Source organism: Aquibacillus koreensis, assembly GCF_025154055.1.
GTDB lineage: Bacteria > Bacillota > Bacilli > Bacillales > Amphibacillaceae > Aquibacillus_C > Aquibacillus_C koreensis.
In genome coordinates, this window is the sequence record NZ_JAOALK010000046.1 from 1 (window position 1) to 54,777 (window position 54,777).

At 38.1% G+C, this 54,777-nt stretch carries 46 protein-coding genes; 14 read left to right on the forward strand and 32 right to left on the reverse strand.

Annotation, left to right across the window (positions count from 1 at the left end):
- Positions 1 to 227 precede the first annotated feature (227 nt).
- The 3 genes from NYQ66_RS12845 (at position 228) to NYQ66_RS12855 (ending at position 4,267) form a co-directional block, all read left to right on the forward strand.
- Positions 228 to 2,039, forward strand: coding sequence for a DUF2207 domain-containing protein (locus NYQ66_RS12845; RefSeq protein ID WP_259870046.1), 1,812 nt, complete (start codon positions 228 to 230; stop codon positions 2,037 to 2,039).
- Positions 2,040 to 2,559: 520 nt separating this feature from the next.
- Positions 2,560 to 3,507 carry an aldo/keto reductase family protein gene (locus NYQ66_RS12850; protein WP_259870047.1) on the forward strand — a complete coding sequence of 316 codons (948 nt, stop codon included), beginning with the start codon at positions 2,560 to 2,562 and terminating at the stop codon, positions 3,505 to 3,507.
- A gap of 184 nt (positions 3,508 to 3,691) precedes the next feature.
- Positions 3,692 to 4,267: a hypothetical protein gene (locus NYQ66_RS12855; RefSeq protein ID WP_259870048.1), complete on the forward strand. Its 576-nt coding sequence runs from the start codon at positions 3,692 to 3,694 to the stop codon at positions 4,265 to 4,267.
- A gap of 141 nt (positions 4,268 to 4,408) precedes the next feature.
- Here NYQ66_RS12855 and NYQ66_RS12860 read toward each other — a convergent pair whose 3' ends face one another.
- From NYQ66_RS12860 to NYQ66_RS12905, 10 genes are all read right to left on the reverse strand, one after another.
- Entirely contained in the window at positions 4,409 to 4,708 is a 300-nt protein-coding gene (locus NYQ66_RS12860) for a metal-sulfur cluster assembly factor (protein WP_259870049.1), read from the reverse strand.
- 16 nt (positions 4,709 to 4,724) lie between these two features.
- Complete coding sequence (locus NYQ66_RS12865; protein WP_259870050.1) at positions 4,725 to 5,975, reverse strand: hypothetical protein; 1,251 nt, start codon at positions 5,973 to 5,975, stop codon at positions 4,725 to 4,727.
- Positions 5,975 to 6,193, reverse strand: a complete 219-nt coding sequence (locus tag NYQ66_RS12870; RefSeq protein WP_259870099.1) for a DUF2249 domain-containing protein — start codon at positions 6,191 to 6,193, stop codon at positions 5,975 to 5,977. The genes NYQ66_RS12865 and NYQ66_RS12870 overlap by 1 nt, the downstream gene beginning before the upstream one ends.
- The gene (locus NYQ66_RS12875) at positions 6,193 to 6,441 is read right to left on the reverse strand and encodes a DUF2249 domain-containing protein (protein WP_259870051.1); all 249 of its coding nucleotides are present in this window, start codon (positions 6,439 to 6,441) and stop codon (positions 6,193 to 6,195) included. The genes NYQ66_RS12870 and NYQ66_RS12875 overlap by 1 nt, the downstream gene beginning before the upstream one ends.
- 245 nt (positions 6,442 to 6,686) lie before the next feature.
- A complete protein-coding gene (locus NYQ66_RS12880) occupies positions 6,687 to 7,676 on the reverse strand; it encodes an MATE family efflux transporter (RefSeq protein ID WP_259870052.1) in 990 nt (329 codons plus the stop codon).
- Positions 7,670 to 8,083, reverse strand: a complete 414-nt coding sequence (locus NYQ66_RS12885; RefSeq protein ID WP_259870053.1) for an MATE family efflux transporter — start codon at positions 8,081 to 8,083, stop codon at positions 7,670 to 7,672. Before NYQ66_RS12885 ends, NYQ66_RS12880 begins: the two co-directional genes overlap by 7 nt.
- A 406-nt stretch (positions 8,084 to 8,489) precedes the next feature.
- Positions 8,490 to 9,629: a GNAT family N-acetyltransferase gene (locus tag NYQ66_RS12890; protein ID WP_259870054.1), complete on the reverse strand. Its 1,140-nt coding sequence runs from the start codon at positions 9,627 to 9,629 to the stop codon at positions 8,490 to 8,492.
- Between the two features lie 94 nt (positions 9,630 to 9,723).
- The gene (locus tag NYQ66_RS12895) at positions 9,724 to 11,184 is read right to left on the reverse strand and encodes a glycoside hydrolase family 5 protein (protein ID WP_259870101.1); all 1,461 of its coding nucleotides are present in this window, start codon (positions 11,182 to 11,184) and stop codon (positions 9,724 to 9,726) included.
- Between the two features lie 252 nt (positions 11,185 to 11,436).
- Positions 11,437 to 11,904 (reverse strand): CoxG family protein, encoded by a 468-nt coding sequence (locus NYQ66_RS12900; RefSeq protein ID WP_259870055.1) that lies wholly within the window; start codon positions 11,902 to 11,904, stop codon positions 11,437 to 11,439.
- A 302-nt stretch (positions 11,905 to 12,206) separates the two neighbouring features.
- On the reverse strand, positions 12,207 to 15,266 hold the full coding sequence (locus NYQ66_RS12905; protein WP_259870056.1) for an EAL domain-containing protein: 3,060 nt from the start codon (positions 15,264 to 15,266) through the stop codon (positions 12,207 to 12,209).
- A 624-nt stretch (positions 15,267 to 15,890) separates the two neighbouring features.
- Between NYQ66_RS12905 and NYQ66_RS12910 the strand changes: the two genes are divergently transcribed.
- The gene (locus NYQ66_RS12910; protein WP_259870057.1) at positions 15,891 to 16,562 is read left to right on the forward strand and encodes a cobalamin B12-binding domain-containing protein; all 672 of its coding nucleotides are present in this window, start codon (positions 15,891 to 15,893) and stop codon (positions 16,560 to 16,562) included.
- The gene (locus NYQ66_RS12915; protein ID WP_259870058.1) at positions 16,549 to 17,661 is read left to right on the forward strand and encodes a two-component system sensor histidine kinase NtrB; all 1,113 of its coding nucleotides are present in this window, start codon (positions 16,549 to 16,551) and stop codon (positions 17,659 to 17,661) included. Before NYQ66_RS12910 ends, NYQ66_RS12915 begins: the two co-directional genes overlap by 14 nt.
- A gap of 335 nt (positions 17,662 to 17,996) precedes the next feature.
- Here the strand turns inward: NYQ66_RS12915 and sda are convergent, their stop codons facing one another.
- On the reverse strand, positions 17,997 to 18,134 hold the full coding sequence (sda, locus tag NYQ66_RS12920) for a sporulation histidine kinase inhibitor Sda (protein ID WP_259870059.1): 138 nt from the start codon (positions 18,132 to 18,134) through the stop codon (positions 17,997 to 17,999).
- A 409-nt stretch (positions 18,135 to 18,543) separates the two neighbouring features.
- Between sda and NYQ66_RS12925 the strand changes: the two genes are divergently transcribed.
- The gene (locus NYQ66_RS12925; protein ID WP_259870060.1) at positions 18,544 to 19,047 is read left to right on the forward strand and encodes a sigma-70 family RNA polymerase sigma factor; all 504 of its coding nucleotides are present in this window, start codon (positions 18,544 to 18,546) and stop codon (positions 19,045 to 19,047) included.
- Positions 19,048 to 19,847: 800 nt separating this feature from the next.
- Here the strand turns inward: NYQ66_RS12925 and NYQ66_RS12930 are convergent.
- From NYQ66_RS12930 to NYQ66_RS12950, 5 genes are all read right to left on the reverse strand, one after another.
- The gene (locus tag NYQ66_RS12930) at positions 19,848 to 19,982 is read right to left on the reverse strand and encodes a hypothetical protein (RefSeq protein WP_259870061.1); all 135 of its coding nucleotides are present in this window, start codon (positions 19,980 to 19,982) and stop codon (positions 19,848 to 19,850) included.
- A 222-nt stretch (positions 19,983 to 20,204) separates the two neighbouring features.
- Positions 20,205 to 20,378, reverse strand: a complete 174-nt coding sequence (locus NYQ66_RS12935; protein ID WP_259870062.1) for a hypothetical protein — start codon at positions 20,376 to 20,378, stop codon at positions 20,205 to 20,207.
- Between the two features lie 2 nt (positions 20,379 to 20,380).
- Entirely contained in the window at positions 20,381 to 21,271 is an 891-nt protein-coding gene (locus NYQ66_RS12940; protein ID WP_259870063.1) for a hypothetical protein, read from the reverse strand.
- A 765-nt stretch (positions 21,272 to 22,036) separates the two neighbouring features.
- On the reverse strand, positions 22,037 to 23,305 hold the full coding sequence (locus NYQ66_RS12945; protein WP_259870064.1) for a helix-turn-helix domain-containing protein: 1,269 nt from the start codon (positions 23,303 to 23,305) through the stop codon (positions 22,037 to 22,039).
- A gap of 109 nt (positions 23,306 to 23,414) precedes the next feature.
- Positions 23,415 to 24,671 (reverse strand): helix-turn-helix domain-containing protein, encoded by a 1,257-nt coding sequence (locus NYQ66_RS12950; RefSeq protein WP_259870065.1) that lies wholly within the window; start codon positions 24,669 to 24,671, stop codon positions 23,415 to 23,417.
- A 363-nt stretch (positions 24,672 to 25,034) separates the two neighbouring features.
- On the opposite strand from NYQ66_RS12950, the gene NYQ66_RS12955 reads away from it, so the two are divergent.
- The 4 genes from NYQ66_RS12955 to NYQ66_RS12970 all read left to right on the forward strand — a co-directional run bounded on the left by NYQ66_RS12955 (position 25,035) and on the right by NYQ66_RS12970 (position 30,918).
- Positions 25,035 to 26,798 (forward strand): DUF2334 domain-containing protein, encoded by a 1,764-nt coding sequence (locus NYQ66_RS12955; RefSeq protein ID WP_259870066.1) that lies wholly within the window; start codon positions 25,035 to 25,037, stop codon positions 26,796 to 26,798.
- A 61-nt stretch (positions 26,799 to 26,859) separates the two neighbouring features.
- The gene (locus tag NYQ66_RS12960; RefSeq protein WP_259870067.1) at positions 26,860 to 28,623 is read left to right on the forward strand and encodes a polysaccharide deacetylase family protein; all 1,764 of its coding nucleotides are present in this window, start codon (positions 26,860 to 26,862) and stop codon (positions 28,621 to 28,623) included.
- Positions 28,616 to 29,893, forward strand: coding sequence for a glycosyltransferase family 2 protein (locus NYQ66_RS12965; RefSeq protein ID WP_407652081.1), 1,278 nt, complete (start codon positions 28,616 to 28,618; stop codon positions 29,891 to 29,893). The genes NYQ66_RS12960 and NYQ66_RS12965 overlap by 8 nt, the downstream gene beginning before the upstream one ends.
- Before the next feature lie 329 nt (positions 29,894 to 30,222).
- The gene (locus NYQ66_RS12970; RefSeq protein WP_259870068.1) at positions 30,223 to 30,918 is read left to right on the forward strand and encodes a plasmid pRiA4b ORF-3 family protein; all 696 of its coding nucleotides are present in this window, start codon (positions 30,223 to 30,225) and stop codon (positions 30,916 to 30,918) included.
- Positions 30,919 to 31,044: 126 nt separating this feature from the next.
- Here the strand turns inward: NYQ66_RS12970 and NYQ66_RS12975 are convergent, their stop codons facing one another.
- From NYQ66_RS12975 to NYQ66_RS13040, 14 genes are all read right to left on the reverse strand, one after another.
- Positions 31,045 to 32,139 (reverse strand): Gfo/Idh/MocA family protein, encoded by a 1,095-nt coding sequence (locus NYQ66_RS12975; protein WP_259870069.1) that lies wholly within the window; start codon positions 32,137 to 32,139, stop codon positions 31,045 to 31,047.
- Positions 32,140 to 32,230: 91 nt separating this feature from the next.
- On the reverse strand, positions 32,231 to 33,385 hold the full coding sequence (locus tag NYQ66_RS12980) for a Gfo/Idh/MocA family protein (protein WP_259870070.1): 1,155 nt from the start codon (positions 33,383 to 33,385) through the stop codon (positions 32,231 to 32,233).
- A 46-nt stretch (positions 33,386 to 33,431) separates the two neighbouring features.
- Positions 33,432 to 34,322, reverse strand: coding sequence for a carbohydrate ABC transporter permease (locus NYQ66_RS12985; protein ID WP_259870072.1), 891 nt, complete (start codon positions 34,320 to 34,322; stop codon positions 33,432 to 33,434).
- A 13-nt stretch (positions 34,323 to 34,335) separates the two neighbouring features.
- Complete coding sequence (locus NYQ66_RS12990) at positions 34,336 to 35,202, reverse strand: carbohydrate ABC transporter permease (RefSeq protein WP_259870074.1); 867 nt, start codon at positions 35,200 to 35,202, stop codon at positions 34,336 to 34,338.
- 58 nt (positions 35,203 to 35,260) lie between these two features.
- The gene (locus NYQ66_RS12995; RefSeq protein WP_259870076.1) at positions 35,261 to 36,580 is read right to left on the reverse strand and encodes an ABC transporter substrate-binding protein; all 1,320 of its coding nucleotides are present in this window, start codon (positions 36,578 to 36,580) and stop codon (positions 35,261 to 35,263) included.
- Between the two features lie 77 nt (positions 36,581 to 36,657).
- Positions 36,658 to 38,208 (reverse strand): response regulator transcription factor, encoded by a 1,551-nt coding sequence (locus NYQ66_RS13000; RefSeq protein ID WP_259870078.1) that lies wholly within the window; start codon positions 38,206 to 38,208, stop codon positions 36,658 to 36,660.
- Positions 38,205 to 39,980, reverse strand: a complete 1,776-nt coding sequence (locus NYQ66_RS13005; RefSeq protein WP_259870080.1) for a cache domain-containing sensor histidine kinase — start codon at positions 39,978 to 39,980, stop codon at positions 38,205 to 38,207. The genes NYQ66_RS13000 and NYQ66_RS13005 overlap by 4 nt, the downstream gene beginning before the upstream one ends.
- 526 nt (positions 39,981 to 40,506) lie before the next feature.
- Complete coding sequence (locus NYQ66_RS13010; protein WP_311202021.1) at positions 40,507 to 41,610, reverse strand: ABC transporter permease; 1,104 nt, start codon at positions 41,608 to 41,610, stop codon at positions 40,507 to 40,509.
- Positions 41,611 to 42,894 (reverse strand): ABC transporter permease, encoded by a 1,284-nt coding sequence (locus NYQ66_RS13015; RefSeq protein WP_259870082.1) that lies wholly within the window; start codon positions 42,892 to 42,894, stop codon positions 41,611 to 41,613.
- A 12-nt stretch (positions 42,895 to 42,906) separates the two neighbouring features.
- Positions 42,907 to 43,839 (reverse strand): ABC transporter ATP-binding protein, encoded by a 933-nt coding sequence (locus NYQ66_RS13020; RefSeq protein ID WP_259870084.1) that lies wholly within the window; start codon positions 43,837 to 43,839, stop codon positions 42,907 to 42,909.
- Between the two features lie 463 nt (positions 43,840 to 44,302).
- Complete coding sequence (locus tag NYQ66_RS13025; protein ID WP_259870086.1) at positions 44,303 to 44,938, reverse strand: response regulator; 636 nt, start codon at positions 44,936 to 44,938, stop codon at positions 44,303 to 44,305.
- The gene (locus NYQ66_RS13030) at positions 44,916 to 46,091 is read right to left on the reverse strand and encodes a sensor histidine kinase (RefSeq protein WP_259870087.1); all 1,176 of its coding nucleotides are present in this window, start codon (positions 46,089 to 46,091) and stop codon (positions 44,916 to 44,918) included. Before NYQ66_RS13030 ends, NYQ66_RS13025 begins: the two co-directional genes overlap by 23 nt.
- A 164-nt stretch (positions 46,092 to 46,255) precedes the next feature.
- Positions 46,256 to 47,056 carry a SurA N-terminal domain-containing protein gene (locus tag NYQ66_RS13035; protein WP_259870089.1) on the reverse strand — a complete coding sequence of 267 codons (801 nt, stop codon included), beginning with the start codon at positions 47,054 to 47,056 and terminating at the stop codon, positions 46,256 to 46,258.
- 375 nt (positions 47,057 to 47,431) lie between these two features.
- Positions 47,432 to 48,223: a SurA N-terminal domain-containing protein gene (locus NYQ66_RS13040; protein ID WP_259870090.1), complete on the reverse strand. Its 792-nt coding sequence runs from the start codon at positions 48,221 to 48,223 to the stop codon at positions 47,432 to 47,434.
- A 334-nt stretch (positions 48,224 to 48,557) separates the two neighbouring features.
- On the opposite strand from NYQ66_RS13040, the gene NYQ66_RS13045 reads away from it, so the two are divergent.
- The 3 genes from NYQ66_RS13045 to NYQ66_RS13055 all read left to right on the forward strand — a co-directional run bounded on the left by NYQ66_RS13045 (position 48,558) and on the right by NYQ66_RS13055 (position 50,302).
- On the forward strand, positions 48,558 to 49,211 hold the full coding sequence (locus NYQ66_RS13045) for an SGNH/GDSL hydrolase family protein (RefSeq protein ID WP_259870092.1): 654 nt from the start codon (positions 48,558 to 48,560) through the stop codon (positions 49,209 to 49,211).
- 214 nt (positions 49,212 to 49,425) lie between these two features.
- Complete coding sequence (locus NYQ66_RS13050) at positions 49,426 to 50,007, forward strand: hypothetical protein (protein WP_259870093.1); 582 nt, start codon at positions 49,426 to 49,428, stop codon at positions 50,005 to 50,007.
- 169 nt (positions 50,008 to 50,176) lie between these two features.
- A complete protein-coding gene (locus tag NYQ66_RS13055; RefSeq protein WP_259870094.1) occupies positions 50,177 to 50,302 on the forward strand; it encodes a YjcZ family sporulation protein in 126 nt (41 codons plus the stop codon).
- Between the two features lie 358 nt (positions 50,303 to 50,660).
- Here the strand turns inward: NYQ66_RS13055 and NYQ66_RS13060 are convergent, their stop codons facing one another.
- Complete coding sequence (locus NYQ66_RS13060; protein ID WP_259870095.1) at positions 50,661 to 52,055, reverse strand: L-cystine transporter; 1,395 nt, start codon at positions 52,053 to 52,055, stop codon at positions 50,661 to 50,663.
- Positions 52,056 to 52,399: 344 nt separating this feature from the next.
- On the opposite strand from NYQ66_RS13060, the gene NYQ66_RS13065 reads away from it, so the two are divergent.
- On the forward strand, positions 52,400 to 53,428 hold the full coding sequence (locus NYQ66_RS13065) for a LacI family DNA-binding transcriptional regulator (RefSeq protein WP_259870097.1): 1,029 nt from the start codon (positions 52,400 to 52,402) through the stop codon (positions 53,426 to 53,428).
- 101 nt (positions 53,429 to 53,529) lie between these two features.
- On the opposite strand, the gene NYQ66_RS13070 is transcribed toward NYQ66_RS13065, so the two are convergent.
- A protein-coding gene (locus NYQ66_RS13070) for an IS3 family transposase (RefSeq protein ID WP_259867866.1) occupies positions 53,530 to 54,692 on the reverse strand; the annotation gives its coding sequence in 2 pieces (ribosomal slippage) (positions 53,530 to 54,410 and positions 54,410 to 54,692; 1,164 coding nt in all).
- Between the last annotated feature and the right edge of the window lie 85 nt (positions 54,693 to 54,777).

Here is a 54,777-nt window from a genome sequence, read left to right on the forward strand (position 1 = left end):
TAGAGGGTCTTTTTTATTTGAAAGTGATAAAAAATATTAAATTCTAATGTGTTTTATGAATTAGGGGTAAGTCGTAGACTTTTTCACTGGTCTCGAACCGTCCCCATGTTCACAAGAACTGTCCCTATGTTTCTATTCATCTTATTGGTGGTTGTTTCATAGATATATAGTGGAGGGGTTGGACAAGGGTCTGGTCCGAAGTTTGTTTTGTATGAAGGGTGAGAGATGTGAAAAAAATAATTGGTAGTATTTTTATAATTGTGGTTATTTGTATAGGTTTTATTATAGCTAAAGACGACTCCTTTTCGATTGATAAGGTACACATCCACGCACATATTGCTACAGATGGGACCGTTCATGTGGAAGAACTGTATCACTATGCTTTTGACGATACAAACAATAAAATCATACGTACAATGCCTTCAACCGCAGAAAACTTGCAAGCATTTACTGTACCTAATGGAATGAAAGCACCAAGCATAGACACCGACAACCTGGATCCATTGGAAGTAGAAAAAATACATGATGCTTACCATATCAATCTCCAGCATACAACAGATGCAACGAAACGAATCATATATAGCTATACAGTAAAAGAAGCCGTTACCAAATACGAGGACATTGCAGATTTTCGTTATAACTTTTTCAATAACAGTAACTATGCAAGGCTTAATAATGTAACGGTTAGTCTCTCTAGACCACAAGCTACATTGCCAGAGAAATCTTTTATCTATTTTCACTCAAAAAATCAACCAAGCACTCTACAAACAAACAATATACTCCAATATTCCTATGACTCTGTATTACCGTCTAGATCCCATGATTTCCGTTTCCTTTTTCCAGCAACTGAATTAGTCGACCGTCCGACTGACGTTGATAAAAAAATGAAGCGAAAGCTATTTGCTTCAGAAAGCTCTTTACAATGGCGCTACCAAAACATCGAAGAAAACTTTAATAAGGCAATCCCATTCCTAGTCATTGGGATCCTTTTCACCATAATTATTGGGACTTGTCTCTTTTATTTTCATCCCAATAGAAAGAAGAGCCAACTGGCACAGCAAGAGTTGCTTACTCTTCTAGAAAAGTCAGACCCCTTGATTGTTTCTTACATCCATAAGGAAGGGAAATTTGACGATAAAGATTTAATCGCAGGCTTATTTTCCTTACATGATCGAGGACTGGTCACAATGACCGAAGTGCCTTCTGAACTGAATCTAGGGACAACCTTTCGTTTTACCTGGAAAAGATCACGTGAGAAGTTGCAAGAAAGTGACCAATATGTGAAGGACTGGTTGTTTACACAAGAGGACAAATATGGTTCTTACTTTCTTCTGGAATCTTTCGTCAATCCTGATGAAGCAACTACCCGTTCCGCAAAAAGAAAGTCACGCAAACAGTACAAGAAACGGTTACGCGAATGGTTCCAACTTGTGGAGGAGCAACCTGGTTTTAAAGAGAACCGCAAAACATATATTTCCTACTATTTATTTACTTCCATGCTTTTATTTTTCACAATTGGCATGTTCATCTACTTGTTGTTCCATAGTGTTTGGCCTAGAGAAATGCAATTCACGTGGACAATAATTATTACACTACTAGGATGTCTAATCGTCTGGGAAAAATATGATAGATTGCTAGTGGGGATATTCTTTGCTGTAATAGGACTTCTAGCTATTTTTATAACGATTTCAATTGCATCAATCCTATTCTTATTGCTTCTTATCGTTGCTGGTGGTTTTGCATTTATAACGCCAAGTACTTACTGGAACGCGGAGAACAGCTTCCTTCCATTTGCAATAAAACATGCTCGAAAAGAATTCCGAAAACAACGATATCCAATGGGAAACACACCAAAAACGATACAAAAACAACTGCAAATCGCAATCATAGTAGAACAAGAAGACGGCTTCGCGCACCAATGTCTCGCTGTGCCGCAAAGCCTATTAACAAACGGCCAATACCCCATGCTCCACAACCCAAACATCACAGCATTTACGTTTATGGAAACAGGGGGACGGTTCTTGCGTTTCCATTTGTGATAGCAGAAGTAAGAAGTACGTAGAGGGACGGTTCTTGCGTTTCCGTGGACAGGAGAAGAAAGAAATCTCGTCCCACGATGGTTTTGGATTAATATGTATAGAAAAAATACTAGAGGATTATGAAGGGAAGAAAACCATTAAGAACATAAAGAAAAAGTATGCATTCTATGATATTGTTTAATCGCCAAACCAAACAATAAAAAAGAGAGAGCATACTTTTATGAAATTTATTCTAACACGAAAAACAACAAAATTACATAACCAATATTTTACTCCACTTACCTTCCAACTCAAAATACAGCTAAAACTACTGGAAAACAACGATTTTCTATCCATATAGAAAGATAGATTGGATAACATTACCTTTGAAGATGACCATGGTTAAGAGTGGGCATTTTCACTAGGAACATCAAATGTCACTCATTCTCTCCCATCACCATTCAAGCATGCTTCTTTCCCTTTTTTCTGCAATGTTGTACTCTTAGAGTAGTGGGTAACTTTATTAATTAGGAGTGATCTGATGAGATATCGTCGTTTAGGAAGGTCAGGATTAAAAGTAAGTGAAGTAAGTTTAGGTAGCTGGTTAACATACGGTGCTTCTACCGAAAAAGACAGCGCTATCAAAACAATAGAAACCGCTTATGATTTAGGTATAAATTCGTTTGACACCGCCAATGTGTATGCAACTGGGGAGTCTGAAAAAGTCGTGGGAGAAGCATTAAGACCCTATGATCGCGAATCCTATGTTTTAGCGACAAAAGTATTTTGGCCGATGGGTGAAGGTCCTAATGATCGTGGCCTTTCTAGAAAGCATGTATTCGAACAATTACATGCTAGCTTAAAACGTCTAGGTGAAGACTACGTGGATATCTATTATTGCCATCGTTACGATCCAAAAACACCTGTAGAAGAAACACTGCGAACAATTGATGATATGGTTCGTCAAGGGAAAATTCTCTACGCTGGTGTTAGTGAATGGACAGCGCAACAAATCCAAGAAGCATTAGGAACTGCTGATAAATTCTTATTGGACAAGATTGTCGTTAACCAACCACAATACAATATGTTCCACCGTTATATTGAGGATGAAGTTTTGCCTATTAGCGAGAAGAATGGGATTAGTCAAATTGTATTTTCTCCACTTGCGCAAGGAGTACTTACAGGAAAGTATAGTTTGAATAATCGCAAAGCTGCTGGTAGTCGTGCTACTGATCCAAACGCAAATATGTTTATGGATCAATTCCTGAATGATGAAGTACTAGCAAAAGTGGAGAAGTTACAGGATGTTGCAAAGGACTTAGAGATCTCACTGTCTCAACTAGCAATTGCTTGGATCCTGCGTCAACCAGGTGTAGCAAGTACACTTGTAGGTTCTACGAAACCAGAACAAATCATTGAAAATGCAAAAGGATCTGAAGTAGATCTATCCGCAGAAGTGATTGAAAAAATAGAAGGAATATTGAGCTAATATGGAAACGGGGGGACGGTTCTTGTGTGTACAGTACACATAAGAACCGTCCCTCTGCATTTTTATAGTTCACACTTACGGAATCATGGGTGCTATCTTTGTTTCAACAGTCTTCTCAACTCATAATTATGGTAAAATCCAAGTAGTACAAAAGACCTTATTATATAGGGGAGGGAGAGATTGTATGAGAGTCATCATTTTCAGTATATTATTCACCATACTTCTATCCATAGGCAATTGTACCAGCGCAACGAGTTGGGGAAAAGTCCCACCAGATAAAGTTCGTGATCGTGCAGATGTAATCGTGGTTGGAGAATTTAACTTTGCCGGTGAAACAGCTGATGGGGAATTTATATTCTATGGGCAGGAATTCAATGTAGATTACGTTTATAAAGGGGAGAATGTATCAAAAGATCTGATCGTTGGGATTGATATGCTTGATGGTGGATGGGAGCAAGAGTTTCAACAAAAAGGTGGGAAGTTTCTTTTGCTTTTGGAGTATAAACCCGAATATGGTGATTTTCCTGTGCCAGTAGCTGGACCAAACGGGATGATTCGTGTGATAAATGGGGAAGTTTCAGAGGAAGAAAAACACAAGAACCATTACAATAAATTCTTAGATGAAAATACCCCCTTTTACGTAATACTCGATGGCAAAACCGAACGTAATATTGTACTTCTTATCTTTATAACAATTAGTGGAACAATACTTATTGTAGGAAACAAGATGTTTAAAAAGTATAGCCGGAAGAAAACGTGAACATGGGGACGGTTCCCCCGTTCACAAAATGTACAAACAGATAATCATGATACCATTCTCCCTCACAATCATGAATAGTGTAATCAGAAGAACCGTCCCCATGTTCACGAGAACTGTCCCTCTGTTTCCGAATTCACTCGGTTATCCCATGAGCACGGTTTTTGCTTTGTCGCTCATTTTTTCTGGTGTCCATGCTGGTTTCCATACGAGTTGGACGTCTACTTTTCCTACTTCGTCTAGAAAGTAGATGGCACTTTCTACACCTCCAACAATGCTATCGTGCAGTGGGCAACCTGGCGTGGTTAATGTCATCGTTACTATTACATCATTATTCTCCTTCACATCCACCTTGTAAATAAGTCCAAGGTCAACAATATTTATCCCAAGTTCTGGATCAATCACTTCGTAAAGCACTTCTGTTACTTTTTCTACTAAACCCAATCCATTCCCCTCCTTTCTATTTTTTTACCACAAGAACGATCGAAACAAAATACCCAATAGATGCGATTAGCATGACCACTAAAAAGAATGTAACAGCAAAGCTTAATTGAGGGATACCAAAGATCGCCAATCCAAGCGTACCAACTGTAAATACGCCAAAGAGTATGACGCCAAGTTTTTCATTAATCATGTCCTTTAGTAATGGTACATTTGCCTTTCCGACCTGATTCGAATATTTAAATGTCCACCATAAAAACGGAACAATTTTATACAGATATCCTAGAATGCTGAACATCACCCAACAGACAATGTATAAAAAGATAAGCCAACTCCAAACATGTTCGTCCTGCACTCCGAACATGCGCAAAATAACAATAGCCGTATGAATAAGCCAACCATACCCAATCGCTAGTAACGAAAAAACAAATGGACGATCGAGCCCTTTCTTCAGACGCTTGTTTAAAATTTCACGTATATCTAGACAAAAGCATGTAAAACCAACCCACAATAAACCCCATCCAACACTAGCAAGCGCTCCAAAATCTGTCCAAAAGGAAACGAGCAAAACGGCAAGGCCTAAAATATAACTGACAAAAGCAACGCCAGAGCCCTTCATACTGAAACCGTGACTTAAACTGAACATCGGAACGAGTTTATAAGAAAAACCAAAGATTAATAGCGTGAACCAGCCTGCTACTCCTAGCAAAATATGAGAATGTAGGATCGCACTATAATTGAATGATGTCCCGAACGCAATACTTGCTGCCAAAACTAACCCTGCACTAATGGTGATCAAGAAACATAGAAGTGCGGCCATAACAAATGAGGTAAGAATCGTTTTCTCTTCCTGTTTTTTTAGCGTCATGATCATTTGAAATAAGAATAATAGAATACCAATAATGAGAATGATAGCTCCATATACAGTAAGGTTTATTTTCCAACCTAGTAGAACAGAAAACACAATAATGCCAACTGCTGTGATGACAAATTGGATAAAACCAAGTTTCTCACTCCAAATCGGCGTAAGAAAGGCAACCGGCACTAACTGATACATCGCTCCCATAATGACCATCACTACCCATCCCAATAATAGAAAATGAGCACCCATTAACACTTCTGGTATTCGAAATGCTCCACTTGTTAGTGCCCCACTGTTCATTAAAAAGATGAACTGTGCAACCACAAATGCAACGAGTCCAAAGAAGATAAAGGAAAGAGGGAGCTTAATGTTTGTTTCCGTTTTTTTGTTGACACGTAAACCATCCATTAAGCCACCCCGTGTTTGGTGATGGTAATTGCAAAACTTCCATCTTCTTGTTCCTTCACTTCGTATTTATGCCCTTGATCATCTAGTTCCGGAAACAAAAACATCGGTCTACGGTCATTAATAATGGTCAGCTGTTGCCCAGATTCCAAATCTTCTAAGGCAGATAGCGTTCGCATCATTGGCTGCGGCGGTTGTAAACCTCGATTATCTAAAATCATCATGCCTCTTCATCCGCTTTCGTAAAAGTAATCTTCCATTGTTTTGTCTCGATTCGCTCCGATTCATGTGTAAACCCCTTTTTCCCTAACGCTTTGAAAAGAGGAAAAGGATTAAACGGCGCATGTAAAATAAACTGCCCGCCAGGTTGTACCGCTTCAGCTGCCTCCATTATTTTCTTAAAAGGCTCCATCCCCTTTTTTATATCATCTCTTACATCGACTTCGTTCAATGTCTTATTTTCACTCATTAAAGCCACCTCCAAAACGTTATACTCCTATGATAATCATTATCAATTACTTATGAAGTGACCCAAATCACTTAACGAAAAGAAACATAGAGTTGGAAACAGGGGGACGTACCTCGGAAACACGGGGACGGTTCTTCCGTTTCCAACAGAAGAACCGTCCAGAGGGAATAAAATCTTAAAAACAAAAAAGGCTTAACCCAAGGTACTTTCCTACCTCAGATTAAGCCCTATTTAGTCAGGTTAAATTAGGACGCAAAAGAACCGTCCCCTCGTTCACGTTCTGCATTGTCCACAATTGCTTTTTGTTGCCATTTTTTGCTACGCCAACGCAGAAACATGAGTGTGCCTCGTAACCATTCGTCGATAATAATGGCGATGGTAACCCCAATCAGTCCATAGCCTAAAGGAATTCCGAGTAGATATGCAACCGGCACACTTACACCCCACATGGAAAGAATCCCTATCATAACCGGGAATCTCGCATCCCCAGCTGCACGAAGCGAGCTAATAATAACTAGATTAAACGTTCGGCCTGGCTCTAACACAACACCTAGGAATAAGATAATTGCACCTAAAGCAATAATCTCTGCATCCTGCGTAAAGAAACCAAGTAGAAATTCGCCAGCAAATGCAATCGTGCTTCCAGCAACTAATGCTACCACGATTGAAATTTTTAACCCACGATACATTTGTCTGTTTGCTTCCTCAATCTTACCAGCGCCAATGAGTTGACCAATCATTATTTGCATCCCTTTTGAAACCGCAAACGAGAAAATGGTCATAAAGTTCATGATATTTTGTGTGTACACTCTAGTCGCGAGAGCATTTGCACCTAGCAACGTTATAAAAAACGTAATCGTAAGCTGGCTTAAATTATGAGATAAATGCTCTCCAGCAGCTGGCACACCAATACCCAATATCTTTTTCACGTATTCTTTCTTTAACTTGAAGTAATCCTCTACTTTGATCTTGATGGTTGTACGTTGATATAGCATGACTAATAATACAATCATAGCTAGCGCACGACATACTGCGGTAGAAATCGCTACCCCCATTACCCCAAGTTGTGGGACACCAAGCGCACCGAAAATAAATAAATAGTTTCCAAATATGTTCAGGATATTCATCCCAAGTGCAACGTACATAACATCTTTTGTTAAGCCCTGCGCTTGGAGAACAGAGAAGATCGTAACCACCATTGCTTGTGTAAACAGCGTACCACCAACGATCAACATATATATATATTGGCATATTCCATTAGATCAGGTGCTAAGTTAAACATGTTTAAGAACGGGTGGCGGAAAATTACCACCGCAGCACTGATTACTATTCCAAACAACAAATTAAGCACTAAAGCGTTTGCAATTGTGATGCTGACGTCCTTTAGTTTCCACGCACCATAGAATTGAGCTACGACAACACCTGAACCCATTGCAGTAAAATTAAATAGGACAAAGGTGAACATCATAATTTGGTTTACAACACCGATTGCTGCTACCGCATCGTCGGAAATAAAGCTAAGCATAAATATATCTGAGATATTTAAAAACGTTTGCAAAAATACTTCAATAAAAATCGGCCACGTAATCGAAAAAAGCGTAACCTTCTTCAACGTTGACTGATTATCTAATGCCTTACTCATTGACCTTTCCCCACTTCACTATACGTGACTCGCCCATGATGACTGTATTCACTTTTTTGTCTCTCCTCTATTGTTCTACACAAAATTTATACTACTACTCTAGAATGCTACCATAATACATTCAACAGTAGTACACTTTTCCCTCTGTAAATAGAACCCAACTATATTTTTCAAAGGATTATCTATAGGATGAAGGGGGTAAATGGGGGAGTGTATGTAAACAGAGGGACAGATCTTGGAAGCATGGGGACGGTTCTCCCGTTTCCAAAATGTCTTTACAATCTAATGTTGTGAACAGGAGAACCGTCCCCACGTGTACAAGGTCTGTCCCTCCGTTCACGCCATACCGCGCCATACCGTGCCGCGCCGCACTTCACACCTGTTCTCCTGTGTTAGCTCCAAGAAGTTATGTATAATTCAATCCAGTTGTCGAAGGAAATGGAATAGGGAAAGCATCGACAGTTTCCTGTTGAAGCCGCTTCACTTTAGGATTATCTGGCTCTGGGTCAAACAAAAGCGAGACGAATTGATTTGGGCTTACCATTGTTGTGACCGTTTCTGTTGCTACCTCAACATGCTCGTCCATTGCATTAACCTTTAACTGAATAGGTCCTCCATACTTCTCCTTGTTCACATATGGATAAAGTTGTTGTAACAAGCGTTCAGCATGTACTACCTTTATCGTCCCTTGATTCTGCTTCGTCTCTACCGGCCGTCCTTTTAGTCTAGCTTTTAACTCAATGTCATACCATGGTACATCTATTCCTATCCCCTCTAATGCATACGCTTTCACCGCATAGTCCAACATATCCACTATATCCTGGGCATCACCAGCCCATTCAATTGCAGTTGCATTATTATCGTAATCACCTAAAGAAACCTCATTCGGCAAACCTACAGTAATAAAACCAGAAACGATGCCCGCTCTCTCTATGACTATTATTTTTTGTTCAAGCTTTCTGTAATTTGCATAGGCCTTTGCTTCCAATAAAACTGCTAAATCAGACACACTTTGATCAAAAGCAACTTTCCGCTCTGAAGCTAACCTCGCAATCGATAACAGATCCGCTCCACCCATCTCGCGAATAGTATAAGTTGATGGTGAATCCGCATGCTGAGCATTCCCACCAGAATAGGAGTAGCGAAAAAATTGGCCAAACGGATAACAATCCACCTTTCGATATAAAGGTCGATCACCAGATACAAGTAAAAGCGATGCATCCGTTGTTTGAAGGAAAGCATCGATCTCCTCTAACATCTTAGTCGCAATCCCTTGTCCCTGATAATCCGGGTCAGTACAGACCGATCCTAGCGCATAGAGACTGATCCCAGCATCACCAACTCGCACTGTAAAAGGAACAAGTCCCATAAATGCGACCAGTTTCCCTTCCGCAAATGCACCAAACGAGTGATTATATTTATTTCTAGAAAACATGAATGGAAATGCAACATGCATAGACCCCTGTCCTGGATTATTAAACGTCTGATTCGACAAGTTGATCGCAGCTTCCAAATCGTCTGGTTGAATTTTCCTTATCACAACCATTAAATCACCTCATTTTATTAATACCAATATAATAATCAGGAGAACCGTCCCCATGTTCACGAGGTCTGTCCCCCTGTTTCCACCAGATCCTGCTTTAGTTTGTATGTTTTTTTAGCACGTCTACGAGGCCGTGGTTGATTTTACAGTTTTTTAATGCAAAAGATGCCATAATGTCATCAATCTTTTCTTCTGATAATCCTTTAAATAGTTTCACGTACGCTGGTTGAATCAGGGCACCAGTATAGACTGTTAGAACAGATTGCGAGAGTGCCGCCACATTGTATGCATGGTTTAGATCATCATCACCAATTACTTTTTCCAAATGCTTAGCTAGCTCGTCTACATGCCACCTCGCTTTCATCCCTGGTAGCCAAATCATCCAATCATCCGTGTTAAGCTTATGTTTCATTTCAACAATTGAAGCAATCCGCTGCATATACTCAGATTCTGGATCGAGCATCGCTAACCCCATAACACCTACATCCTTATACGTCCACGTCGTCCAATGTGCACCGAACTCTTCAAAAATACTAATCTGATCATCCATCGCTCGTAGTCTGTCTGGTATCTCTTGTTCTGGTCCATTGTAGACAGAGCCAAATTCCCCTACCCACAGGGGCACCTTGTGTTTCTGCGCGTAGACTGACCCTTGATGATCAGTAAAAACTTGCCGTTGTTTGTCTCGGTCCCAATAAAGTCCACTATCGATGCGGGCCGTTTTTGCATCTGCAATACCTGGATACGGTCCAGGTCCAAACCCTGCGGCAGTATAATTGTGACTGCTGTAAACTAGATTGTCAGCGAATGGTGCTTCCATTCCGTCAAAGAACTTAGAATAGTTGTCGCCTTCTAGAATAATAATGTGATCGGGGTCAATTTTACGAATCGCTTCTACCGCACGCCGATTTACGCGGTTAAGTCGTTCCCAATCTGCCTTGTAGTTGTTGAAAAAAGTATGTGGGTAATCTCCATGAGGTGTATTGGAGCAAGGTTCATTCATTAAATTATAGCCAGCGACTACCGCTCTATTTTTATAACGTCGTGCAAATTCCTCCCATAACGCAACAAAACGATCTTGATACGTTTTATCATGCCAAAACAAGCTCTGCCTATGGTCATTATCAGAGTGCCAATGGGTATTCTGCCAACCCTGCACTGCATGAAGGTCAAAAATAATGTAGACACCGTGTTTTTCGCACAAGTCTACAATTGCGTCTAGCTTTTGGAATCCTTCTTCCTTGTACACAAACGGATTCTCGTCATCCTCAAAATGACGATAGTTCAGCGGCAATCGAATCGTATTTCCACCCCAACTCTTAATAAACGCAATATCGTCTTCTCCGAAAAAGTAGTGCTGCATTCGCTCAAATAAAAATTCCGCTTTAGCTCGTCCTAAAATAGATGCCGCCGTATCACGTAACCCATGCTCAGAACCTGTAAATCCATTAATAAAGTCCTCCATATTCAACCAACCACCAACACAAGTGCCCCTAAGTTGAACCGTACTCCCATCTTCCCGAACAATCCTATCCTGATTCACCTGTAACAAATCCATCAACTAACACCCACCCCTCAATCAGAATTTCAACCTACTAATAAAATTCCATCAAACTCCCCATAATCCTCCCTCCAAAATGGAAACATGGGGACGGTTCTTGCGTTTCCATTTTCATGTTTCCACATTTCCAAGTACGGACGTTAATCCACTAATTTCCAAAAAAGAAGCAAAAGAACCGTCCCTATGTTTCCAAGAACTGTCCCTCTGCTTCCAACGGATCTTTCATTTCCGTATATTTATGTTCTGTTATTAGGTTCCTCTGACTTTTGCTGTGACTTCGTTTTCTTTTATTTTCTCTGCGACTGCTTCCGTTAGATGTTTTACATTTTTAGGAACAAATGATTTGAGTATAGGGTTAATGATTTTCCTCTTCATTCCAGTCGCATCTATGTTTAAGTGACCCGTCATCTTTGTTTTCGTGTCGGATAGCTTCTCCGCCTCAAAATAGCCATTACCTGCAAACTTCTCATTGATACCTGTTAGATCAAAGGTGACTTTGGCTGGCTCCTGCCATTTGGTTATATCAATTTTCATATGAATCGTTTTTTTAAATTTGCCGATGTCCCCTTTAAACTTCCATGTCGACTCATTTTCGCTAAGTATCTCATGTTCCATATAACCAGGAACCAATGGTGCCCACTTGTTCATATCGCTAATAAAGTTCCATATGTGTCGGTTCGGGATGTTTATTTCTACAGAATGTTCTCCGCTCGGCATACTAGACCCTCCTATTTTTTATAGTTACTTAAATGTATAGCAAACCTATCCATATTATTACAAAGAAAAATAAAAAACCCGAGTTGGAAACATGGGGACGGTTCTTGTGTACACAATAGCATGTAGCACTCACCATCAGAATCCACAACGAGTACGAAACCAACATCCTTCACCACAAAAAAGCATTGCCCACATTAGTTTTCCACTAATGTGGGCAATACACTTTTCATGATTAGAAAGAGACTCTTAACTAGTAGCATCCTTTCGCTTACTACAGCGAATAGAACCCACAACACTCCGCGTCAATTGGAAACGAAAGAACCGTCCCTCTGTTTCCATTTTTCTGATGAATGGGGTTGGCTGAAGTAATAGCCTTGGACGTAGTTGCAGTTTTCTTTTAGTAGTAGTCTTCTTTGTTCTTCTGTTTCTACGCCTTCAGCTGTTACCGTTAGTTCTAGCGAGTGGGCCATAGCAATGATTGCTCTTACGATTGCTGCATCATCTTTATCAATATGCATGTCATGGATAAATGATTTATCAATTTTAATATTCGTGATTGGTAGTTGTTTTAAGATCGCTAAAGAAGAGTAGCCAATCCCGAAATCGTCAATTGCTATATTGATACCAATCTCACCAAGTTCCCGAAGCATGCTCATACTATTTTCCACATTTTTAATAGCGGTACTTTCCGTTACTTCCAAACACAAGTATGCTGGAGGAAGGCCTGTTTCGTCTAAAACGTGCTTCACTTGTTCTACAAATGTTTTCTCTTGAAGCTGCCTCGCCGAAATGTTTACAGAAACAATAGTTGGTGGAAACCCTTGCTCCATCCATTTTTTATTTTGCAGACAAGCTTCTTTTAACACCTTAAGACCTATTGGAATAATTAATCCTGTCTCCTCTGCAAGCGGGATAAATTCCATTGGCCCCACAATACCACGTTCTGGTGAGTTCCATCGTAATAAAGCTTCCATCCCAATAATCCTATTACTCTCCAGATCTATTTGTGGTTGGTAATATAGTATAAACTCCTCTCGCTCAAGTGCTTTACGAAGTTGATTTTCCATTACAAAACGTTCCACAGTTAATGAGTTTAATTCTGATGAAAAAATCTCCATCTGGTTTTTTCCATTTTCCTTCGCTCTGTACATAGCCATGTCAGCACATCGCGTTAATTCGTCAAATGCCTGACCATTATCCGGATATAGGCTAATGCCGATACTTGCAGATGTGAAGACATCATGATTTTGAATGGAAAATGGTTCCTTGAATTGATCAATAATTCTGTTCGCAACAAGTTCTAACTCCGCTACATCATTAATATGGGATAACAGAATAATAAATTCATCTCCACCCAGTCGTGCAACCGTGGAATGTTCGCTACTTGACCTTGAGACTGTGTCGGAACACCTTATCGTATTCTCCAACACCCTCGCTACTTGTTGAATTAATTGATCACCAGCATGGTGCCCAAGCGTATCATTAATTACTTTAAATCGATCTAAATCAATCATCATAATCCCTAATTTATAATTATAACGATCTGCTTGAGCCATATATAGCTTTAACCGATCACGAAGCAACTGTCGATTCGGTAGCCCGGTTAATCCATCATGAAAAGCTAAGTGCTTAATCTGTTCCTCCGCCATTTTTTTCTCAGAGATATTTGTAATCGAGCCAATGATTCGAATTGCTTGCTCATCCTGATTTCGAATCGAGTCCCCTGTCACATACACCCATATTATCTCGCCACTCTTACCTTGAATACGTAATTCTGTCTTTAAAGGAGCTCCTTCGTTTAAATGTTCGTCAAAGTTATGTTTTACACGATGATAATCCTCGCGATGAACAAGCTCTAAAAACGAGTGGTAGTCGCTAGGTAACGCTTCTCCGATTAAATTAAAAATATCATGACTTCGAACATTCCATTGTATTTGATTTCCACTAATATCCCAGTCCCATATACCATCATTGGTTGTCCTAGAAACAATCTCTAGTTGTTCCGCAATCGATCGAATTTGTTGGAACAACTCGTCACGCTCGAGTGCAGAAGCAGAAATAGTAAAACTGATCAGTGTTATGTCCGTCTGAGAGATTAAGACGAGTTCATCCACCTGACCTACAATTGCAATGAATCCCCAATCGCCACGTTCATTTCGAATGGATTGGACACGAACATAATCGTTTTTTCTTATTTCTGGTAACCACTCTGTTGGCGGGAATTGTTCGAGTGGAACTTTTGCACCAATTGGTACCGGATGATTATCAAAATTGCTAAATGCTTGTGTGACGATCAAATTTTTCTGTTCAGGATCGTTTTTATCCCACAAAGCAAGACATCCCCAGTCACTTTTTTCGCTAAACATGTTTGCAAAGTTAAAATTTTTCTCCCTTGTTGCGGACGCCCATCTCTCCACAAACTGATCATAGCGTTTTATAAGATTATCTAAAGTTGCATTTGACTCTTGTAATTGTTTCTGAACATTAACAGTAGGTTCAACCGTTTTGGTAGTTGGACACCCGCAAGATAATCGCTTTACAAGCTTCGTATCAATGCTGGTAAAATCACTATCCATCACTTCTCCGTTCATCATCCGATAAAGGACGTTGAAACTGGCTTTTGCCAAGTCAGTAAATGACTGACTTACAGTTGTTAATGGTGGATTAAACGTTGCAGAAGACTCCAAATCATCGTAACCTACCACTGCTATATCTTCAGGGACTCGGTATCCTGCTTCCTTCAACCTTTCAATGGTACCCATGGCATTTTGATCAGTTGCGGCAAAAATGGCGGTGAAGTCAATACCTTTTGCTAACATGGTTTCAGCTGCAACGATCCCACCTCGACGGAGTGCATTGCTCGTATGAAAAACCAAGTTTTCATCAAACGGAATCTCCACTTCGGAAAGCGCTTCCAAATAACCACTATATCTTTCTATCATATCCAAATGCTCATTATTACCAACAAATGCAATTCGCTTATGTCCATGTTCTTTGATTAAATGTAAAACAGCTTCCTTTGTTGATGGTTGATTTTCAACTACAAGAGAGTGACAGTTAATTGCACTTTCTTGATAACCAATCGTAACAATGGGCTTACCTGAAGATTCTATCTTATGCAACAGTTCTGGTGCTAATGGCAATACCGACTGTGGGTTTGTCATTAAAATATACCCATCTAAAACCGATGTTGACACTTCATAATTAAAAGCAACTGGATTTTGCACACTAGCTCTTGCTAGAATTGTGTAAATCGTAGAATCATGTTTATTTGCCTCATTAAGTAGTTCTACAAATATTTTCCCGTAATAATAACCATCAAGAAAGGGGGTCAACAAACCGATTCGCTTCTTGATTTTCATAAGCAATACCTCCTTTACGTTACCGACTATATAACTACAATAAGCTGCAATTTTATATCCAATAGATTATAAATTCTACATATTTTCCCATAAACCTTCTAGGACTTTAGTAACAAATTTATTTTATTTTAGAAAAGTGGAAACATGGGGACGGTTCTTGTGTTCACAAAATGTTTCTATAATCACAAGGAAAGTGCAACCTCACCCTATTTCGTATATTAAAAATCCCTAATCAAACGTGATTAGGGTACATAGACAAACACGTAAATCGAGATGTCATAAAAGTCTTATTCTCGGTACTTATATTCTATCATATTTTTGCCGTATTGTGTGATTTACTATAGTAACACTACCCTATACCCTTCTCCCCGTTTCAAGTGGAAGAGAACTCCGTCGTTGTACGAAGCAACTTACATATATGATAGAATTAGGTACTAAATATTTATTTCATAAAACCGGATGAGTAAAATACTAGACACTAGATGAATAGCTTTTTACTTTAATTATATAATTCTCTCATGAACGAGAAATTAGTTCGCTGATAACATATACAAAATTAAAAATAAAACGAAATGGAAACACAAGAACCGTCCCCCTGTTTCCAAAGAAAGGAATGCTTGTATGGTGATTGATGATGATTTGAAGTGTTTTGTTCGTTATTTGTTGGATGCGGATGAGCAAAAGGCCTGGGAATTTTTATATTCTTATATTATAGACGGTAAAGATAGCCTTTATATTTTTGAACAAGTATTAACACCTGCGTTGCGATATATCGGTTACCTTTGGGAAGAAAATGCAATTTCTGTAGCTGATGAGCATATCGCTTCAAGTATTTGTCATTTCCTTATGACTAAATATAGTGTAGTATCGGAAACAGGAAAGACTAATGTAGCAAAAGACAAACCAAAAGCCATGTTTACTTGTGTAGAAGGAGAAGAGCACGCACTTGGTCTGAAAATGGTTGCCGCGTTATTCGATGAGTATGGATGGGATACACGCCTGATGGGTTCCAATACCCCAACAACCGATATTATTGCGTTTGCCAACAGATGGAGACCAGATATTATTTGTCTATCTCTTTCCACCGTTTATAGCATTCCTCACCTTATACAGACGATTAAGGCACTTGAAAAACTATCCTTTAACCCACAAATCATCATAGGAGGTAGGGTAATTTCTATATATACATTAGATGAATTTATTTCTGAAAACTTAAAAATATTTAAAGATTTAACTAGCTTAAATGAGTGGTTAAGGACAAATAAGGAGCATCAAAACAAATATGTTACCAACTGAAAAAGGGTATATTTCAAACGTTCCATTTCCATATCTAAATCTAGATAGTGACCTTAACATACTTGGCATATCGAATGAAACGATGTCCCATTTTCCTAATGCAGATAATTTTCTTGATTTAGTTGACCTTGATAGTAGAAAAAAAGCAACTAAATTTATTAAACCGAACTTGCAAAACGTGAAAATTGAGTTAAACATGATGACAATGGATCAACCAATTACGTTATATGACATATTCGTTCAATGGGATGACGAAAATACAGTTAACGTGTTTTGCATAAAAAAACAGGAAAGCATTGTCCAGATTCAAGAAATAGTCCAACGAATAGAAGATAGAATGATTCACGGAAACCTAACTACAACACAACAACAAGAGGAATTAGAGCAAACACTCCAAAAAATGGAAGAAATCATTAGTCAACAGGATGATCAGAATACGTTAAGTACACTGTTACATACCTTAGCAACGGAAGTAAAAGAACCGCTATCCAATGTTAAAGGTTTTATAAATCTAATGAAAACAGAAATGGTAGATCCTGACGATAGCTACTATGCTGAAGTTGCACTCGACGAGCTAGAAAAAGCAAATAATATTATTTATCAATTTATTGTAGCTTCTAGTCCGCCAGAACCAAACTTCGAACAAGTAAGCATCCAAAAACTGTTATCTCAATGGGTTTACGCTTGCAAGGACGAAGTAGAACTGTCAGGATATCAAATTAAATATGTAAAAGAACAAATTTTGCCAAATCTAGCAATCGACACCAAGCAAATAAAACAAGTACTGCTTAACCTAATAAAGAACAGTATCGAGGCGATGGATCGAAGTACTCGAGACAAAAAAATGGGACAGATCATAATCAGAACTAGGTTAACGCATAAAGGAATTCAAATTTCTGTTAGCGATAACGGAATTGGAATGGATGTATGGGTAAAAAAGAAGCTCTTCACACCATTTTTTTCAACGAAAGAAAAGGGTGTTGGAAAAGGGCTATCCGTTTGCAGAAAAATTATCCACAATCATGGAGGCAGTCTAGATGTAGATTCGACATTAGGACAAGGCTCAACATTTTACATCCTGCTCCCTATTTCCGAATAAGTTAATATATAACCGAGATCTTGTTTATATTGGCCAGTTTAAATCATTACATGATATGAACACCAGCATATACCTATATATACGGGTCCGGTTTGTAGTTATTCAATTGTGCGTTTTTTGATGGTAACATGTCGTATCTATTCAGAGTGGGGAAATCACGGTAGTAATGGAAAACTCGAAGTAAACCACGCCAAGTAGAACTTCAAAAACTCCTTGAAGCAAATTTTTTTAAGACTTATATTAGGATGAAAATAACGTTATGTAGATATAGATGGATCATTAGATAAACAAAACTCTGTATCACTAACAAAACATTAAACTATTACTGTATAATTCTACCCCGACTTTTCCTCTATTATGGCAAGCTGCCTTTTTTCAATTTCCTTTTCCAAATTCTTAATAAACTCTTCCTCTAACTTTAATTCAATCGCTTTATAATAAGCTTCCAACAACTTTTCATCAGGCAAATTCAAAACAAAAACTCCTTACTATTCTTTGTTGAAAATTACTCACAAAAACTACTATACAAAAAAACCCCCACCTTGTAAATAATACAACATAAGTTGACAGAAGATTCAGTAAATATGAACACCGGGACGGTTCTCCTGCTTCTTTTTATTTGTCATCTATATTATGTTCAACTAAAAGAATCAGTCCCACTCTCCCCTTAAAACTTGCTTTTCTCAAAATTCATATATTACTCTTCAAAACACCCTTAAAATTGAATTTTCACCTAGCGAAAATTCAATTTTGACCACTTTTTCTACATAATTCAACTAGAAGAAACTTCAAATTCTCTTTCTGCATTAATTACAAGATAAATCTATACTACAGCTACCGGCGGAATAATGCATAAAGGCGCCTTTATAGAACGAGGCTTATATGGTAGATACACAAATCAATGACTTCGAGGATTTATTAAGTCATCATGAAAACATAATTTATCACATTATAAACAAATACGGGATACGTGATCCAGAAAAAGAATTTTATCAAGATGGTGTTATTGCATTATGGCAAGCTGCTGCATCATATGATGAGAGTAAAGGGAAATTTTCTAGTTATGCCTATTTTAAAATTGAAAAAGAAATATTAAGCATGATAAGAATTCGTATTCGTCAGATCGAGAAACAGGAAGCATACAAAAAACAGTTAGAAAACAGAGGAAATATAGGAAAAACACACCTCGAACTCGGTTTTGATCCGTACCTATTTCAAATGATTGAGCAAGTATTAACTAAAAACCAAATGAAATGGTTTAGTTTATACGTCTTGCAGGATTTAACCATAAAAGAAATCGCTCAACAAGAAGATGTCACCTTAGACGCTGTAAAAAACTGGGCAAGACTAGCAAAGCGCAAAATAAAAAAAGTGTTAGAACAATAATGGAAACATGGGGACGGTTCTCCTGTTCACGCTAACTAATGTTCAAGGAAACGCAAGAACCGTCCCTCTGTTCACGTTTATCTAAGTAAATAGGGGGAATATATATATATTAGCTACTTGATCATTTCCCCTTGCTCTTCCCCCTGGTCACGGCATCTTTTGTTCCTATAGATTTCAGGTATGATAAACAACCATTAGTAGCTAGAAACATTCCAACAATCAAGATGGTGCATACAATAAATAAAAAAATGAAGGTGGTGAAATCTTTGGGTTACAAATATTTAGTTTTCTGCGAAGACTGTGGTTGTCCTACTGAAATAACTACACATGTTTTATATCATTACTTTAGCAATCAGGCCGTAGAGGTTGTCTATTGTCATCACTGTTTAAGCAAAAACAAAATACCGACTTACTTGAAGAAAATCGCCAAAGAGCTGAATTGAACGAACTACCTGCTACACATTTCACAAAAATAAACTAAGCCAGGTGATTATTTTGATCAAAGCAAAAACGCACGAAAGTGATTCCCTTCAATTGTAAAGAGGTAATTTCCGAATGGTCAGATTTTATTAACCTTGGAGATTACCTCTTTATAGTTGAAATGAAATCTTCTATAATTGCTAAAAGTTTGATCAACTAATACATATACAGTAGGTATTGAGGTTGTATAGATGTTGGAGGATTAAGAGTTTAACTGTTTTATATGCGACTAATAATTTTAGCGGCGTGGTTGCACTTAGTGGAAGCTCACTTGTAGTGGGTCTCTAGTATTAAAGATCAGCAAATTAATTTGTAAATACTTAGTCTTCACTTTCCACTTCAATACATGAAAAACAGTAAAGCTCCTTATCCTCAGAAACTACTCCATCCAGGAACCCCTCTAAACAGTACACGATCCGGGCACACTTCACACATTTTCCAGCTTTTTCTTTCATATCATATACTCCTTTCAGGTGTGAACACAGGACGGTTCTTAATACGAATAACAGAGTGATGCTTCATTATTCTATTATATAAAATAATCATAATTATATCCCCATACAAAAATAGACATTCCTGGATAGTTGCAACATAGCAATAAACAGGGAATGTCTCTATTTCTAACTAACTTTCACATATTTGAACATCATTTATATTATCTATCTATTGGTAGATTATTAGTATAATCCACCATCTTCACCTCTTTGATGCATAGGAACTATAACTGGTTCTCCCTTTACAGGATCAATCTTCACAATTTGTTCTCCACCATCATAACTAGATGGTAACTCCGAAGGACTACTTACGAATAATCCTCCCATTAATAATAGTGTAATTACTGTTTTTTTCATAACTAAAAACTCCTCTCCAATAATTCTAAAGTTTTATTATAAAAATATGATGACCTCTTGTATTTTCTTGTATTGTAATAATATTTTGCTAGTTTCTTATAACAACGAGTTAAATAATCATAGCTTTTTTTTCCTTCAAAAAATAGGGCCAATTGATTTAGGTTTTTCTCGAATAAAACTAACTCATTGTTTATATAGAAATAATCAATGAAATGAAACAATAATACATTTTGGTCATCTTTGGTATCAGTTAACTCCGAGGCAATCTTATATAACTTAGCAGCTTCCTCTATGTCTTCTTCTTTTAATTTGCAATCTATCAGTAATCGATATGTGATTAGCACATCACTATTTGTATTCTTTTGCTTAATATGAAGTGCCTTATAGAAGTATGAGCTTGCGTCTTCAAAATTACTTTTTTCCATTGAGATGAGCCCAAGATTATGAAATATGTAGCCTAAAGGGGCTACGTGAGAATATTGTTCTGCAATCTGTTTGGCACTTTCCAATGCAACTGTGGCTTCTTTGTTTAATTTTTTCTCTCTATATAAATCTCCGAGAGAATTTAATGATAGCGTCAAAAGGTAAGTATTATCTATCTTCTTTAGGTACTCTATAGCTTCTTTAGTTGTTAATATAGCATCCTGATAATGCCCCATTCTTTTATGAATAATTGATATATTATAAATGACGGATGCTTTGATTTCAAGGTTATTAACAAAACTCTTCACTTTATAAAAGTGTTCCAAACATTGGTCGAATTGTGATTTGTCATAGTAGTAATAACCGAAATAATAATAAATCGCACAACGTAATTCAGAGTTTAAAGACTCTATATTTTCACCTTCCAAATACGGGATTAAATAATGGTCATGATTTTGTTCATAATCCAACTTTTGTTTCTTTTTTAATAGAATAATATTTTTCAGAACCAGATAATAACATTCTAATTTAGGTGATACCAAATTTTCATAATAGTTTGCATCAATTAATTCAACGATGGAATGAGCCTTGTTTAAGTCCAAAATACAATAATGAAACAACTGGTTTAACATTAATAATATTTGTGGGTCTTCATATTTATAATTGACGATAAATTCGGCTGGGAAATCTAACCTTTCTGCTATTACTTTTAATATGTCTGAAGAAGGAAAAGCTGCACCATTTTCTAACTTACTTAAATACGAATGCGAAGTTACATTTCGAGCTAAGGAAGCTAATGATATGTCTAATAGAGAGCGCCTAATATAAATTCTTCTTCCAATATGTATAGATATCCCCCCTCCATACTTGAATACATTTATTATACATCGTTCTTCATTGAAACTATATACCTATAGTGAAAAATAGGAAGAAGAACACATCTTCCTTGCTTCATCTTTCACATTACATTCTACGCACTCAAAACATCCAAGTAAATGATGTCGATTGTGAATAGAATTGTATATATATTACATTTTATCAAGTACATTGAACTATAAAATGGATTAATATGTTAAATTTTTTACCCCAAGCAGATCTTCAGAAAAGGTTAATTACAAATTATGGATATCACGCAACACATCAGTTACTTCTAAGGACGCAAACTAATGTCTGTATCTAACGTAAGGAGTTGTATTTTAAATACAGCCCCCTACTTTTATAACAAAATTCAAATACTATAACTTTTTATCTAAAATAGCCAATGCGTTTTTATAGTGTACGGCAGACTTTTTATATTTTCCAGTGTTTAAATAATACTTTGCTAACTTTCTATGACAGTCGACTTCATAAGAAAAGTCATTTACTTTTTCCAAATATGATAAAAAGCCCTTTAGGTTTTTTTCATATTCAGCGAAATCATTTGTTAACTTATAATACTCATTATAATGATATAACAATTTCCATCGGTCATCTTCACTTTGTTCTAACGTTCTAGCTATTTCGTATAATTCTTTTGCTTTTTCAATGTTTTCTTCGCACAATTTACAGTCTATTAGTAGACGATACGTAATTAAAATACCACTCTTGTCTGACTGCTCTTTTACCTTGAGAGCTTCGTAACAATACGTAATTCCTTGCTTATAATCACCTGACTCTTTTGAAACAAGTCCTAAGTTATGATATACAATTCCTATTGTTTTCGTATAAGAGTGCTCTTCAGCAATTCGCTTTGCTTCTTCCAATTCTGTAATAGCTTCCTTATACAAGCTTTTTTCTCTATATAAATCACCTAACAAATTATGTGCTAATGCTAAAAGATAGCTAAAGCTTAACTCTTTGAGATATTCTATCGCCTTCTTCGTAGAAATGATCGCATCCTGATATCGACCTAAGCGCTTATTTAGAATCCCTGTATTATAGATAACAGATGCTTTGATTTCCAAATTGTCTACAACCTCATGGAGTCGGTACAAATATTCAATACAATCTTTATAGTTAGACTGAACAAATTGATAATAGCCAAAGTAATAGTAAATGGCACAACGAAAATCATTAGAAAGCGATTCAATATCAACACTATCTAAATAAGGGATAATATAATCTTTATGAATGCTTTCGCATGCTTCTGTTTGCTTTGTTTTTAGTAGAACGATACATTTTAAAACTAGATAATAAAATTCCATCCTTGGTGAAGCAAGGTTGGTGTGATAATTTTCATCGATAAGTTCAATAATTGACGCGGTTTTTTCAACCTCTAGAATACTATATTGAAATAATTGCTTCAGCATTAATAATAATTGTGGATCTTCATTAGCATCATCTAAGATAAAACTAGAGGGCAATTCCAACCTTTTGGCAAGTGCAATTAAGATATCAGAAGATGGCACGACTGCACCATTTTCCAATTTACTTAAATAGGAGCTTGATGTAATACCTTTTGCTAGTGAATTTAATGTCAATCCATTTAAAGATCTCTGTATATAAATTCTTCGCCCGATGTGCATGTGCTCACTCCCTTCTAAAACTTCTGTATAACTTCCTTGTGCTAATGAGGTTAATATGTAGCCCTGTAATGTCCTTTTAACGTAAATTCTTTATTGCCAGTTTTCAAAATTAGCTTTCTATGATATCAAATGCTTTATCATAAAGTATCGCAGATTTTTTGAACTTTCCTAGTTGAAAGTAAAATGCTGCTAGTTTTTTATAACAGATGACTAGGAACTTCACATTATTAGTTTTTTCAAAGTACAACACTAGCGCATTCAGTTCTTTTTCATAGTGCTCAAATTCTTTGTTTATATAATAATATTCAGTGAAATTAAATGCGAGTTTTTTATAGTCCTCTTCTTTGTCAGTTAATAGTTTTGCTGTATCATATAACTGTCGAGCTTCCTCTATCTTCCTCTCATTCAATTTGCAAGAAATCAACTCACGGTAAGTGATTAATAAACTATCCTTCTCCATTTTCTGATGTAGTGCCTTATAAAAATAAGTGCTAGCTTTCTCATGATCACCGGATTCTTTACTAATCAGCCCTATATTATGATAAGTATAGCTAAGGATATTTTTGTATGAATGCTCTTCAGCAAGTTTTTTTGCATTTTCAAATTCTACTAATGCTTCTTTGTTTAGTTTTTTCTCTCTATATAAGTCACCAACTGAATTGAAACATAAAGCCAGATAATAAGTAGAATCAATTTGTTTATAGTGCTCAATAGCCTTCTTCGCAGCAATTATAGCATCTTGAAACTGTCCCATTCGTTTATATAGTATGCTGATGTTATAGATAATCGCAGCTTTTATATCTTGGTTATCTATAATCTCATAGAGCCTACTAAGATTATCAAGTGATTTTTTGTAATGCAACTGACTGAAATGATAGTAACCGAAATAGCAATAAACCGCACGTTGTATCTCCGTCGGAAGTGACTCTATTTCAACACCTTCTAAATAAGGAACTAGATATCGATGATGAACGTTCTCCAATTCTTCCGTTTGTTTCTTCTTTATCAAAACAAGATTTTTTAAAACAAGATAATAAAATTCCTGCTGTGGTGATCTAAGATTGAAATAATAATCTGACTCTATCAGTTCAATAATGGATTCCGTCTTACCGATATCCATTATGCTATAGTAAAATAACTGCTTAAGCATTGACCATAATTGGGAGTCTTCTTGGTCATGACACAGGATAAAGTCACTTGGGAGATGTAACCTTTCTGCTAAGGACTGGAGAATCTCTTCTGATGGAACTGCATCTCCGTTTTCCAACTTACTCAAATATGACTTTGATGTAATACCTTGTGCCAATGATGATAATGTATAACCTTTTAGCGATCTCTCAATATGTATTCTTCTACCGATATGCATTTTAACACTCCCTCCATGAACACCTTTATTATACATGTGTCATGAAGGAAGCTGTACCATTTTTTTACCAACACATATAGAAACCTCTTTCCAATTATTCTCATCTATTAAACCGTACATTAATATTTTCACTACGTCGATTATTGGAAACATGGGGACGGTTCTCCTGTTCACAGTTTTAAATTTTAAGGAATTTGGATGTTTTGGGCGATATTGGGAGAATGAGGGCGATTTGTTCGTTATATAGACCGATTTCACTTCTTTTATTTTCACTTAATTCATTATAAAATACATTTGTGTTCTTTTTATAGAACAAAAAAACACCATTAGATACCATGGTATAAGGAGCAAGGAGGAAAGAAAATGAAACTACTCAAGCAAATACTCTGTATTTTTTTTATCAGTTTACTACTATACCCGAGCACGATATACGGAGATGGAGCAAGTAATGAACCCAAAGTGTTAGTCGTTTATTCAACCGAAACAGGTAATATAACCGCCAATGTTCGCTTACTAGACATGCTTATCAGTCATTTCACACAAGATATAACCTTTGTAAGTAATAGCGAATTCAAGAATAGCAACCTACAAGATATCACGCACCTTTTTTACTATGGTGAAACCGAAGATACATTGGTAGATTCGTTTGTTTCCGCTTCATTTTCTGGAACGATTGTTGCTATTGGTGACAATGTTGGGCAATTACCAAACCCGTTTCATTACATAAAAGTAGACGGCATCACGCAAGTCTCGGCTATAAAACACCAAAAATCGGACAAAACGATACCAATTGAACAAACGAATGTTCATCTTGTACTTCTCCCAGATAAAAACAATACGGAGGTACTAATATCAGGAACACATGAGGACCAAACTTTCCCGCTATTCGTACAGCATGATAACTCCTATTATTACGCTAGCAAAAATCTTTTCCCACCAGCTTCTAATGCCTTTGCAGATATTCTTCATGACATCTTTGCCGTTAACCATAGTGATAAACATCAAGCATTTTTACGTCTTGAAGATGTTCATCCAAGGTTAGAAGGTGAGATCGTCATGGAAACAGCCAAATTTTTAAAAGAACAGAACATTCCCTATTTGGTGTCAGTTTCACCTGTTTACACCGATCCGAATACAGGAACAAGTCTTTTCTTAGCTGACAACAAGCAATTAGTAGAAGCTCTTTTATATATGCAAAATAATGGGGCCAGTATTATTTTACATGGCTATACAGATCAATCAGGAACCGCCACCACTGGTGATGGATTTGAATTTTGGGATATAGAAAAAAATAGTCCCATCTTTCAAGATCCTTCAGAACTTAAAAAGCAGGAAGATTTTAGTACAACAGACCAATATCAAGATTATTTAAATCAAATCGAACAAGGCTATATACAAGATCGATTAGAAAAAGGAATAAAAGCTTTAGTAGATCTAGAGTTATATCCGATCGCTTTTGAAGCACCTCATTACGCCATGTCTCAACATGGATATCAAGTTGTCTCTGATTATTTTTCAACCTATGTAGGTCAACTGCAGCTAACAGATGATGATTGGCGAGTAATGGCTGAGTCACCGAATATGACTTCTCCTTCGTTTTTACATGGGATGCAGCTCGTACCTGAGACAATCAGATATGTACGGTATGAAGAACCTGCATCGATTGATGAGATGAACCAGTTTATTAATGATCTTACGGTTGTGCGAGATGGAATTATAGGTGGGTTTTACCATCCATTTTTAGGTGTAGATGATCTAAAAAAATTAGTTACACAAATTGAAAAAACACCTAATCTTGAATGGATCGATCTTAAAGAACATAAACATACCGTAGAAACAAACGATATTTCTATCACAACAGAAGACGGTGAGGTCCAAGTGAAATTGACGAATCAACCATTAGAAGAGACACAACCAGATCCTGATGAAACAGAAGAACAGTCCGATGAATCACCCGCAATCACACAAACCAATACACAAAATCCGAATAGCGAGGTTGCTTCAGATTCAACTGGATTTCCAATGATCTCCTCAACGCATATGCAATGGATTGTCGTTGGAGCTTGTGTAACTATTTTTATTGCACTGCTATCCATCTTACTATTTCGCAATTCCCGTACAGCCTAAATTTTTTTAGATCTTTTGTTCTTTATTAAGAACTACAATATGAACAGGAAGGAGGGATTATATGTCCTATATTTTTAAGAAAAAGCATATTCTCCTTGGCCTAGTATTTTTCATTCTATTCGCAAGCCTTTCCATGTCACAAAATGTTGTTCAAGCAACTGAGCAAACGAAGGATGTTAATGTGTTAATCGTTTATTCTCCTCAAGGGGATGACCGGGACCTCCAAAAGACGCGGATACTCGATCTCCTTATTGGTCACTTTACGTCTAATACTTTAATTATGCCCATTGATCAAGTCACAGAAGCCGATGTAAGGAAAGCTTCGCACATCTTTTATTATAGTTCAGCTCCTACAACGGTACCAAAAGTATTCCAGCAATGGCTGAATCGTTATGACGGGACTGTTGTTGCACTAGGCTATAATGTTGATCAATTAGGGGAACGCTTTTCCTTTGCAACTCCGATAAATAATGAAGTTTTTTCACGCTTAAAAATAAAAGATCGCGAAGACACTGCCACAAATATTTTGCCACATACCGTGCTAAATACAGAGGTTAGTGATGAAGCATCCATATTATTAGAAGCAAGCCATGGAGATAATGGCAGCTATCCACTCTTTGTCAAGCACAATGCTAGTTATTATTATGCTGCAACAGGCTTAGGACCGCCAATCTCCCCCTTCCTAGCCGAAGTGTTGCATGAAGTTTTTGATACAGAACATGAAACAAAGCACCAGGGTTATTTACGGCTAGAGGACATACACCCACTTGCAGATCCCGATAAGATAATGGAAATCGCAAAAGAATTGAAGGCAAGAAACATCCCATATATGGTGGCTGTAATCCCTGTTTATATCCATCCTGAGAATCAAAAGCGATATCATTTTTCTGACGTACCAGAACTATTAGATGCATTAAAATTCATGCAGGATAATGGCGCCAGTATCGTTTTACACGGATACACGCATCAATTCAGAGATAGTGAGACAGGCGAAGGTTTCGAATTTTGGGACGTTAAAAACAATATGCCAATCTATCATACAGCAGAAGAACAAGAAGTGGTGAAGAAAACAGAAGACGATTTTGATAGCAAAGAGGCTTATGAACAATATCGTCAGGAGCAAATCGATTTTGAAACAGCATATATTAGAGACAAAATAAACAGCGGAGTACAAGAACTTGCTAATTATGGCTTATACCCACTTGCATTTGAAGCACCCCACTATACAATGTCTCAAAACGGTTATGCAGTTGCATCTGAGTTTTTCTCCACGTATGTAGGGCAAGTTCAAATCAGTGATGAAAACTGGGAGGCAATGACAGTCGTTCCATACCGAACGTCCCCGACTTCATTTAAAGGAATGGAATTATTACCGGAGACGATCGGTTTTGTGGATGACGAACCAAATGCAATACAGGAGATGATCCAAAAGGCGGAGCATCAGGCTGTTGTTCGTGATGGTATGATTGCAGGATTCTATCATCCATACCTAGATATGGAGAATTTTTACTCGCTAATAAATGAATTGGAAAAACTTGATATTGAGTGGATTGATTTGAAACAAGGAACAAGAACCGTTCAAGCCGACAACGTTGAAATTAGAACAGTGAATGGAGAAATAGTAGTAGATATTGATCGTTTTGGGTTATTCACCTCCTCATGGGCGTATATCGGCTATCATGTTGACCGTTTGATGTTAAACATTACTTGGGTAATGGTTGGTTCTGGTGGATTTGCCTTAATTCTTTTTCTAAGTTATACCATTATTTCAAGTAAGCGAACTAGGAAGTATAGGAGATATCGAAGGAGGGGTTATGTTGGCTAATGGATTTCTCTACATTTCTCTGTCTCTCATTTGGTTGATGCTTTTTTACCATATGTTCCTGATGCAAGGTGGATATTTGCACTTTTTACAGTATAAAAAGACAGAGAAAAAGTGGCAAGATAACCGAACCTCTTTTCCTAAAGTAAGTGTGCTTGTACCCGCACATAATGAAGAAGTTGTGATCGAAAAGACATTGGAAGCATTGAGTAATTTAACATATCCAAATTATCTACTTGAAATAATTATCATCAATGATAACTCTAGCGATCGAACAGGAGAGATTGCCGAGTCCTATGCACGACGGTTTTCGTATATGAAGGTCATTCATACGAAACCTCCAAATGGGGGTAAAGGTAAATCAGGTGCGTTGAATATTGGTTTAAGGGAATCTACTGGAGAAATCATTTGTGTGTACGATGCAGACAACACGCCGGAACCCGATGCGGTTTTTTGGCTTGTGCAAGGGTTACAAAATGACAACAAAGCAGGTGCGATTGTTGGAAAATTTCGGGTAACCAACGCGAACAAAAATTTATTGACAAGGTTAATTAATATTGAAACAATTACTTTTCAATGGCTTGCACAGGCTGGTAGATGGTTTTGGTTTAAAATGACGACGATACCAGGAACGAATTTTGCTATTCGACGTTCGATTTTAGAAGAGTTAGATGGATGGGATGAGAAAGCTTTATCTGAAGATACGGAATTAAGTTTTCGCGTGTATGATTTAGGCTACTATATTCGTTTTTTTCCATCTGCTATCACGTGGGAACAGGAGCCAGAGACAATACGCGTTTGGTGGAAGCAGCGCACGAGATGGGCAAGAGGTAATCTATATGTGATTGCAAAATTCTTTCTACATTTCTTTAAGTTGAAGAATAAGAAAGTTGGTATCGATTTAATCTATTTTTTCTTTACCTACCTCTTGTTCTTTGGTGGCGTCCTAGCATCGCATACCATTTTCATATTAAATTTATTGCTAGAACTTGAGCTCAAGCTTGGCCTAGTTTCTATCGCCTTACTAGTAATTGGATTCCTCTTATTCGTAACGGAAGAATTGTTGGCATTGAGCTTTGAAAAAGGTCAACTAACGCTTAAAAATATAGCTATTGTTATTCTCATGTATTTCACCTATTCACAGATGTGGATTGCCTTAGTAGCTTATTCCACATTCTTAGAGATCAAAAGACTTATGTTCAAACAAGAAATAAAATGGGACAAAACACAACGCTACGAAGAAACCCCCGTCAAAAAAGACCGATCAGCATAAATGGAAACAGGAATGGAAACAGGGGGACGGTTCTCCTGTTTCCATTTTTGCTTTTAGCTCATAAGTTTGCTCACTTTTGCTATTTTCTCTAGTGATTCGCAAATCCAAATAACGCTACTATCTCTTATAGCTAATACGATAGATATATCCTGCACAATTGAAACTCTAGCATCTACGTACACTTCTATCCTATATACATATGTTACTTGAGTACGAATGAACGATGATGTCGTGAACGCAAGAACCGTCCCCATGTTGACAAGATCTGTCCCCATGTTTTCATCTGAAGCGTATTTCCATTATACTGGTGGTAGGAGAGGATGATATAAATGAAAGCTTATCAAATTAAAATTGAATTACTAGATTCTGATCCGTTGATTTGGAGAAGAGTCATTATGCCGGCAGCTGCTACTTTTAATCGCCTTCATGATGTAATACAGAATACGTTGAACTTCCAAAGTGGCTATCCACATTTACATTACCACCTCTTTGAATTTGATATAGCAAAAGATTATCTAACAGTTACTAATAACGAAGAAGAGTATCATGAAAATAAAGCATATAAAAAGCACTATAAGAAAACACCACCTAGTAAAGAAGATGATCCATTTGGTGTGATCGCTCGCCACCTAAAAACAACGGTGCGCCAGCCACAAACATTAAAAATAGATAACTATTTGGAAAAGCACGGAGAGTTCCTATACACGTATGATTTCGGTGACAACTGGAGAATCAAAGTTACGCTTGAAGAAGTAACGGAAGAATATTATTATGGCTACCCAACTTTATTGGATGGCGCGGAGACAGCCCCACCAGAAGATGTTGGTGGAATACCAGGCTATTATGATTTTTTATCCATTTATCACGATAAGAATCATCCAGACTATCAGATGATTAGAGAATGGGCTAAAGAACAAAGCTATCGGGAATATGATGAAGAATTTATTAATCGTTGCCTTAAAGGAGTTAAGTACAAGAAGACTGAGTGGGACAAGCTTGGCATTGATCCTTATAGAGGATACTAAAACTATTCCTGATATATCGACACAGTTGAGAACAACTTTGAAGACGTCTCATGTCTAGCTTCATTTCCGTCTCCCTACAACCGCACGAAAAAAATGGAAGCAGGAGAACCGTCCCCCTGCTTCCATTTATGCTTTTGTTGGCTGTTTTCCTTCAATGGTTATTGCTTTTTCTTGGGCGTCTATGCAGAGCTCTGCGGCTTTGAAGGCGTGTGCTTGTGTCATGGCGCTCTCTGTTCCATTTAAGCAATCAAGGATAAATTGACCGAAAAATGGATAGCCTACTTTTCCAGACAACTCAAAATGCTTCTCCCCTTCTTGATTGACTAGGTATAGGTGATTAGAAGTGTTGCTTCGTCCAATATCAATGTATTTTCTTACTTCAATATAACCTTCTGTACCCAAAATCAATGCACGACCATCACCCCATGTGCCTAATCCATCCGGCGTAAACCAGTCAACACGGAAGTAAAAAGTTGCCCCATTGTCAGCTACAAGTGTTGCATCACCAAAGTCTTCAAAGTCGGGATAGTTTTTATGATGATAGTTCGCTACTTTACTATGTAACACTTTCGCATCCTTAGCACCTGTGTAATGCAAAAACTGTTCAATTTGGTGACTACCAATATCACACAAAATCCCGCCATAACTTTCCGGATCAAAGAACCAATCAGGTCGCTTATCTGCATTCGCACGGTGTGGCCCTGTTCCGATCACTTGGATCACTCGACCAATCGCACCTTCATCAATTAGTTGACCCGCAAACACGGCACTTTCCACATGCAATCGTTCACTGTAATAAATGCCCCACTTCAGACCAGTTTCCTCGGTCTTCTTACGCGCTAGTTCAATTTGTTCTTTTTTTGTAAACGCAGGTTTATCAACAAAGTAATGCTTCCCATGATCTAACACACGTAACCCAAGCTCACCACGATACGCTGGAATATTAGCTGCTGCTACCAACTGAATGGATGAATCTTGTAATATTTCTTCTTCCGACTGGGCTGGTACTACCCCAGGAAATTTCTCACAAAAGCTCTTTACCTTTGCTGGATCCGGATCATATACTGCTACTAAATCCCCACCTGCCTCAATCAAGCCGTTACACATACCAAAAATATGGCCATGGTCAAGTCCGATTGCAGCAAAGACAAACTCACCTTCGCCCACTACTTTATTAAAATTACCTTCTGGCGCATAATTCATGCCATCATTTTTGTTCATTCCGATTCCTCCTCCTGTTTAAGTTAAGTGAGTAGGCTTGCATAAGCATAAGCAAACCTACGGAACAAATCTATAAAACACTTAATAGAGCTTATTCGTATTTTCCACCAGTCGTAATCGTATTCGACCCAAAGTTTTCCACTGTATTTGTTTTCTCATAAAAATACGTTGCATTCTTCAAGACACCTTCTCTTGTATAAAAAGGATCATCCTTTTCCAAAGGTAATGTTACTTTTCTGCCAAAACTAGCTGATTTATAAATCGCTGTAATCAGCTCTAATGTAGCACGACCTGCAACCCCATCAACGAGAACTTCTTTCTCTCCTTTGATGGCTTGGAGTACATCGTGAATCTGTCCCGTATGTCCTTCGAATAACAGTTCAGACTGCTCATCATATACTTGTTGAAGTCTAACTTCTAAACCATCGTCCTTCTCTGGAAATCCATTTTCTAAAGGTTTAGATGCAGTTACCTTCCATGGAGCAGACACCCTTGCATTTTTCCCCTGAAAAATCAATTGTTGTTCCTCACCGTGATGAACAACAGAGCTCGTAATCTGTGCCAACGCTCCATCCTCATACCTGCAAATAGCAACAGAGATATCTTCCACTTCCGCATTATCATGCGATGTATTACTTGTCACTGCTGTTACTTCAGAAGGCATGCCGTTCATCCACTTAAATATATCAATATGATGCACCGCATGGTTTAGCGTACAGCCACCACCTTCTTTTTCCCACGTTCCTCGCCACCATAAATCATAGTAGCTATGACCTCTCCACCAGTAAGAGTCAACCTGCGTATGCACAATCGGTCCCATTAACTTCGTATCAAGAACATGTTTTAATTTCATCATCGGATTGGTAAATCTATTTTGTGCGACAACGGACAGAACTCTATTATTTCGCTCTGCCGCTTCGTTCATAGCATCACACTCCGCTAACGAGGATGCCATTGGTTTTTCCACGAGCACGTGTTTTCCAGCATCTAAAAATTTAATGCCTATATTGGCATGCGTATATGGCGGTGTACATACGGATACTAGATCAATATCATCGCGGTTTAATAGCTCTTCATAATTGTCGTACACATCCACATGTAGGTTAAAATCCTGAGCATGCTGTCTAGCCTTGTCTGGATAAATGTCGCAGAGTGCAACGATTTTACACTCCTCTTCGAAAGCTTGATACGCTTTGATATGTGATGGTGCAATGGCTCCTGCACCGATAATTGCAATATTAATCATAGATGAATCTCTCCCTTTATTAGAATGGAATTGCTTCAATTGATAATTAGCCTTTAACAGACCCCGCTGTCATCCCTTTAATGATTTGTTCTTGTAATAAAATATAGACAATCAGGACAGGAATAACGGAAATTACTACACCTGCTGCAATCAAGCCGTAAGCACTTGCATACGAGGTCTGAAAACTTGCAAGACCAAGCGGCAAAGTACGTGCAGCATCAGATGAAATTAAGACAGTTGCGAAGACATACTCATTCCACGCTGCAATAAAAACAAGAATTCCCGCTGTCGCTAAACCTGGTTTACTTATCGGAACAATAACCTTAGAAAATATCTTCCAATACCCACAACCATCTATAATGGCAGCTTCTTCTAGTTCACTAGGGATCCCCTTCATAAAACCAACTAGTAAAAACACAGTTTTTGGTAAATTTAATGCCGTATAGACGAGAATTAACCCTAGCAAAGAGTCTCGTAGTCCGATATTATCCATTCGGAAAAAGATTGGTAGAATTAATGATTGTAACGGGATCGCAAGCCCTAGAACGAATAGCGCGTATAATAATCCATTACCGCGAAAACGAAAGCGCGCAATTACAAACGATAGAGTAGCCCCAAGGAACAAACATAAACTCACACTTATAACAGAAACGATTAAAGAGTTTACAAAAAACTGAGACATATTTGCTCCAGTCCATGCTTCTGCGAAGTTTGAGAAGCTATAGGATTCCGGAAGTCCAAAAGGATTAGTAAAAATTTGTGTGTTGTCCTTAAAAGCAGTTAATGTTACCCAAATAAATAAGCCGACCGTAATCAGGGCATATCCCCATAAAAATATATATTTGAAAATATTGAGGTTTCGTTCCTTTTTTCTTGTTTTTTTCACATGGGCAGGAATATTCGTTTGTCGTTCGGTTACTGGAGCTTCCACCTTCATCACCAACGCCCCCTTATCCTTTAGATTTCAATCCTTTGTTAATGATGACAGATAAAAATAGTACAATTATCGTCATCGTCACAGCAATCGAATTACCGTAGCCGTAGTTCAACTCTTGAAACCCTTTAATATACATGTAAGTCCCGGTAACTTCTGTTCGGTGAATCGGCCCACCATTGGTAAGTAAAAGAACGTAATCAAACAACTTGAATGCATATGTGACACCAAGTACTAAACATACAATTAATACATTCTTGATCATTGGAATCACAATATGAATTATTTTTTGAAAGAAACCAACGCCATCGATTTCGCCTGCCTCGATAATCTCATCTGGAATCGATTGTAGCCCCGCATATATGATGACCATCATTAAACCAATATTTTGCCAAACAAACGGTACAGATACAGCTGTCATTGCTGTCAATTCATCAGAAAGCCAAGCAGTAGTCAGATGCCCTAACCCTATTTCTCTTAGAAAGGCATTGATAATCCCAAAGTTTGGTTCGTAGATGAATGAAAAAACTAAAGCCACCGCAACTGTTGATGTAACAACTGGAATAAAAAATACCGTACGTAAAAACTTAAACCCTTTTACTTTTAAATACAGGAAGTAGGCTAGAAAAAAGCCAAACGGTATTTGAACAAACAAAACGAGAAATACCCAATAAAATGTATTCTTTAGTGAGCGAATAAAGATCTCATCCTGAAACAGGTTAATGTAATTGTCTATAAAAATGAACGTTTTATCAGATAATCCATTCCAATCAAATAAGCTATTATACACTGTATTAAGTAGAGGACTAATGAAGAAAAAGAGATAAAATAACACAGTTGGAGCAGCAAACAAAATGAGAATCCATTTCCTTTGTAATGCCATTTGGTATGCCCCCTTTGTAGGAAAGGTAGGAGCTCTCTCCTACCTTCTATTCTTGGAATTATTCAAATTGTTTACTAGGATGTTCTTCTACTAATTCATTCATTGCTTCTACGTATTCCTCAGGTGTCATCTCTTGTAACGATAATTCATCTGTTAGTGTCCAGTAATTGTCTTGCACACCTTGTGAGAATAATGCTTCATCTAAGGATGGAACTATATTATCCGCCCTATCTCTTATCTCAATAGCCTGTCTTAAAATTTCATTTGCTTCTGATACGTCGTAATCAACATCGAGTGGTGAGAAGTCTGATGCTTTCTCTATTACTTGTTTTCCAAGCTCAGGACTAGCCAGATACTTCATCAATTCCCAAGCAGCTTCTCTCTTTTCTGGATCGTCATACGCTTGTTGGCTCATGTATACGAAGAATCCTGCTCCGGAAATAGCTGTATTCTTGGACTCCCCATCTCCAAGTGGGAATGGAACTACTTCCAATTGGTCGACAATGTCTGGATTTATCGCACCAATGGTCCAGCTATGTTGGTAGAACATTGGTGAAACACCAGTGTTAAATAGTTCTAATGATTGTGAGGTTGACAAGGTTTCTTTCCCATCTGGGAATGCACCAAGTTGTTGCAGTTCTGCGGCTTTTTCGCTCGCTTCTAATAAGGCATCGCCAAACGGTTCTTCTCCTGTCGTATTCGGAATAATACTATCAATTGTTTTCTTTTGACTTAACCACGTTAACATCATATAACGAGCACTGTGATTATTTGCTGCCATTGGTATTAGTCCAGCTTCCTTAAACTGTTCGACAGCAGTAACTAGCTCATCATACGTAGATGGAATTTCAACACCATGCTCTTCAAAGAGTTGTTTGTTCACCATAAAATAATACATATAAGAACTTATCGGAAGACCATAAGTTCCCCCTTGGTATTCAACAGGATTAAACGCATCTTCAACATATTGATCCGCTAGGCCGTCTTCCTCAATTAGCTCCGTCAAATCTGCAATTTTATCACTTTCAATGTAGTTTTCCGTTCTTCTTGTACCCCAGTGAAAAAATACATCTGGTGGATTATTTGCTGCCATTTCTGCTAGCAACTTTTCTCTTATGGAATTACCAGCCGCTGTATTTATGTTCAAGTTAATGTCATCATGCTCTGCATTAAATGTTTCAAAGCCTGGTTCATACACAGCAGACAGTGGCTGTTCCCCTACCAAACTGGTCAATACATTTAACGTTATAGCATCTTCATTTGCTTCATTACCTTGATCCCCTTCTGTTTGACCAGATTCAGCGGAAGAACAAGCAGTTGCAATTGCAAGAATAAAAATAAACGCCATCATTAGCCAAATTTTTTTCTTGTTACCCATCTTTTCCCCTCCATATTTAAAAAGTTAGCTTTTCTACACTCCTAATGATAGCGCTTTCTTATTTACGTTACCTTTAATTATTCTATCGGTTCCTTCAAAAATTCCTGATTGTTACGTTCCTCCCTAAATTGTTTTGGAGATCGCTTTAAGGTTTTTCGAAACACAGTAGAGAAGTAATTCGGGTCATCGTACCCAACAAGCCTAGCAATCTCTGTTATATTTTCATCTGAATGCTCCAATAAATATCTTGCTTTTCGCATCTTTACTTTTGTCACATACAATTTAAAACTTTCACCCGTTTCTTTTTTAAATAGATCACTCAGATATTTAGGTGACAGGTAAACGTGTGCGGCTACATCACTTAAGGAACAGTTGTCTTGATAATGCTGTTCTACAAATGCTTTGACTCTATTTACAATCGATATTCCTTTTTCTTTTTTCCATTCTTTAAAATTCTGACAAAAATACTCCATTCTTTGCGTTATCCATGAAACTAGTTCCGTTGTCGATTGTAATTTTCTGCTATCAATAATTTCTTTAGACAATTGAAGTTGAGATGGATAACCGAATTCTTTTTGAGTGATCGTATCTAGAGCATATAAAATCGAAAACGCTTCTATTTTCGCATCAGACAACTCATATTTAGGAAGACAACTTATCAAGTCTTGGAGCGCTTCTTGTAATTTATCCATTTCACCAACCAATAATGGCGCGATTAATCGCTCTTTCCATTTACTAATAAGGTCATAGTTTAATAAGTCTTTCGAAAATGAGTGTTCCAGATTCCCACTTGTTGTTTGATTAAATTTTTCGGAGTAATGCTCATAAAAGGACCTCAAATCAAAGATGTTTTTCACACTTCCCATCTTGTCTGCAAACAGATTGATTCCTAATAAATTTGACGCTTTTTCTTTAATTAAAGTTATAACTTCTCGCTCTTCATCTTCTTGGTATAGACAAGCATAACAATTATAATCAACTGCAATTACTTGTCCCCACCCTTTGTGAGCAAGTATCTCTTCAAACATATTCATTAGTGCAAATTGCAATAATGGCAAATCATTATCATGATAGTGTTTTGTTTGTGGAAAGTAAGTTTCCACCCTAAAAAATGTAACCGTTGTGTTTAAGAATTTTGCTTTTACATCCTCAAATACTTTTTCACCTGTCGTGTATGGCAGTTTCAAAAAAATGGAACGAAGAATCATTCTTTCTTTCAGTTGTTGCTCCCGTTTCTTTTTTTGTTGTTCAACAAGAAGGTCTTTTCTAATACGACTAAGAACATCAATTACCTCAGATTGCGCACAGGGCTTAAGTAAAAAATCAATCACATTGTTTTTCAGTGCTGCTTTGGCGTATTCAAAGTCTCTGTACGCCGTCAAGAAGATCACTTTTATATGGCTATATTGTTCATGAATAACCTTCGATAACTCAATTCCACTCATCTTTGACATTCGAATATCGGAAATCACCAGGTCAGGTTCCACTTTTTTGATCATATCGAGTGCCTCTAATCCATTTTTGGCTTCCCCGATCACGTCCCATTTATAATCGTCTTCTTCAATCATCTTTCTTAATGTTTTTCGGATATGTTGTTCATCATCAACGATTAATACCTTACAATTCATGAAGCATCCCTCTCCCCTCTGTCATTCCATTCCATTTCAATGGGCAAGATCAATCGAACTAATGTCCCTTTGCCCTCTTCACTTTCGATTTCAAGTCGATGCGGGTCATCGTACATAAGTGCGATACGACGAATCACGTTAGCCATTCCAATGCCATTCGTTTTTTCACCCCTGCTTCGTCTTTGATATATTTGCTCGATTGCAGCTTGATTCATTCCACAACCATTGTCCTGCACTTCAATCATTAGAAAGCTTTGTTGTTTATATGCTTTAATGTGAATTTTATTTTCGTCTACTTGATCACGAAAACCGTGAACAAATACATTTTCGACGATCGGTTGTAGTAGAAGTCGGACGATCGAGCAGTCATACACTTCATCATCAACGTCCATGTTTATATGAAGCTCCTCTTCAAATCGGGACTTTTGAATGGTTAAGTAATTATTTATTTGATGTAATTCATCTTTTATTGTGGTAGTCGTACTTGCAGGTTCAATTGCATATCGAAGCATTTGGGATAAAGCCACTACTAAATCAGCATTTTCAAAATCATCCTGCAAGTATAGCTTGGACCTAAGCATATCTAACGTATTGTATAAAAAATGAGGGTTCAACTGAGCTTGTAGCGCCGTTAATTCTGCTTCCCGTTGATCTAATTGTGTCTGATATACATTCTTAATTAGTGATTGGATAAAATCGATCATCTCATTAAAAGAATTGCCGAGATAAGCTAGTTCATCGTTTGATTTAACTTTTATCCTGGTGTCGAGTTTTCCTTCTTTTATACTCTTCATCCCTGAGACTACAGTTTTTAAAGGACCTAATAATCGATAACTCGCAAAAGCAATTAACAGAATTGCTATCGCTAAGCTAACTAGTCCGCTCAATAAACTAACGTGAAAAATCGTCTGACTTTTATTATGTAATCCTTGAAGTGACATGGCACTTTCAAATCGAAAGTTACTAATGCCTGAATCGTTAGTGGCTAGTAGATAACGTTCTCCATCATACATCTCGGTTCTAACATTATTACCTTTTTCACTACGATCAGTTGATGTAAGGAAGGATTTGTCCTGATTGCTATACAACAAATTTCCTCTTGGCGTGTATAAGTTGACAATGTCATCCTCGTTTGCAAGGACATCATCAAAAACATCTACAAATTGCCTGCTATCAAACACAAGCAGAAGTTGACCTATGACATCCATTTTTTCATTTTTAATTTTTCGTGCAGCCACAATCACATCATACTCACGACTCATCGTATGATATGTTTCCCTTTGCCATACCATCTCACCATCGGTCTTGGATAGAGCTTCTGCAATCTTGTCATAAGTAGATTGATTTAACTCTTGAAACTCTGTGGAATGAGTTGGTTTATATCTTTTTCTAAACCGATCCGTCATCTCGATACTGTAAACGTAATCTAGATTTAACTTTAAATTGTTTAATATATCGTTAAAATTCATCAAGTTTTCATATTCAATTAATTTAAATTCATTTGATTTGGATAACACATCAGTTACCGTTGGGTGAAATATGATCGTATCTGAGAATCGATATACTTCGTTAATTTTTGCATCTATACGTGAGGATACCTGCTCTACTTTTTGTGCAAATTGTTTACTAATCTCTTTTTCAGCAATGTCTAAGTGGGCACTATACGAGAGATAGCCAGTAATAGTAGACGATACAAGGATAATTAACGATAATGCAATAACCATCTTTGTTGCTAATCTCGGTTTTGTCCTGATAAAAGAAAGGTGTCGCATATCTTCAACTCCGATCTAGAAATAATGGTTCCATGGTAATCTCTTTTTTTAAAAGGTGAAAAGGGTAAAATAATCGTGGTGCGAGTCCAAAGTAGAATGGGGATGCTAATAATAGATATGAAACTATGATGCATCATAACTTGTTGAATTTAGCAAAGAGAGAGATCTATTACTCTTGTAAATAAAAATTTGGTAGCGGTTTCATAAAAATTATAATCAAAAGTATAGACACTTTGAATTAACTTTTCAAATGAAGTGACTGTATCGATTAAGATTTTATGAAAAACTTGGTTTGTTGCACTTAAACCTGTATGAATTAAACGAGGAAAAGCTAAAGTGGTTGTTCATCCCCAACAACTTTAGACACTCATGTATTTGGTGAGTGGATTAAGAATTCTAAGTAGAAAACAGTGATGCTCCTTTCTAATAAAAGAAAGCAGGAGAACTCTCCCCCTGCTCCCATTTTGCACGCAAGAACCGTCCCCCTGCTTCCAAGGTCTGTCCCTCTGTTCACACTCTCTCTGATTTACATTTTCCTTTCCATCAAGTTAATGCCAATCCCCATGCATACGACTCCGAATAATAGTAGAATCGATAGTGGTTGGGCTAGTGCTGTGAAATCATGGTTATTGCTTGCTATTTGTTTCAGTGCTTCCATGGCATAGGTAATCGGAAGTACTTTTGAAATTGCTAGAATGATCGAGTTGCTTACTAACTCGATTGGCCAATAGGCTCCTCCAATCATAGCCATACTCACCGCCACAATCGGCACGACTGCATTCAGTTGTTCTAACGTTTTGACAAGGCCCAGCATCAACATGCCCAAGGCGACAATCGCAAACGTATAGCATGCCACCGCAAGTACAATTGAGCCAAAACTGTCACCAACACCATAGCCGAACAAATACTTAAACCCTGCAAATATGATCACGATCTGTAAAAATCCAATCAAAAACGCATAGCATAAGTGGCCCAGATACACTTGCCACTTCCGAACGGGCGACAAAATCATCCGGTTCCATGTCCCGGTTCGTTTTTCTTCTGCTACTTTTGATAAACTTTGGATAATGGTATAGATCGAGAAAAAGAGAGTCATGCCGAACAATGCTTGATTTCGTTGGTCGATCCCCCCGCCCTGTTCTTCACCGTCCACCGTTTCACTTGCTAATCGCAACGGAACATCCGACAAATTTTGATCAATTTCCTCTCGAATTCGTGGATCTTCCGTCGACTGCTCGACTTGTTGTAAACGTAATTCATCTACATATACTTGACGCACATATTGGTCGATAAAAACATGATTAGCATCATCCGCTGCAATCAGCATCTCGTAGTTCTCAGCCGTGGCATGGATGGCATAAGGAATTTCTCCTAAAGCAACCCGTTTTTCCGCATCTTGTTCTTCAATAAGCGAAAATGAAAATGCGTCTGATTCATTTAATTGATACAAAAGGACATCCTGCTCTTCTTCATCCATGGACGCATCAAAGTAGAGCGGCACATCAATCGTACTCGCGCTGCCGAGGCCACCTAACATAAAAATAAAGCCAACCGTCATGACCATCATCCAGATGACTAATGCAGGTTCTCTGCGAAGCCGTTGTAATTGCAATAAAAATACAGATCTCATCTATGCCGCCCTCCTTTTTGAAAAAATCAATATACTTATGCCGAACAATACGACACTAATTAGCAGCAATCTACCAAGCATTGGTGTAATAAAATCCATCCCTAACCCTTGCGCCCATTGCAACAAGACGTTTAACATAATCCCGTTCGGCGTCCAGTTTCCGAGCGTCTTAAACAACTCTGGCATATTAGATACAGGCATGAAGCTCCCACCTAAAAGCGCAAACAACGTAACCACACCACCTGAAAACATACTTGGAATCGCATTGCTTTTTGACTTAACTGTGAGCGCAGTTAATAGGGATGCCAACGCCCCAACACAGATGGAGAATACAAGGGCGATCACGAGCATGCCGCCAAAAAAAGCCCATGATCGATCAGCAAACACCTGCATGACCACCCGCGCAATTGTAAATAAGAGAACCACTTGGATAAACACAATCACTGTTGTCGAAATGGCCTTCCCAGATAGGTAGTTTGCTGGATGCTTCCCTGATAATAAAATCCGGTCTAACACGTGTTGATACGTCTCCACATAAGCTTTACTAGCGATCGTGGAGGCAGCAAACAATGCAAACATTGCCGTCATGCCAATCGAATAATACTCCAGAGATGTAATTGGTTTTTGATCCGTAACCGTAATTTTTGACCCAATTGGCATCTCGTTAACTGGTTCGACTGTTTCTCTAGAAGCTACAGTCGTTTGCGTCGCCTTAGCAATCGCAGTTTCTAAATTAACCGTATCGACAAAACGACTAATAATATCTTCGAAAACACCTGCAGATAACGGGGCATGTGTACTCTTAATCACTTCAAGTTCACTGCCATCCCCTTGTTCGAGAAGCATCTTGTTTAACACGTCGTACGTAAATGATTCTGGTACCACAATAATAGCTGATACCTCTTCCTCTTTTAATGCTTCCTTAGCTTCTTCTAGATCCATCTCTTTTGTTTCAATGATTTCTTTCACTTCTTCGTCTTCAAAAACACCTTCAAGCATTGCATAAGGTTCCACCGATGTAGCTGCTTCTTGAAGCGCCTTTCTCGCTTCCTTAGGCATTGGTGATTTTTCTATCTCTTGTAAAAAATTTTCCTCGTCAACCTCGGCGTCACTTTGATTCACAACCGCAACGGTCATCATCAGGTTTACTTGGTTTTCCCCAAACATACCTTTTAAAGCAAAGCCTAAAATCCCTGTCAAGATCACGGGCATTAACAACAAAACGAGTAACTCCGTTCGATCTCGAAGTAGTACACGAACATCTTTTTTCAGAAATGCTAGCACGCTATTCACCTCCTAATCTCTCAATTTTCGTCCAGTTAAATGGAGGAATACGTCTTCTAACGTTGGAATTTGTACATTCACACTAACAATTTGGGCTTGGTGACGCTCCGCCACTTGGAACACCTTGCTCAGTAATTTGCTATTCTTTGGTGTAATAAGCTTCATCCCTTTTTCCGTCTCAACCACACGATGAACTTCCTCTAAATCTGCTAATTCAGACTTTAGCTCCGGATATGGCCGATCGAGCTCTAATACAATCGTTTCCTCACTCGATAGAATGCTCGTAAGCTCTTGCTTTGTTCCCGTTGCAATAACTTTTCCATGATCCATAATGTAAATCCGGTCGCACAACCTTTCCACTTCTTCCATGTAATGACTCGTGTACAAGACCGTCATGCCTTTTTCTCGGTTTAACTTTTGTACCATCTCTAAAATGTAATTACGTGATTGGGGATCAATGCCGACTGTCGGCTCATCCATAATAATGATTTCTGGTTCATGTAAAAGCGCCACCGCAATGTTAATCCGACGCTGCATGCCTCCAGAGTAATTTTTGACAAGATCGTTCTTTCTTTCCGTTAACCCAACGAGCTCCAATACAGATTCCATTCGTTCCGTTAACGCACGTCCTTTCAATCCATACACTCTGCCAAAAAACTTTAAGTTTTCTACTGCCGTTAGTTCCTTATAAAGCGCAATTTCTTGCGGTACAACACCAAGATATTCACGAATAACCCCTGGCTGTTTCACCACACTTTTTCCATCCCACGTAACATCACCAGCAGTTGGTTTGACCAAAGATGAAATCATCGAAATTGTCGTTGATTTCCCTGCACCATTTGGCCCAAGTAAGCCTACCGATTCCCCCTTATCCAAATACAAACTAACATCATCCACCGCAAGATGCTTTTTGAAAACCTTCTTTAAACTTGTCGTTTCCAACATGCTTCTTCCTCCTCGTTCATCGTTATTTTACAGTTAGTATTAGAAAAACTCTCATTCGCTCGTCCCTTGGTGAATGTGTTAGTTTTTCTTATAAATTTTCCCCTACGTCAATTACACTTCTTAGCTAAAATTCATGCTTTCTTAAAGTATAAAAAAAAGAAGACAGCGCGCACACTGTCTTCCGTCACTTCTTTTTGCGGTATCCATGACTTAAGTCATTTTTTTCCTATTGTTACACGCGTGGATTCTCTCTCCACTTCACATTAAATTTATAACTTGATGAGCTGATGCAGCCAAGCCGGTAAATCCCCCGACGATACAGTTAATTCAGTAACTTTTAGTGTTAATTCAGTGAACCCATATGCTAATTCAGTAACTTTTGCAATAATTCAGTAAACCTATATGCTAATTCAGTAACTTTTCCCATATATCAGTAACTGCCCCAAAAATGCACCCTACCAACTCATACAAAATGATTTCGAATCGCATAAATCGCTAACTGCGTACGGTCCCGCAAATCCAATTTATCAAGCAGTTGACTTATATGATTTTTCACCGTACCTACCGATAAAGCAAGCTCCTCTGCAATCTCTTTATTACTGCGCCCCTCACCAATTCGTTTCAAAATGTCCAGTTCACGTGGAGTTAGATGATGATTTATTTTTGGAGTTTCCTGTGACGCCTGGAGCAATCGTGGCATTACCTTCGCTGCAACTTCACCTTGCAACTGAAGTCCCCCTGCCACACATTTTTTCACCGATTGAATCAAGGTTTCTGCATCAGCATCCTTTAACATATAGCCATGAGCGCCCAATCGCAATGCCTGAATTGCATATTCATCATCGTTAAATGTTGTCAGTATTAACACCTTCATACTCGGCCAACGATGACGAATGATCCGAGCTGCTTCCAGCCCATCCATTTCTGGCATCCGAATATCTAAAACAGCTACATCAAAGCTTTGCCTCTCACATAAAGAAACAGCGATTCTCCCATTTTTTGCTTCACCAGTTACCTTCATTTCGGGATCGGTTTCCATCATCATTTTCAGACCTTGTGCAACGAGTGCCTGGTCTTCAGCTAACAGGATTCGGATCATCGTTAGCCCCACCCTTTCTATGTATTGGGAATGTACCACGTACAATAAATGACCGCTGATAGGCAAGAATTTCAATCGCGCCACCAGCTTGTTCGACCCGCTCGCGCATCGAAGTTAATCCATACCCCTCTGCAAAAGAATAGGCTTCCGATATAGGATTGGATATTTCAAAGCGAAAAATGCTCTCCCCAGGTGATTCAAATTGGACCGATGCTTCGCGTACTTTACTATGTCGCATCACGTTCGTCAGTGCTTCTTGAACGGCACGGTAAACGGCAACCATTTGTTCGGATCCTAGCGATGCGGTGAATGCACGATTTTTGACTGAAAAATGAATTCGAATAAAATTTTCCGCCTCTAGTTTACGAATCAAGCTAATAATAGCTGGAAGTCCACCAATCTCCTCTTGTTTCAATGCCTTTACTGCGCGACGCGTCTCTTCTAAACTTTCTTTCGCCAAGTCCTTTAACAAGTCCATTCTTACGCTCGTATCGGGATCAGCTTGCATGCGCGCAACCTCTAATTGCATGAGCAGATTTGTCAGTTTATGTCCAACACTATCGTGAATTTCTCGGCCAATTTGGGTCCGTTCCTGTTGTCTGACTAATTTCTCATCGGTTATTGATTTCCGTTTAAGCTGCCTATACGCATGTAATAACGTCTCATAGCGGATCGTTGCTTCCTTCGTTTGTTGAAAAAAGTACCGAAAAACCGAGAGTGCAATTCCGAAAAGAATGATGTAAAGCATTGAAAAAGGAACTGGATAAGGACTTCGATCTAAAATAGACATGGCTAGAAAAATCGCAGCACTCACCGCACCTACTGCAGCAGCATAAACGATTGAGAGTCGATAACTTGCTTCTCCAACTATATAAGATAACACCAATAGTACATAGAAATTCTCCGTTGTGTTTATAGCGGATGATTGCAAAGATACGATAAAAACTATTACTGCACCGACAATCATTAACAAAGCTTGTATAAGTGGTGATTTTTGAAAAACTGGAATGAGAAAATAACAGGCAAAAAAAATGGCACTACCAAGCCAGCCTAAGGCAGAGACCTCTGGTAACTCTCCAAAAGTACGGACTAAACCTAGTATCCAAGCAACAAATAGAATACCTAACCACATCCAGAAACCATATCGAAACATACAAAACCCCCAAACAAAAACCAATCTTTAATTCTAAATATATCACAGAGCTAGGACAGAGGGCAGACATTTTCGTGGACATAAGAACCGTCCCCATGTTTCCACTACACACAGAAAAACCAGACCCGGAAGTGGGTCTGGTTTTTCTGGTTTCGTTTGAAAACTTATAAATGGATCGTAACTTCTGCATCTTCTCGTAACTTGTTCACGAGTTCTTGTGTTGTTTCTGTTTCTTTCTGAGTTCTAATTTGTTGTTCTAAGCTCGGTTTTGCTTCCTCAAATGATGGAATTTCTGCACCTTCTGCACCTGATTCCTCTTGTTGCGCAATCGCTTGGTCATAAAGTGCTTGTAACTCTTCTTCCGTTACTTCAACCTCACCCGCTTCATTTGCGATAAGTTGATCTAACTTTACTTGCAATTCTACTTGAGACATTACTTCAGTCTTATCCATTCCTTGCTCTTCCAAAGCTGCAAAAAATTCTTCTTGTGTCTCCATTTCGTTTTGTGCTACCAATCCATCGAGTGTTTCATTAACTTTATCCTCAGATGCTTCCAAGTCACTTTTTTCAACTTCTTGAACGAGGAGCTCTTGCCCAATCATTGATTCCATAATCTGTTCCTTAAACTGGTCCTGATCTAACTCTTGACCAGACATCTGGTATTGTAACGCCGTTTGTTGGAACTGACTTACATAAAGGGATTCATAATCTTCTTTAGAGATTTCCACCCCGTTTACTTCTGCAACAACATCAGGAACGTCCTCTAAATCTGGCTCAGGCATCTCCATTTGTTGTTCTCCACCAGCAGCATTTTCTGCGCCCTCTTCACCAGCAGTCTCATCCACCTCTTCTTGTGGTTCTGTTTGATCCTCATTACTTTCCGTATTTTCACCCTCGTTACTGCATGCAGCAGTGAACGCTATAATTCCTGCTAGGGATAAACTTACTAACCATTTTTTCTTCAAATCAAATTCTCCTTCCAAACCGTGATGTTGGTCATTGTAACATCTTTTTTCTAGTCATGTACAATTTCGTTTTTCAGAAAAACCCCTATATTTCAAAAATGTAATAGCCGCTATCGCCTGGTATAAAAGGATTTCAGCATCCATAAAGGTTATTTTGACTTGAAATAAGTAAAAAGTGTGTAAAAAACCGGTCGCGGTGCCTATCCCTCTGCCTCATAAAGAAACATCTCCTTCAAGGAATGAAGATCTCAACAATTTTTATCCAAAAGACAGATGGGTAGCTCTTTTCGTGGACAAAAGAACCGTCCCCATGTTTCCATTTCATTTTAAAAAACCAGGCCCGGGGGGTCTGGTTTTTTAGGTTTGTAGCTATTCTTATAGATTAATTGTAACGTCTGCTTTTTCTCTTAACTTTTTCATAAGTTCTTGGGTTGTTTCTGCTTCTTTTCGATTAATAATTTCTTGTTCTAAATTATCTCTAATTTCATCAAATGCTGGAACTTCGGTAGTTTCTCCACCAGCTTCCTCACGTTGAGCAACTAACTGGTCATAAAATTCCTGCAATTCTTCTTCTGTTACTTCGAAACCACCTGATTCAGCTGCTACAAATTCGTCTAACTTCACTTGCATTTCAACTTTTGACATTACTTCAGCCTCTTCCATTCCTTGTAGCTCTAAGGCATCTAAAAATTCTTCTTTTGTCTCCAAGCCATTTTGTGCAGCTAATTCCTCGATTTTTTCATTAACTTTTTCTTCAGATACAGCCACATTACTTTTATTAACCTCTTGGACAAGTAGCTCTTGACCAATCACTGATTCTGCAATCTTATTCTCATATTCATCATGATCAAAGTGTAGACCAGACGCTAGGTATTGCCTCGCTGTTTGTTGGAATTGGCTTAGATAAAGAGGTTCAAAATCTTCTTTTAAAATCTCGACCCCATTCACTTCAGCAATAACATCTGGAATATTTTTCAAGTTCGGCGAACCCATTTCAGGTTGCCTACTTGTATAATTTTCTTCTTCATTAACTGTTTCCTCATTGGCAGTTTCTTGTGTTTCTGTTTGATCGTCATTATTTTCCGTATTTTCGGTATCGTCACTGCAAGCAACTGTAAACGTTATCATTCCTGCTAAAGATAGACTTACTAACCATTTTTTATTCAAATTCATTCCCCTTCCAAACTGTGTTGTAAAATTATTGTACCATCAATATTCTAGGCTTGTACATACTCAAAAAATTGAAGAGAAGCCTTTAGTACCGAGATTGATTTTAGTCATGATGACCCGTATAACAGACTTAAAGCACGTAAATGAAGCACATAAATTGAAATAAGTAAAAAGTGTGTAATAGATGTTACAGCTTTACTAATTATTCCACTTTTTTATGTTTTACGTGTAAAATAGCTAGAGTAGCTGCACTTTATGAGGACAAGGAAACATCATGACCGTTTCATCACACATAGAAAATCGAACTTTATTTTTTCAAGGAGGCCTTTATATGAAAATTAATAAGGACAAAAAATTATTATTTATCGGTGACTCAATTACAGATTGCGACCGAGCTAAGCCTGAAGGAGAGGGAATGTTTGGTGCTTATGGTAATGGTTACGTATCATTTGTAAACGCATTCTTAACCTCTACCTATCCAGAATTAGGAATTAGAGTTGTGAACAAGGGGATTTCAGGTAACAAAGTACGTGATTTAAAAGCAAGATGGCAAGAGGACGTTGTTGATCAGAAGCCAGATTGGCTCGTTGTGATGATTGGGATTAATGATGTTTGGAGACAATATGATATACCGTTTATGAAGGACCATCATGTGTATATAGAAGAATATGAAAAAACACTTCGAGAATTAATAGAAAGCACCAAACCAACAGTAGAAGGTCTAGTTTTGATGACCCCATACTACTTGGAACCAAACAAAGAAGATCCAATGCGCAAGACCATGGACGCGTATGGAGCAGTTGTGAAGAAAATTGCAGAAGAAACAAATAGCATCTTTATCGACACACAAGCTGCATTTGATAAACTAATGGAAAACATCTACCCTGCAGCACTAGCCTGGGATCGCGTTCACCCTAACGATTCCGGCCACATATTACTCGCAAGAACCTTCCTAACCAACATAGGATTCGACTGGACCAAATAATCTAAACAAATTAGCCCCACCACACAAAAGAAGCAAAGGGACAGACCTTGGAAACAGGGGGACGGTTCTTCCGTTTCCATTCTGGCAAACGGAAGAACCGTCCTCTGGTTATTTGCCTACTCCCCCCATTCTTGATACTTGTACAAAGAAAATGTGTAGCATTTATAGCATAACGTTTTGATGTAAAGCATTTATTTTATAAGGGGGGATGTGGATGAGTGACAAAACCTTCGGAACACAGGATTTGGTTAAGCCTCGACACGATATTACTAGTGTGCAATATTCAAAGACAGTAAAGCTTGTCTATGGGAGTTTGTTAGGTGCGATTGCAGCTTTGTTGCAGGCTGCAGGACTTTTTGCAGGGATTGGTTACGCATTCAGTATTATGGCTACAGGCCCAATTGTACTAGCTACTGTCATTTCTATACGTATTGGTTTAATAACATATGTATTAACTACTTGTTTATTAGTCATCATCCAACCTACCGAAGTATTTATTTTCCTTTTTACTACTGGCTTGTTAGGAGTTAGTCTAGGAATTGGATTTAAGCTAGTCAGACAAACAGCAATGGTTACCTTAATCGGCGCTGTCTCCTTGGCTACCGGTGTACTTTCGTTGCTTTACTTATTTCAATTCCCAATCCTTGGTCCATCTATTAATTCAGAACTCAGTGTGAAAGTAATTGCAGGGGTTGTGGCTTTTTCTCTGGTGTACAGTTGGATTTGGATGCGAGTTAGTATGTTTGGGTTTAAACGGATGCGTCGTTTTTTATTAGGAGAAATGGTAAAAATATAGAATAGATAATTACATCAACTTTCAAAAGGGTACGTTGGAAGCGATTTTTAGACTAATAACACTGATTTTCCGCACAGGCACATGCCCATTTAACACAGAATGGGGATTTAACTATCTCATTTTTATCTTTTCTACATAACATGTTGTATATCGATATGGAGGTGTTTAAATGAGTGGATCTGTCGCAGGTGCAGGAGCAGGAGTAGGCTACGGTGGAGGTTTTGCCTTTATTGTAGTGCTATTTATCCTTTTAATTATTGTAGGTACTTCTTTCGTTGGAGGATACGGATACTAAGGTAACCGTTCACCAATTAAAATTATAACGATTTAAAAAGAAGCAGGAGGCGAACTCCCGCTTCTTTTTTATGTGCACAAAATACAGAACGAATCACAGGGACAGTTCTTGGAAACGGGGGGACGGTTCTTGTGACCACAGTTATACACGCACCCATGCCTTATCCCCATTCCTTTCCACTATTTCCAAGGACCATGGACCAGACAGAGATTTGTTAACTAGAGCATTTCGTTCCAAAGCTATCACATCTTGTTCACGAAAGTGCTGACAAGATAAAAAAAAGAAACATGAGAACCGTCCCCGTGTTTACGAGGTCTGTCCCCATGTTCTCATTTATGCTGTTTTACGATGATTAGGTTTAGATGCTTACGTCTTTTTCGATTGCATTTCGGTCATTGTATATTTTGATGTTTAGTTTTTTCATGATTCTAGATGTTAATGTACCGGATAACATGGCACCATTAACGTTTAGCGCTGTACGTCCCATGTCAATGAGTGGTTCTACCGAGATTAGTAAACCAGCTAATGCTACTGGTAGGTTCATGGATGAAAGAACGATTAACGCAGCAAATGTTGCACCACCACCAACACCAGCAACACCAAACGAACTAATACCGATTATAAGGATTAACTGCACAATGAATCCAGGTGCAAGTGGATCAATACCTTGTGATGGTGCGATCATTACCGCTAACATCGCAGGATAGATCCCCGCACAACCATTCTGGCCAATCGTAGCCCCGAATGATGCAGACATGTTCGCGATCCCCTCGTGTACACCCAAGCTATTCTTTTGCGCTTGAATGTTAAGTGGAATCGTCCCTGCACTCGAACGAGATGTGAAGGCGAACCCAAGCACTGGTAACACTTTACGTAGGAATGTTAATGGATTTAGTCCAAATAGTCCTACAACGATCAAGTGAATAATAAACATTGCTAATAGTGCAACATACGATGCCCCAACAAATTTTCCAAGTTCCAGAATTCCAGCAACATCCGTTCTTGCTACTGTAACTGCCATTAATCCTAGAATACCATATGGGGTTAAGCGAAGGATTAACGTAACGATACGCATCACTACGGCATAAACGGCATTCACCCAATCAATGAATCGAGCCGCTTGCTCCGGTTGCTTTCTCCGGACTCCAAGGACAGCCACCCCAATAATGATGGAGAAAATCACGACAGCAATCGTGGAAGTTGCACGTGCCCCTGTCATATCTGCGAATGGATTTGACGGAATGAAACTCAAGATCTGTTGTGGAATAGTCATATCCTCCACCGTTGGCAATCGCTCTTCTAAAGCGATACCTCTGTCTGTTTCAGACTGACCCGCCTCAATTTGACTAGCATCCAAGTTGAAGATCGAAGCTGTCGATATACCAACAATCGCTGCAGCCATTGCTGTTGCAACAAGAATACCGATGATCCATGCAGCCATTTTCCCTAATTCTGCAGATTTCTCTAAATTGATAATCGATTGTACAATCGACACCATGATTAGTGGGATAACGATCATCATAAGTAAACTTACATACCCTCTACCTACGATGTTGTACCATTCCGTTGTTGTACTCACAATAGCTGAATCAGGATTGTATGCTAGTTGTAAAAATGCACCGAGCAAAATCCCTAACCCCAAACCAGCAAATACACGCTTACTAAAAGATAAGTGCTTTTTCTGCATGTAAAATAGAATACCAATAAGACCAAACATAATTGCAATATTAACCAAAATTAAAAAAGTATCCATACCATTTCCCTCCTATTCTATAAAACATGTATATTCTACCAAAACCTATAAGATTACTCGAATTTAATGCACTTTTGGAAACATGGGGACGGTTCTTCCGTTTCCAACAACTTTACTAAGGTACCCCTTTCCAAACTTCTTCCATGTTCTTCTTCCCATTAAAGAAATGCCATAAACTGTTGTAATTCAAAATATTAGAGTGTAGAGCTCCCGATCCTTTTTAGATAAGCGTGCACATAAGAACCGTCCCCATGATTCCAATTGACCTGTTCCCTCGTTCCGTTTGCGTGTATAATAGAAGCATCGATAATGGGAATTTTTGTCTAAATGTTGGAGTGAAGCGCATGCATTTTACAATTAATGATATTGCCAAAATGGCGGGAGTATCAAGAGCAACTGTGTCCAAAGTTATGAATAACTATCATGGGGTTAACGAAAAAACGAAGCAAAAAGTGTTGGAAGTGATCCAAGCTACGGGTTATTCGCCTACTTTCTCTGCAAAGTCGTTAGCAACCAAAAAATCTAACCTCATCGGTGTAATCTATGCTGGTAAAATTGATGTGGACTTTACCCACCCTTTCTTTAACCAGGTTATTTCTTCTTTTAAAAAAGAAGTTGGTTCTTTAGGTTACGATATTCTAATGTTTTCTAATGAGCAGTTTAAACAGGACAATGGAAGCTACTTAGCGAGATGTAGGCATTTTAGTGTGGATGGCTGTTTAATCATTTCTGGTGATGATATCGAAAGCACGATTGGGGAATTAGTTCAAAGTGAGATTCCGTGTGTGGGAATTGACATAGAGCTAGAAGGTTCAAAATCAAGTTTTGTAACTACTGATAATGAATTGTTGTCATCAAGAGTTGTCGAACACTTACATGGGAATGGACTAAAAAAAATAGCTTATATAGGCGTTGAGCACGATTCTTACGTGGCTATACATCGTAAAAAAGGCTTCTTTAATTCGATGATTCATTTCGGGCTATCCTTAGTGGAGCGTTGGATTGAATCTGGTGACTATTTTGCTGAAAGTGGTTACCAAGCGATGAAAAGAATTTTGGCACATGATGATTATCCTGATGCGGTGTATGCGATCTCTGACTTAATGGCCTTAGGAGCTATGGAGGCGATTCTGGACCATGGATTAAGGGTTCCTGAGGATATAGCTGTAGTAGGGTGCGATGATATTGAAGCCTGCCAGTTTAGCAGTCCAAAATTAACATCGATCAAACAAGACAAGGAAAGTATCGGAAGGTTATCTGCGCATATGTTACAAGAATTAATGACCAAGGAATCTGTTAATCCCTGCTTTGTTGAGCCAAAATTAGTTGTAAGACAATCTTGTGGACGTGCTTTGAATGTAGGCAAGGCATGAACGAAATTAAATTACTATCATATTACTAACTCTTTTAATACAGGATAAAAAGCACTTAGACTATTTGAACTGACCTAGTAATATGAGACAAGAAAAAGCACCTATGCTGCCTTTGCCCTGAATTGAACAGGGGAAAGGCAGTTTAATTTTGAAAACGGTCGTATATAGTTGTAATAATACATGTAAGATTCGACTTTTTCTAGTACAATAGAGTTTGTAAGACGCGCCTTTTGGTGTGTGTAGAATTCTTCCGACTTTATGGTGGAGTGGAAGGATTCAATGACGGCATTATCAAAGCAATTGCCTTTGCGGGACATGCTTGTGATAATGCCTTTTTCTTCAGCTAACTCTTGAAAAGCATACGAAGTGTATTGCGATCCCTGGTCACTGTGAAGTATCAGTCCTTTCGTTTCTCGCCCATTACAAGCTGCTTTCAATGTTTCTAGCACTAGATCTACTTCTTGGTTATGACTAACTCGATAAGCAACAATTTCATTATTGTACAAATCCATGATGGATGATAAATACATCGTTGACTCTCCAAAATTCAAGTATGTTATATCTGTAACCCACTTTTGGTTAGGTCTATCTGCTTTAAAATTCTGTTCCAACAAATTTGGAACGATACATTTACTTTCACCAGCAATTTTTGATTTTCTTTTAGGTTTGACTCGACATTGGATGTTGTATTTTTGCATGATTCTTTGCACAGTTAACCTATTTACAGAAATATGATGATCCTCTTTTAATATTTTTTTAACCATTCTATGTCCAACTCTGTATTTTAGGGTTTTACAAATATCGATTATTTGTTGTTCTAGCTCAGTCGGTTCCCATGACTTTTGAAGCCAACGATAGTAAGTAGATCTAGGGACTCCAATACAATCACATATCATCGATACCGCATAAACTTCCTTTAATGACTCCACTAGCTCTATTACTACTTCTGGTACCAACTCCCTTCGATTTCCTGGTACTTTTTTAAGATTTCATTTTTAATTTTTAGATGCTTAACTTGCCGTTTTAATTGGTCTATTTCACTTAGCTCCTCAGGACCTTTCCCAAAGGAATATTGTTTACCAATGGGTTGCGACAGTCGGTGTTCCTCCCCATCACGAAACCATTTCATCCATCTTTTGATTTGACTAACGTTACGTATACCGCACTTCTCCATAATCTGTTTATTGGTATATTTTTTAGACAACTTCATTTCAATGACTTTCCTTTTAACCTCTTCAGAATAAACATTTTTATTTTCTCCCATGAGAAAAGCACCTCCAGTAGTCGTTTAATTTATATACGACTCAGGGGGTGCTTTTTCCTCTGTCTCATTTAGTTAGGTCACTCCA

Excerpts from the sequence above, each read along its gene's own strand:
- NYQ66_RS13020 (WP_259870084.1), bottom strand. The coding sequence starts at position 43,839 with ATGTTGGAAACGACAAGTTTAAAGAAGGTTTTCAAAAAGCATCTTGCG.
- NYQ66_RS12875 (WP_259870051.1), bottom strand. The coding sequence starts at position 6,441 with ATGAGTGAAAATAAGACATTGAACGAAGTCGATGTAAGAGATGATATA.
- NYQ66_RS13065 (WP_259870097.1), top strand. The coding sequence starts at position 52,400 with ATGCATTTTACAATTAATGATATTGCCAAAATGGCGGGAGTATCAAGA.
- NYQ66_RS12880 (WP_259870052.1), bottom strand. The coding sequence starts at position 7,676 with ATGTTGATCGTTGGTGGTACGCTGTTTACACAAGCAATGGTGGTTACG.
- NYQ66_RS12915 (WP_259870058.1), top strand. The coding sequence starts at position 16,549 with ATGTTACCAACTGAAAAAGGGTATATTTCAAACGTTCCATTTCCATAT.
- NYQ66_RS12870 (WP_259870099.1), bottom strand. The coding sequence starts at position 6,193 with ATGATTTTAGATAATCGAGGTTTACAACCGCCGCAGCCAATGATGCGA.
- NYQ66_RS12905 (WP_259870056.1), bottom strand. The coding sequence starts at position 15,266 with ATGAAAATCAAGAAGCGAATCGGTTTGTTGACCCCCTTTCTTGATGGT.
- NYQ66_RS12935 (WP_259870062.1), bottom strand. The coding sequence starts at position 20,378 with ATGAAAAAAACAGTAATTACACTATTATTAATGGGAGGATTATTCGTA.
- NYQ66_RS12890 (WP_259870054.1), bottom strand. The coding sequence starts at position 9,629 with ATGGTTGTGATAAGGAAAATTCAACCAGACGATTTGGAAGCTGCGATC.
- NYQ66_RS12900 (WP_259870055.1), bottom strand. The coding sequence starts at position 11,904 with ATGCCGAGCGGAGAACATTCTGTAGAAATAAACATCCCGAACCGACAC.
- NYQ66_RS12985 (WP_259870072.1), bottom strand. The coding sequence starts at position 34,322 with ATGAAGGTGGAAGCTCCAGTAACCGAACGACAAACGAATATTCCTGCC.
- NYQ66_RS12885 (WP_259870053.1), bottom strand. The coding sequence starts at position 8,083 with ATGAGTAAGGCATTAGATAATCAGTCAACGTTGAAGAAGGTTACGCTT.
- NYQ66_RS13050 (WP_259870093.1), top strand. The coding sequence starts at position 49,426 with ATGAGTGACAAAACCTTCGGAACACAGGATTTGGTTAAGCCTCGACAC.
- NYQ66_RS12990 (WP_259870074.1), bottom strand. The coding sequence starts at position 35,202 with ATGGCATTACAAAGGAAATGGATTCTCATTTTGTTTGCTGCTCCAACT.
- NYQ66_RS12865 (WP_259870050.1), bottom strand. The coding sequence starts at position 5,975 with ATGGATGGTTTACGTGTCAACAAAAAAACGGAAACAAACATTAAGCTC.
- NYQ66_RS12960 (WP_259870067.1), top strand. The coding sequence starts at position 26,860 with ATGTCCTATATTTTTAAGAAAAAGCATATTCTCCTTGGCCTAGTATTT.
- NYQ66_RS13005 (WP_259870080.1), bottom strand. The coding sequence starts at position 39,980 with ATGCGACACCTTTCTTTTATCAGGACAAAACCGAGATTAGCAACAAAG.
- NYQ66_RS12925 (WP_259870060.1), top strand. The coding sequence starts at position 18,544 with ATGGTAGATACACAAATCAATGACTTCGAGGATTTATTAAGTCATCAT.
- NYQ66_RS13010 (WP_311202021.1), bottom strand. The coding sequence starts at position 41,610 with ATGAGATCTGTATTTTTATTGCAATTACAACGGCTTCGCAGAGAACCT.
- NYQ66_RS13000 (WP_259870078.1), bottom strand. The coding sequence starts at position 38,208 with ATGAATTGTAAGGTATTAATCGTTGATGATGAACAACATATCCGAAAA.
- NYQ66_RS13045 (WP_259870092.1), top strand. The coding sequence starts at position 48,558 with ATGAAAATTAATAAGGACAAAAAATTATTATTTATCGGTGACTCAATT.
- NYQ66_RS12850 (WP_259870047.1), top strand. The coding sequence starts at position 2,560 with ATGAGATATCGTCGTTTAGGAAGGTCAGGATTAAAAGTAAGTGAAGTA.
- NYQ66_RS12945 (WP_259870064.1), bottom strand. The coding sequence starts at position 23,305 with ATGCACATCGGGCGAAGAATTTATATACAGAGATCTTTAAATGGATTG.
- NYQ66_RS12855 (WP_259870048.1), top strand. The coding sequence starts at position 3,692 with ATGAGAGTCATCATTTTCAGTATATTATTCACCATACTTCTATCCATA.
- NYQ66_RS12930 (WP_259870061.1), bottom strand. The coding sequence starts at position 19,982 with ATGAAAGAAAAAGCTGGAAAATGTGTGAAGTGTGCCCGGATCGTGTAC.
- NYQ66_RS12970 (WP_259870068.1), top strand. The coding sequence starts at position 30,223 with ATGAAAGCTTATCAAATTAAAATTGAATTACTAGATTCTGATCCGTTG.
- NYQ66_RS12975 (WP_259870069.1), bottom strand. The coding sequence starts at position 32,139 with ATGAACAAAAATGATGGCATGAATTATGCGCCAGAAGGTAATTTTAAT.
- NYQ66_RS13025 (WP_259870086.1), bottom strand. The coding sequence starts at position 44,938 with ATGATCCGAATCCTGTTAGCTGAAGACCAGGCACTCGTTGCACAAGGT.
- NYQ66_RS12995 (WP_259870076.1), bottom strand. The coding sequence starts at position 36,580 with ATGGGTAACAAGAAAAAAATTTGGCTAATGATGGCGTTTATTTTTATT.
- NYQ66_RS12980 (WP_259870070.1), bottom strand. The coding sequence starts at position 33,385 with ATGATTAATATTGCAATTATCGGTGCAGGAGCCATTGCACCATCACAT.
- NYQ66_RS13060 (WP_259870095.1), bottom strand. The coding sequence starts at position 52,055 with ATGGATACTTTTTTAATTTTGGTTAATATTGCAATTATGTTTGGTCTT.
- NYQ66_RS13055 (WP_259870094.1), top strand. The coding sequence starts at position 50,177 with ATGAGTGGATCTGTCGCAGGTGCAGGAGCAGGAGTAGGCTACGGTGGA.
- NYQ66_RS12895 (WP_259870101.1), bottom strand. The coding sequence starts at position 11,184 with ATGGATTTGTTACAGGTGAATCAGGATAGGATTGTTCGGGAAGATGGG.
- NYQ66_RS13030 (WP_259870087.1), bottom strand. The coding sequence starts at position 46,091 with ATGTTTCGATATGGTTTCTGGATGTGGTTAGGTATTCTATTTGTTGCT.
- NYQ66_RS12950 (WP_259870065.1), bottom strand. The coding sequence starts at position 24,671 with ATGCATATCGGTAGAAGAATACATATTGAGAGATCGCTAAAAGGTTAT.
- NYQ66_RS12955 (WP_259870066.1), top strand. The coding sequence starts at position 25,035 with ATGAAACTACTCAAGCAAATACTCTGTATTTTTTTTATCAGTTTACTA.